General features: G+C 54.1%; 43 protein-coding genes and 1 tRNA gene (1 of these 44 running past the window's edge). 26 read left to right on the top strand and 18 right to left on the bottom strand.

What is annotated here, in order from left to right; all coding sequences use genetic code 11:
- From aceF to H8K27_RS15440, 3 genes are all read right to left on the bottom strand, one after another.
- Positions 1 to 385, bottom strand: the start of a protein-coding gene (gene aceF, locus H8K27_RS15450; protein WP_329604421.1) for a dihydrolipoyllysine-residue acetyltransferase. The gene continues 992 nt to the left of window position 1, outside the view; only the first 385 of its 1377 coding nucleotides appear in the window; the start codon lies at positions 383 to 385; the stop codon falls past the left edge of the window.
- 30 nt (positions 386 to 415) lie between these two features.
- Positions 416 to 3112: a pyruvate dehydrogenase (acetyl-transferring), homodimeric type gene (gene aceE, locus H8K27_RS15445; protein WP_186864066.1), complete on the bottom strand. Its 2697-nt coding sequence runs from the start codon at positions 3110 to 3112 to the stop codon at positions 416 to 418.
- Between the two features lie 430 nt (positions 3113 to 3542).
- Entirely contained in the window at positions 3543 to 6311 is a 2769-nt protein-coding gene (locus tag H8K27_RS15440) for a TonB-dependent receptor (RefSeq protein ID WP_230419389.1), read from the bottom strand.
- 382 nt (positions 6312 to 6693) lie between these two features.
- On the opposite strand from H8K27_RS15440, the gene folD reads away from it, so the two are divergent.
- The 6 genes from folD (at position 6694) to H8K27_RS15410 (ending at position 12468) form a co-directional block, all read left to right on the top strand.
- Positions 6694 to 7539 carry a bifunctional methylenetetrahydrofolate dehydrogenase/methenyltetrahydrofolate cyclohydrolase FolD gene (gene folD, locus H8K27_RS15435; RefSeq protein WP_186864065.1) on the top strand — a complete coding sequence of 282 codons (846 nt, stop codon included), beginning with the start codon at positions 6694 to 6696 and terminating at the stop codon, positions 7537 to 7539.
- 1 nt (position 7540) lies between these two features.
- Positions 7541 to 9604, top strand: coding sequence for a M3 family metallopeptidase (locus tag H8K27_RS15430; protein WP_186864064.1), 2064 nt, complete (start codon positions 7541 to 7543; stop codon positions 9602 to 9604).
- 8 nt (positions 9605 to 9612) lie between these two features.
- The gene (locus H8K27_RS15425; protein WP_186864063.1) at positions 9613 to 10230 is read left to right on the top strand and encodes a glutaredoxin family protein; all 618 of its coding nucleotides are present in this window, start codon (positions 9613 to 9615) and stop codon (positions 10228 to 10230) included.
- Positions 10214 to 10651 carry a DNA polymerase III subunit chi gene (locus H8K27_RS15420; RefSeq protein WP_230419388.1) on the top strand — a complete coding sequence of 146 codons (438 nt, stop codon included), beginning with the start codon at positions 10214 to 10216 and terminating at the stop codon, positions 10649 to 10651. Before H8K27_RS15425 ends, H8K27_RS15420 begins: the two co-directional genes overlap by 17 nt.
- A gap of 1 nt (position 10652) precedes the next feature.
- Entirely contained in the window at positions 10653 to 11021 is a 369-nt protein-coding gene (locus H8K27_RS15415) for a hypothetical protein (protein WP_186864062.1), read from the top strand.
- A gap of 142 nt (positions 11022 to 11163) precedes the next feature.
- Complete coding sequence (locus H8K27_RS15410) at positions 11164 to 12468, top strand: D-amino acid dehydrogenase (protein WP_186864061.1); 1305 nt, start codon at positions 11164 to 11166, stop codon at positions 12466 to 12468.
- Positions 12469 to 12604: 136 nt separating this feature from the next.
- On the opposite strand, the gene H8K27_RS15405 is transcribed toward H8K27_RS15410, so the two are convergent.
- Positions 12605 to 13114 (bottom strand): Lrp/AsnC family transcriptional regulator, encoded by a 510-nt coding sequence (locus H8K27_RS15405; RefSeq protein ID WP_186864060.1) that lies wholly within the window; start codon positions 13112 to 13114, stop codon positions 12605 to 12607.
- 148 nt (positions 13115 to 13262) lie between these two features.
- Between H8K27_RS15405 and H8K27_RS15400 the strand changes: the two genes are divergently transcribed.
- Positions 13263 to 14408, top strand: coding sequence for a branched-chain amino acid ABC transporter substrate-binding protein (locus H8K27_RS15400; protein ID WP_176804592.1), 1146 nt, complete (start codon positions 13263 to 13265; stop codon positions 14406 to 14408).
- Between the two features lie 116 nt (positions 14409 to 14524).
- Here H8K27_RS15400 and H8K27_RS15395 read toward each other — a convergent pair whose 3' ends face one another.
- Positions 14525 to 14833 carry a c-type cytochrome gene (locus H8K27_RS15395; protein ID WP_186864059.1) on the bottom strand — a complete coding sequence of 103 codons (309 nt, stop codon included), beginning with the start codon at positions 14831 to 14833 and terminating at the stop codon, positions 14525 to 14527.
- Positions 14834 to 14960: 127 nt separating this feature from the next.
- Here H8K27_RS15395 and H8K27_RS15390 point away from each other — a divergent pair, with 127 nt between their 5' ends.
- The 6 genes from H8K27_RS15390 (at position 14961) to H8K27_RS15365 (ending at position 20673) form a co-directional block, all read left to right on the top strand.
- Complete coding sequence (locus tag H8K27_RS15390; protein WP_186864058.1) at positions 14961 to 15194, top strand: TIGR04438 family Trp-rich protein; 234 nt, start codon at positions 14961 to 14963, stop codon at positions 15192 to 15194.
- A 55-nt stretch (positions 15195 to 15249) separates the two neighbouring features.
- Positions 15250 to 16200 (top strand): LysR family transcriptional regulator, encoded by a 951-nt coding sequence (locus H8K27_RS15385; protein ID WP_186864057.1) that lies wholly within the window; start codon positions 15250 to 15252, stop codon positions 16198 to 16200.
- Positions 16178 to 16981, top strand: coding sequence for a prolipoprotein diacylglyceryl transferase (gene lgt, locus H8K27_RS15380; RefSeq protein WP_186864056.1), 804 nt, complete (start codon positions 16178 to 16180; stop codon positions 16979 to 16981). Before H8K27_RS15385 ends, lgt begins: the two co-directional genes overlap by 23 nt.
- 217 nt (positions 16982 to 17198) lie before the next feature.
- Positions 17199 to 19277, top strand: a complete 2079-nt coding sequence (locus H8K27_RS15375; protein WP_186864055.1) for a M13 family metallopeptidase — start codon at positions 17199 to 17201, stop codon at positions 19275 to 19277.
- Between the two features lie 251 nt (positions 19278 to 19528).
- Positions 19529 to 19990 carry an OsmC family protein gene (locus H8K27_RS15370; RefSeq protein WP_186864054.1) on the top strand — a complete coding sequence of 154 codons (462 nt, stop codon included), beginning with the start codon at positions 19529 to 19531 and terminating at the stop codon, positions 19988 to 19990.
- A 50-nt stretch (positions 19991 to 20040) separates the two neighbouring features.
- Positions 20041 to 20673: an FMN-binding negative transcriptional regulator gene (locus H8K27_RS15365; RefSeq protein ID WP_186864053.1), complete on the top strand. Its 633-nt coding sequence runs from the start codon at positions 20041 to 20043 to the stop codon at positions 20671 to 20673.
- Positions 20674 to 20710: 37 nt separating this feature from the next.
- Here the strand turns inward: H8K27_RS15365 and aptA are convergent, their stop codons facing one another.
- Positions 20711 to 22021: an omega-aminotransferase AptA gene (gene aptA, locus H8K27_RS15360; RefSeq protein WP_230419386.1), complete on the bottom strand. Its 1311-nt coding sequence runs from the start codon at positions 22019 to 22021 to the stop codon at positions 20711 to 20713.
- Between the two features lie 441 nt (positions 22022 to 22462).
- On the opposite strand from aptA, the gene H8K27_RS15355 reads away from it, so the two are divergent.
- A complete protein-coding gene (locus H8K27_RS15355) occupies positions 22463 to 25831 on the top strand; it encodes a PAS domain S-box protein (protein ID WP_186864052.1) in 3369 nt (1122 codons plus the stop codon).
- 137 nt (positions 25832 to 25968) lie between these two features.
- Positions 25969 to 26997, top strand: a complete 1029-nt coding sequence (gene tsaD / locus H8K27_RS15350) for a tRNA (adenosine(37)-N6)-threonylcarbamoyltransferase complex transferase subunit TsaD (protein WP_186864051.1) — start codon at positions 25969 to 25971, stop codon at positions 26995 to 26997.
- 131 nt (positions 26998 to 27128) lie between these two features.
- Here the strand turns inward: tsaD and plsY are convergent, their stop codons facing one another.
- The 7 genes from plsY to H8K27_RS15315 all read right to left on the bottom strand — a co-directional run bounded on the left by plsY (position 27129) and on the right by H8K27_RS15315 (position 37114).
- On the bottom strand, positions 27129 to 27734 hold the full coding sequence (gene plsY / locus H8K27_RS15345; RefSeq protein ID WP_186864050.1) for a glycerol-3-phosphate 1-O-acyltransferase PlsY: 606 nt from the start codon (positions 27732 to 27734) through the stop codon (positions 27129 to 27131).
- A 122-nt stretch (positions 27735 to 27856) separates the two neighbouring features.
- Entirely contained in the window at positions 27857 to 28351 is a 495-nt protein-coding gene (ybaK, locus tag H8K27_RS15340; protein WP_186864112.1) for a Cys-tRNA(Pro) deacylase, read from the bottom strand.
- A gap of 205 nt (positions 28352 to 28556) precedes the next feature.
- The gene (locus H8K27_RS15335) at positions 28557 to 30554 is read right to left on the bottom strand and encodes a S9 family peptidase (protein WP_186864049.1); all 1998 of its coding nucleotides are present in this window, start codon (positions 30552 to 30554) and stop codon (positions 28557 to 28559) included.
- Between the two features lie 132 nt (positions 30555 to 30686).
- Positions 30687 to 33440, bottom strand: coding sequence for a TonB-dependent receptor plug domain-containing protein (locus H8K27_RS15330; RefSeq protein ID WP_186864048.1), 2754 nt, complete (start codon positions 33438 to 33440; stop codon positions 30687 to 30689).
- 602 nt (positions 33441 to 34042) lie between these two features.
- Positions 34043 to 34939: a site-specific tyrosine recombinase XerD gene (gene xerD / locus H8K27_RS15325; protein WP_186864111.1), complete on the bottom strand. Its 897-nt coding sequence runs from the start codon at positions 34937 to 34939 to the stop codon at positions 34043 to 34045.
- Between the two features lie 66 nt (positions 34940 to 35005).
- A complete protein-coding gene (locus H8K27_RS15320; protein ID WP_186864047.1) occupies positions 35006 to 35512 on the bottom strand; it encodes a methylated-DNA--[protein]-cysteine S-methyltransferase in 507 nt (168 codons plus the stop codon).
- 597 nt (positions 35513 to 36109) lie between these two features.
- Positions 36110 to 37114 carry a TRAP transporter substrate-binding protein gene (locus tag H8K27_RS15315; RefSeq protein ID WP_186864046.1) on the bottom strand — a complete coding sequence of 335 codons (1005 nt, stop codon included), beginning with the start codon at positions 37112 to 37114 and terminating at the stop codon, positions 36110 to 36112.
- A gap of 72 nt (positions 37115 to 37186) precedes the next feature.
- On the opposite strand from H8K27_RS15315, the gene H8K27_RS15310 reads away from it, so the two are divergent.
- The 3 genes from H8K27_RS15310 to H8K27_RS15300 all read left to right on the top strand — a co-directional run bounded on the left by H8K27_RS15310 (position 37187) and on the right by H8K27_RS15300 (position 40872).
- Entirely contained in the window at positions 37187 to 39265 is a 2079-nt protein-coding gene (locus H8K27_RS15310) for a sensor histidine kinase (protein ID WP_329604420.1), read from the top strand.
- A gap of 17 nt (positions 39266 to 39282) precedes the next feature.
- Positions 39283 to 39873, top strand: coding sequence for a response regulator transcription factor (locus H8K27_RS15305; protein WP_186864045.1), 591 nt, complete (start codon positions 39283 to 39285; stop codon positions 39871 to 39873).
- A gap of 108 nt (positions 39874 to 39981) precedes the next feature.
- On the top strand, positions 39982 to 40872 hold the full coding sequence (locus tag H8K27_RS15300) for an AEC family transporter (protein ID WP_186864044.1): 891 nt from the start codon (positions 39982 to 39984) through the stop codon (positions 40870 to 40872).
- 25 nt (positions 40873 to 40897) lie between these two features.
- On the opposite strand, the gene queG is transcribed toward H8K27_RS15300, so the two are convergent.
- Entirely contained in the window at positions 40898 to 42028 is a 1131-nt protein-coding gene (queG, locus tag H8K27_RS15295; RefSeq protein WP_186864043.1) for a tRNA epoxyqueuosine(34) reductase QueG, read from the bottom strand.
- A 78-nt stretch (positions 42029 to 42106) separates the two neighbouring features.
- Here queG and tsaE point away from each other — a divergent pair, with 78 nt between their 5' ends.
- Both tsaE and H8K27_RS15285 read left to right on the top strand, forming a co-directional pair.
- Positions 42107 to 42592, top strand: a complete 486-nt coding sequence (gene tsaE, locus H8K27_RS15290) for a tRNA (adenosine(37)-N6)-threonylcarbamoyltransferase complex ATPase subunit type 1 TsaE (protein WP_186864042.1) — start codon at positions 42107 to 42109, stop codon at positions 42590 to 42592.
- A complete protein-coding gene (locus H8K27_RS15285; protein ID WP_186864041.1) occupies positions 42556 to 44004 on the top strand; it encodes an N-acetylmuramoyl-L-alanine amidase in 1449 nt (482 codons plus the stop codon). The genes tsaE and H8K27_RS15285 overlap by 37 nt, the downstream gene beginning before the upstream one ends.
- A gap of 47 nt (positions 44005 to 44051) precedes the next feature.
- Here H8K27_RS15285 and H8K27_RS15280 read toward each other — a convergent pair whose 3' ends face one another.
- Together H8K27_RS15280 and H8K27_RS15275 are read right to left on the bottom strand one after the other, a co-directional pair.
- The gene (locus H8K27_RS15280) at positions 44052 to 44432 is read right to left on the bottom strand and encodes a hypothetical protein (protein WP_222610698.1); all 381 of its coding nucleotides are present in this window, start codon (positions 44430 to 44432) and stop codon (positions 44052 to 44054) included.
- Entirely contained in the window at positions 44429 to 45076 is a 648-nt protein-coding gene (locus H8K27_RS15275; RefSeq protein WP_186864040.1) for a VTT domain-containing protein, read from the bottom strand. The genes H8K27_RS15280 and H8K27_RS15275 overlap by 4 nt, the downstream gene beginning before the upstream one ends.
- A 188-nt stretch (positions 45077 to 45264) precedes the next feature.
- Between H8K27_RS15275 and mutL the strand changes: the two genes are divergently transcribed.
- The 5 genes from mutL to H8K27_RS15250 all read left to right on the top strand — a co-directional run bounded on the left by mutL (position 45265) and on the right by H8K27_RS15250 (position 51415).
- Positions 45265 to 47127 carry a DNA mismatch repair endonuclease MutL gene (gene mutL, locus H8K27_RS15270; protein ID WP_186864039.1) on the top strand — a complete coding sequence of 621 codons (1863 nt, stop codon included), beginning with the start codon at positions 45265 to 45267 and terminating at the stop codon, positions 47125 to 47127.
- A complete protein-coding gene (gene miaA, locus H8K27_RS15265) occupies positions 47127 to 48110 on the top strand; it encodes a tRNA (adenosine(37)-N6)-dimethylallyltransferase MiaA (protein WP_186864038.1) in 984 nt (327 codons plus the stop codon). Before mutL ends, miaA begins: the two co-directional genes overlap by 1 nt.
- Before the next feature lie 150 nt (positions 48111 to 48260).
- Positions 48261 to 48337: transfer RNA gene (locus H8K27_RS15260), tRNA-Met, on the top strand.
- A 161-nt stretch (positions 48338 to 48498) separates the two neighbouring features.
- Positions 48499 to 50529, top strand: a complete 2031-nt coding sequence (locus tag H8K27_RS15255) for an Ig-like domain-containing protein (protein ID WP_186864037.1) — start codon at positions 48499 to 48501, stop codon at positions 50527 to 50529.
- Positions 50530 to 50755: 226 nt separating this feature from the next.
- Positions 50756 to 51415, top strand: a complete 660-nt coding sequence (locus H8K27_RS15250; protein ID WP_186864036.1) for an energy-coupling factor ABC transporter permease — start codon at positions 50756 to 50758, stop codon at positions 51413 to 51415.
- 58 nt (positions 51416 to 51473) lie between these two features.
- Here the strand turns inward: H8K27_RS15250 and H8K27_RS15245 are convergent, their stop codons facing one another.
- A complete protein-coding gene (locus tag H8K27_RS15245) occupies positions 51474 to 53120 on the bottom strand; it encodes an alpha-amylase family glycosyl hydrolase (protein ID WP_186864035.1) in 1647 nt (548 codons plus the stop codon).
- Positions 53121 to 53163: 43 nt separating this feature from the next.
- Positions 53164 to 54177 carry a glucokinase gene (locus H8K27_RS15240; RefSeq protein WP_230419384.1) on the bottom strand — a complete coding sequence of 338 codons (1014 nt, stop codon included), beginning with the start codon at positions 54175 to 54177 and terminating at the stop codon, positions 53164 to 53166.
- Positions 54178 to 54428: 251 nt separating this feature from the next.
- Here H8K27_RS15240 and H8K27_RS15235 point away from each other — a divergent pair, with 251 nt between their 5' ends.
- On the top strand, positions 54429 to 57266 hold the full coding sequence (locus H8K27_RS15235; protein ID WP_329604419.1) for an alpha-1,6-glucosidase domain-containing protein: 2838 nt from the start codon (positions 54429 to 54431) through the stop codon (positions 57264 to 57266).
- Positions 57267 to 57671 lie beyond the last annotated feature (405 nt).

Below are 57671 nucleotides of genomic sequence, written 5' to 3'. Positions count from 1 at the left end.
CAGTGGGGGTTGCTATTGGCGTCGCTACCGGAGCTGCGGCTACCGGCGCTGCAGGTGCAGCAACTGGCTGCGCAGGCGCGGCTGCGGGTGCAGCCGTGTCGCCACTGGCTTCCACGATCACCATTAAAGAGCCTTCGGCGACTTTGTCACCAACTTTGACTTTGATTTCTTTGATCACACCGGCATGGCTGGAAGGAATTTCCATACTGGCCTTGTCAGATTCAACCGTGATCAGCGACTGATCGACTTTGATGGTGTCTCCAACCTTCACCATCAGCTCAATGACTTCCACTTCCTTGAAATCACCGATATCCGGCACTTTGACTTCAATTGTACTCATAGCTTTAGCTCCGCTTTGCTTTATCTGAGAAGAGAGCCATGCCACGCACGACTCTCCTGCTTTGCTTATGTTGGATTACACAGTGACCGGATTAGGTTTGTCTGCGTTGATGCCGTATTTCGTGATTGCCTGAGCAACGACGGAAGCGGACAAGGCACCTTCATCAGCCAGCGATTTGAGTGCAGCGATGACGACGAAGTAACGATTCACCTCGAAGAATTCACGCAGTTTGGCGCGGGAATCGGAGCGGCCAAAACCATCAGTCCCCAGGACCTTGTAGCTGCGGTCTTTCGGGATGAAAGCACGTACCTGTTCAGCAAACGTACGCATATAGTCCGTCGATACCACGATAGGACCTGTCGTGTCTTTCAGACACTGAGTGATGTATGGCAAACGTGCGTCTTCAGTCGGATGCAACATATTCCAGCGTTCGGCATCCTGACCATCACGCGCCAGCAGCGTGAACGATGGTGCAGACCAGACGTCGGCAGCGATGCCCCAGTCGGATTGCAGCAGTTCAGCAGCAGCGATCACTTCGCGCAAAATTGTGCCGGAACCCAGCAATTGCACACGATGCTTGGTGCTGGCTTCTGATTTTTGCAACTGGTACAGGCCTTTGATAATGCCCTCTTCCTGACCCGCTTTCAGACCCGGATGGCTGTAGTTCTCGTTCATCAGCGTGATGTAGTAGAACACGTCTTCCTGATTCGTCACCATACGACGCAGGCCGTCATGCATGATGACCGCCACTTCATGCGCAAAGGTCGGATCGTAAGGAACGCAGTTAGGAATCGTCGATGCCAACACATGGCTGTGACCATCTTCATGCTGCAAGCCTTCACCGTTCAGCGTTGTACGACCAGCTGTACCACCAAGCAGGAAGCCGCGTGCGCGCATATCGCCCGCTGCCCATGCCAGATCGCCGATACGCTGCAGACCGAACATCGAGTAATACGTGTAGAACGGAATCATCACGCGGTTATTGGTCGAGTAGGAAGTCGCCGCAGCGATCCAGGAACTCATACCGCCGGCTTCATTGATACCCTCTTGCAGAATCTGACCGGCTTTATCTTCGCGATAGTACATGACCTGGTCTTTATCGACCGGCTCATACAACTGACCAACCTGGCTGAAAATACCGATCTGACGGAACAGGCCTTCCATACCGAAAGTGCGGGATTCATCCACCATAATCGGCACCACGCGCGGACCCAGGCTGGCATCGCGCAGCAGGGCCGTCAGGATGCGGACATAGGCAGCGGTGGTGGAAATTTCACGGCCCTCGGCAGTCGGCTCCAGCATGGCCTGGAATGCAGATAATTCCGGTACGACCAGCGCTTCATCTGCTTTCTGACGACGTTGCGGCAGATAGCCGCCGAGCGCGTTGCGGCGTGCGTGCAGGTATTGCATTTCCGGTGAATCTTCTGCCGGCTTATAGAAAGGAATGGCTGGCAGATCGGCATCCGGAATCGGTAACTGGAAGCGGTCACGCATGGCCTTGATCGCCTCGTCATCCAGCTTCTTGGTGTTATGCGCGGTATTGCGCGCCTCACCGGACTTACCAAATCCGTAACCTTTAATACTTTTCGCCAGAATCACGGTTGGCTGACCTTTATTTTCCTGCGCAACCTTGAATGCGGCATAAATCTTGTGTGGATCATGGCCACCACGGGTCAGGCGCCAGATATCGTCATCCGACATCTTGCTAACCATTTCCAGCAGTTTCGGATGTTTGCCGAAGAAATGCGCACGGACATAAGCGCCATCTTTTGCTTTGTAGTTCTGATACTCACCATCGACGGTTTCCATCATCACTTTTTGCAAAATACCTTCCTTGTCTTTCGCCAGCAGCTCATCCCAGCCGCTGCCCCAGATAACTTTGACGACATTCCAGCCGGCGCCACGGAAATCAGATTCCAGTTCCTGAATGATTTTGCCGTTACCGCGCACAGGACCGTCCAGACGCTGCAGATTACAGTTAACCACAATCACCAGATTATCCAGCTGTTCACGGCCAGCCATGCCGATCGCGCCCATGGATTCCGGCTCATCCATCTCACCATCACCGCAGAAAGCCCAGACTTTGCGCTTTTCGGTATCGGCAATGCCGCGTGCATGCAGATATTTCAGGAAACGTGCCTGATAAATCGCCATCAACGGCCCCAGACCCATTGAAACAGTCGGGAATTGCCAGAAATCCGGCATCAGTTTCGGATGCGGGTAGGAAGAGAGCCCCTTACCATCGACTTCACGGCGGAAATGCAGCAGTTGTTCTTCAGTCAGCCGTCCTTCCAGGAAAGCACGGGCATAAATACCCGGTGCGGAGTGTCCCTGAATGTAGAGCAGGTCGCCGCCATGTTCTTCGGTTGGTGCGTGCCAGAAATGGTTGAAACCAATACCCAGCATATTTGCCAGCGATGCGAAACTCGACAGGTGACCACCCAGATCACCATCCAGCCGGTTGGCTTTCACCACCATCGCCATCGCATTCCAGCGCATATAAGAGCGCAGCTTTTCTTCGATTTCCAGATTGCCCGGGCAATGCTCGCCCTGATCGGCAGGAATCGTATTCACATAGGCTGTGTTGCTGGAAAAAGGAATATGCGCTCCGCGGCGGCGCGCCAGATCGACCATACGCTCCATCAGATAGTGGGCGCGCTCAGGGCCTTCATTTTCAATCACAGATTCGAGCGCATCCAGCCACTCATTGGTTTCCATGACATCGGGATCATTAACGGCTTGCGCCAGAACTTGGTCTATCTGGGGTGACATAAGGGTCTCCTGTTGGTGCATTCTCGCTGAAAATGCGCGTTGACTTATGGACGAATCAGGGCATTACATTTGTTAGTGCAGGCATTCTAACAGGGTTTTTTATTTTTCCAAATAGCGATATTCAATTTCATAATGCGGTATTTTGTTTGCGCCGCAACATTGCGTTTATCATTTCTCATGCTGCTCTCTGCAATGGCCAGCCAGCCTGTGCATCGAGAGAGGAAAGTGAGCCTTTTCACTTTAGATGACAATACTTCTGCGATCAACGACAGTCTGCATTACTGCCTCCGGCCAATAAAAAAGGGCGATGATTTCTCATCGCCCCGAGGTCAGACCTTACGGTAAGGTACGGTCTGCTGCACACCTATGACATGTGCTTATTCATTTGTGTTTCACATTTTCAGATGATTGCTGCCATCACCGCCAGCCATTACTTGAACTTGTACTTCAGACCCAGTTTGAAATAACGGCCAATCGCGCCACTGGAGTCCATTGGGTTGTAGCTCATGCCGCCATAAGTCAGCGGATCCAGCGGAGCAACCTTGTCGAACAGATTTTGCACGGAACCGAATACTTCCAGATTCTTCATCGCTTTCCAGCGGAAAGACATGTCGAATGTTGTGAACGATGCCAGCGTGCAGTCTGCGGTTGGTGCATTGCCGCCATTCGCCAGTTTCGATGCGCACAGGTCGCCTTCGAAATAGACGTTGCTCATTTTGCCGCGGTAGTTTGCAGTACCGGTCACGTTCCAGTCAGCCTTATCCCAGGACAAGATCAGATTAACCTTGTCTTTTGGTGTGCCGGCACAGTTAGAAGTGTCGCAGTTGCCATGTGTGCCTGCATATTCATATGCTTTGCCGCTCTTTTCAACGCGCTTCCAGGAATTCACGTGCGTCCAGCGGACGTCTGCTGTCAGCTTGCCGTATTCGCCCAGGTTAAAGCGCTGCTTTGCATCCACGTCCAGACCACTGATCTGGGTATAGCTGGAGTTCTGGTATGGCGCCTTGGAAATCAGCAGGGTTCCTGTGTTAGGCGTCACCACACCGCCAATGGTCAGGTTATTGTCCGAACGGATCGCCGTTGGCAATGCGGCTGCTTCAACATACGTCAGCGGATTGATTTCGTTACTGCGCTTGATCATCCAGCCATCCACCGCGAAGCTGGTGTTTGGCAGCGGATCCCAGACCATACCCAGGGTGTAGCCCTTGGATGTTTCTGGCTGCAGGTTAGGATTGCCCACCTTGACGGCAGCAACCGTTGCCGCGCAGTCATTCGCTGTTGCCCCCGGCAGCGGTGTGCCGTTCGGGCAGCGGATCGGGTCACGCACTGTGGCAGAACCGGTACTCTGGCTTTCAATACCAGATTCAGCCGCACCCGGAGCACGGAAACCCTCGGAGTAAGTGCTGCGGAATGCCAGCTCCTTCATTGGTGACCACTTGATTCCCAGTTTTGGCGTGGTGGAATTGAAGTTGGAGTATTTGTCGTAACGCACGGCGGCAGACAATTCAACCGTCTTTAACACCGGTGCCAGCAATTCCGCATACAAGGCCGCAATATTCTGACTGCCCTTGGCTGCGACATAGCTGGCATTGATCGAACCATCCTGTGTACCGCTCAGGGATGGACTGTCGAGGGATTCACGACGGTATTCAGCACCAACCGCCAGCCCCATCATACCGCCGGCCAGCGGCATCAGTTCGCGGGAAGCCTTGAAGTCGATGATATCCATCTTGGTCGTGCCGTCAGCAATCGCATTGGTCACCATTGCCGCATACAGGGAAGCCGGGTTTTTACCAGCCTGCGCACCGATGTAGTATGGGAAATACTTGCTGTTAGGGTCGCCCAGTGCGGATTTGACGACTGCCATATTCAGCATGTTGCTGTAATCCAGATGCAGCTGTGTTTCGGAATGCAAGTACGCTGTATCGAAATCCCAGCCTGCCACATTGCCTTTCAGACCGGCAACAAAACGATTGAATGAGTTATCTGCAGAACGGGTGCTCGGGCCGACGTCAAATGCCGCATAGCGCACGCGCACCGGGACACCGTATGGGTTTTGCGGATGATTTGCCGCCAGCACGATCGTGGTGCCGGCACCGGAACCATAGTTAATCACACCGGTCGGATTCGATGCATTCGGCGGAAAAGCCACGGTTGGCGTGATGGATGGCGGGGTCATCGTAAATGATGTCTTGCGCTGGGAATAGCCGGCTTCCACATACGCCTGCATATCCGGATTCAGCTGCCATGTGCCGCGTGCAAACAGATTCACACTGTCAATCTGCGGCTGCATGGAACGGAACTGGTCCTGATACCAGAGACAGCCACCGCCCGGGTCCTGATTCTTGGTAGCCGACAATGTGGCGCAGCCAGGCAGAGAAACGTAATTCAAGGTCTTAGGATCACGGATGGAACCTGTCGGGCTGGCAGATGCGTTGTTTGTACCGCTGATGTAACCGGCTGCAAACTGCGTCGTCATCGGATAACCCCAAGGACGCAGATCACCGGCGCCAATCCAGTCACGGCGACCGGCGCGGTCGCTGTTCTGCAGCTTGTCAGACTTCGATACTTCCGCGTTGAAAATCACGTTGTAGCGATCCTGCTCAAGATCACCAAAGCCGGCTGTGACAGAAGCCTTGCTCTGATTCGCATCGCGATAACCGGAAGTGCCGGCAGATGCGCTGGCAACGACACCAGTGAAGTTTTTACGCAGAATGATGTTGACCACGCCGGCAATCGCATCCGCACCATACACAGAAGACGCACCGTCTTTCAGAATTTCAATCCGCTCGACCACTTCCATAGGAATGGTGCTGAGGTCGGTAAACGTTTTCTGACCATCGTCAGCACGGCCAAACGGTGCCATGCGACGGCCATTCAACAATACCAGTGTGGAGGTTGCACCCAGACCGCGCAGGGAAATTGCCGTCGAACCGGCAGCAAACCCGTTACCAAAACCGGTTGGCAGGGAGCCTGCGCCGTCCAGTGCCAGTGTCTGCAGGAACTCAGCCACAGTCGCCTTGCCGGATTTGTCGATGTCGGCACGATTCAGAATCTGCACCGGGGAAGCTGTTTCAGCCTCGGCACGTTTGATGTTGGTCCCCGTGACTTCCACGCGCTGGATTTTGGCATCTTCCTGTGCCAGCACAGGCTGGGCAATCACGCCCGCTGCCACCATCAGACTACCTGAAAACATCATTCGCAATGATCGTGAGATCACTTTTTCCTTATGCATTGTCCACTCCAAAAGTACGATGAATTAATCAAAATTACAAAGAAAACAAATTAATCAAAAACTTTCCGTTATTATTTTTTTTGGAAATTATTTTTCATAACTAGCATGAAGCCATCAGCCCGTCCGTACTGTCAAACTCTTTATAGCTGTTTTGTATATTTTTGTAGTTTTCTGTATCTTTTTCGTACAATTTAATTTCATAAAGGCAATACCTAAAATTTCCTATTGTTTCCCCCAATACAGCCGTGATATCTGTTTTGCGATGGCGGTACCGATCGTCAAGAAATCCAAGGGCTGCCTGTCATCCTTTATAATCTTGGCTTGTCTTTTCTCACATCCCACCATCATGACTGCCCAGATCATCAACGGAACACTCCTCTCCCAACAAATACGTGCTGACGTGACGCAGCGTGCAAAAACGCTGACAGCCAAAGGCAAACAACCCGGCCTGGCCGTCATTCTGGTCGGGGAAAATCCTGCGTCCCAGGTGTATGTGAGAAACAAAGTCAAAGCCTGCGAAGACTGCGGCTTTTATTCCGTACTTGAAAACTACGATGCCACGCTGACCGAGAGTGCCCTGCTGGCGCATATAGACCGCCTGAACCATGATCCGAAAATCCATGGCATTCTGGTTCAGCTGCCGCTCCCGTCACATATTGATGCCAATAAAGTCATCGAAGCGATTGCGGCAGAAAAAGACGTGGACGGTTTTCATATCAGCAATGCGGGTCTGCTGATGACCGGCCAGCCACTGTTCCGCCCCTGCACCCCTTATGGTGTGATGAAAATGCTGGAATCAATCAATTATCCGGTGCGCGGCGCGAATGCAGTCGTGGTCGGTGCATCCAACATCGTCGGCAAACCACAGGCCATGCTGCTCTTGCAAGCCGGCGCTACCGTCACCATCTGCAATTCCAAGACCCGCGATCTGGCGGCACATACCCGTAACGCCGATATCCTCGTTGTTGCTACCGGCAAACGCAATATCGTGACGGCAGACATGGTGAAGCCGGGCGCTGCCGTGATCGATGTCGGTATGAACCGCGACGACGAGGGCAAACTGTGCGGCGACGTGGATTATCTGCCGACCAAAGAGGTAGCCGGCTACATCACCCCGGTTCCCGGAGGTGTCGGTCCGATGACGATTACCATGTTGCTGGTCAATACCATAGAAGCTGCTGAAAGAAATTAAGATGACGGACCATTCTCCTTTGCTTGACCTGAGCGATTTACCGCGTTTCACCGAAATCAGTGCGGAACAGATTTCTCCTGCGGTACAGATTTTATTAACGGAAAACCGCGCAGTCATTGACAGAATCACCAATGACCAGATTCAGGTCAGCTGGGAAAATATCGTCGAACCGCTGGAAAATGCCACCGAAAAACTGGCAAGGGTCTGGGGCGTTGTCAGCCATCTCAATGCAGTTGCCGATACGCCGGAGCTGCGCGCGGCCTACAATGAAAACCAGCCCGCAGTCACCGAATTCTGGACCGAGCTGGGGCAGAATCTGACATTATTCAGTCAGTATAAAGCCTTGCTCGGGCATCCGGAGTTTGCTTCCTGGCCGGCGGCACGCCAGACCATCATCCGCAATGCGATCCGGGATTTCCGGCTGGGCGGGGCGGAACTTCCTGCGGAACAAAAACAGCGTTACGCTGAAATTCAGGAAAAGCAGGCGCAGTTGTCCACCCGTTTTTCTGAAAACGTTCTGGATGCGACTAATGCCTACGAATTGCTGATAGAAGACCGCCAGCAACTGCGCGGGCTGCCTGAGGATGTGATCCTGGCGGCAAAAAATGCGGCTGAACGCGAGCAAAAAACTGGCTACAAATTCACGCTGCATTTCCCCTCTTATTTTCCCCTGCTGCAATATGCTGAGGAGCGCAGCGTGCGTGAAACGATTTATCGTGCCAACGCCACCAAAGCTTCAGAACTCGGTGCCAAGCCGGAGTGGGACAACACTGCCATCATCACGGAATTATTACAGTTGCGGCGCGAAGAAGCCGGGCTGCTTGGCTACCGGAATTTTGCCGAAGTCTCTCTGGTCAGCAAAATGGCAGAGTCACCTGAGCAGGTCAGCCGGTTCCTGCAAGACCTGGCTCAGCGCGCGCGCCCTTACGCCGAAAAAGACCTGCAGGAACTGCGTGAATTCGCAGCACAACATCTGGGCATAGAAAAACTGGAGGCCTGGGACGTGGCGTATGCCTCAGAAAAATTACGGGAACAGCGCTATGCGTTCTCCGAACATGAAGTCAAACAATATTTCCAGGAACCCAAAGTAATTCAGGGCCTGTTTCTGGTGATACAGACCCTGTTCGGTGTCAGCATCAAACCGGATCATGCCAGCGTCTGGCATCCTGACGTGAAGTTTTACCGTATCGAAAAAGACGACCAGCTGATCGGCCAGTTTTATCTCGATTTATATGCCCGCAACGGCAAACGCGGCGGCGCCTGGATGGATGACGTCCGTGGACGCCGGCTCAAATCCGGCAGCGTGCAAACGCCGGTTGCTTATCTGGTCTGCAATTTCACCGAACCTGTTGTTGTCGATGGCGTAGCCAAACCAGCCTGCTTCACGCATGATGAAGTGATTACGCTGTTCCATGAGTTTGGACATGGCCTGCACCATCTGCTGACACAAGTCGATGAGTTGTCAGTTTCCGGAATTTCCGGCGTTGAATGGGATGCGGTGGAATTGCCGTCCCAGTTCATGGAAAATTTCTGCTGGGAATGGGATGTATTGCAGCAGATGACGGCACATGCAGAATCGGGCGAAACGCTGCCCCGCAGTCTGTACGACAAAATGCTTGCAGCAAAAAATTTCCAGTCGGGTTTGCAGACACTGCGCCAGGTAGAATTCGCCCTGTTCGACATGCGCCTGCATGACCAGTTCGATCCGCACGGCACCCAGTCAGTACAGGACATGCTGAACACAGTGCGGGAACAGGTATCGGTATTCACCGCGCCGGAATTCAACCGTTTGCAGCATTCTTTCAGTCATATTTTTGCCGGTGGCTATGCGGCCGGTTATTACAGCTACAAATGGGCCGAAGTCTTGTCCGCCGATGCCTTTGCTGCCTTTGAGGAACATGGTCAGCAAGATGGCAGCACACTGTCAGGGCAAGTCGGACAGAAATTCCGCCAGGAAGTGCTGGAAATGGGTGGCTCACGCCCTGCTCTGGAATCATTCAAGGCTTTCCGCGGCAGAGAGCCGCAGATCGACGCGTTATTGCGGCATAGCGGCATGACTGCCTGAGGAGTGTTATGAAACTGCACCGTCATTTAATCTGCCTGTTACTGCCTGCGTTGTTCGCGGCGGGCAGCGCTCAGGCCCAGCTCTATAAATCGGTCGGGCCGGATGGGAAAGTCACTTATTCCGACACACCGCCGCCGGTCAATCAAAAACTCGTGGAAAAACGGGATTTAAACAGCGCCATCGATACCAGCAATCTGCCTTACGAACTGGCGCAGGCTGTTGCGCAAAGTCCGGTCGTTATCTACACCGGCGCCAGTTGCGCACCGTGCAATGACGGAAAAAACATGCTCAGATCAGCAGGCGTGCCTTTTGCGGAAAAAACCGTCAAATCCAACGACGATATCGAAAAACTGAAGCAGGCTGGCGGCGATACCCAGCTTCCGTTATTGCTGGTCGGACGTCAGAAACTGCGCGGCTTCAGCACCGAAGAATGGCAGTCTGCCCTGACCAGCGCCGGTTATCCGTCGAGCAACCGCCTGCCGGCCGGTTATCGCTATCCGCCTGCAGAAAGCGCCGCACCGTCAGCTGCTGACAACGGTAAAGCGGTAACCCAGACGCCTGCCGCACCAGCCAGAAAATCCCTCCCTGTGAAAAAACCGGATACGGACAATGGCTTCCGCTTCTGACAGTATGCGCATCGACTTTCACAGCAAAGTCAGCGAACCATTTTTGTATGCCTGCCGGCTGGTACGTAAAGCGCGTGCCGCCGGTCAGTCCATGACTGTTTACCACAACGATATTCAGGCCCTGCGCCGTTTCAGTGAAATGCTGTGGACATTCAGTCAGGAAGATTTTTTGCCGCATGTGATGGCGGGTGATGCGCTGGCAGCACAGACACCGGTGCTTCTGTCCCATCAGGGTCTGGATCATGCGCCTCATACCGGGCTGCTGATCAACCTGAGCGAATTGATTCCCGAGCATTTTTCACGCTTTGCGCGCATGATAGAAATCGTCTCCACCGGAGAAGCTGAAACCCTTGCCGCGCGTGAGCGCTATCGCCACTATCAGCAGCAAGGCTATCAGCTCAGCCATCACGTCGCCAAATAATATGCCTACTGCTCAAGAAGACAATATCCCACTGCTGACAGAAATCATTTTCCCGGAAACACCGGTCAGCGTTCCGGCAGAAAAGACCGCCGCCACATCTCAACCGCTGCTTCAATCAACGTCCGCCGTCTTGACGCAGGAAGACTGGCAACAGCTGGAACAACGCATCAAAGAAGAAACGCTGAAGCAAGTACTGGGGCGCATCGATTTCGTTCTGGAACATCGCGTACGGGACAACCTGGCCGATGTGCTGCAAACCGCCGTGGAAGGACTGACGACAGAAATCCGGGCCGGACTGAAAAAATCACTGGAAGAAATGATTACCCGCGCAGTGACGCAGGAAATCACGAAGATAAAAATTCAAAAATAGTTAAAGAGAGCAAATTTATTTTTAAAAATAAACATCAATTCTGATCTTACTTTTTAAAATAAAAATATTTCAGCTATTTCTGATTACATAAAAAACCCCGGACTTCTTACAATTTCTCCAGATCACACAGGAGAATTCCGTCATGAAAGTCATCGTCCTCGGTGCCGGCATCATCGGCACAGCCAGTGCCTGGTTCTTATCCCGCCAGGGGCATGAAGTCACCGTCATCGAACGTCAGCCCGGAGCTGCGCAGGAAACCAGCTTCGCCAACGGCTGTCAGATTTCGGTATCCCATGCCGAGCCGTGGGCCAATCCGTCCGCTCCGCTGAAAGTGCTGAAGTGGCTGGGGCAGGACGACGCTCCCCTGCTGTTCCGGCCGCGCGCCGATCTGCTGCAATGGATCTGGGGCATGCATTTTCTGCGTGAATGCACGCCGCAGCGCACTGCGCACAATATCCGTCAAATCGTGGCTATTTCTGAATACAGTCGCCAGACATTACAGGCTTTGCGCGCAGAGACAGGAATTACTTACGATCACCTGACCGCCGGCATCCTGCACTTTTATACCGATCAGAAAGAATTTGACAATTCCCTGCCAGCGGCACAGCTGATGCGCGATCTGGGATGTCCGCGGGAATCGGTGGATGCCGATGAAGTGGTGCGGCGTGAGCCGGCGTTGGCTGGCATCCGCCATAAAATCGTCGGCGGTGATTTTACCGCGACCGACGAATCCGGCGACGTCTATCAGTTCACCAGCAAACTGGCGCAAAAGGCGGCAGCTCAGGGAGTGAATTTTCAGTACAACACCAGTGTCACACGCCTGTTATACGAAGGCACTGGCACCGATGCCAGAATTACCGGTGTCGAAGTGATCAATAGTGAAGGCCGCCACCAGACCCTGCGGGCCGACAGCTTTGTCGTCGCCATGGGCAGTTTTTCCCAGGCACTGCTGCAACCACTGGGAATCCGGCTCATGATTTATCCCGGCAAAGGCTACTCGGCCACCTACCCGATTATTGAACCCGATGCAGCACCAACCATCTCCCTGACTGACGACGGTTACAAATTGGTGGTTTCCAGGCTGGGCAACCGGTTGCGGGTTGCCGGTACCTGCGAGATCAATGGCTACACACGGGAGCTGAATCAGGCGCGTTGCGAAGCGATTACCAGACGCACCAGAGAGCTGTTTCCCGGTGCCTGCGATTACGACCAGGCTGCTTACTGGACCGGCCTGCGGCCGCTGACCCCCTCCAATATTCCCTATATCGGAAAAACCCGTTACCAGAATCTGTATCTGAATACGGGACATGGAACGCTGGGCTGGACCATGGGCGCCGGTTCAGGCAAGGCGATTGCCGAGATTGTTTCAGGACGGCAACCAGAAGTCGATTTTGTATTCACCGGCATGTCCGGCCAGTCTCTGGCCATGCAGCTGGCAGCCGGCTGACCAGAGGAATTTTCATATTTGTATCCGTGCGCACCTCGGTGCGCATATCCGCCATTTTCCCTCACGTCCCGCGATATTGATCCAGATCATGTTCCGGGACGTTCTTTTTTGACGAAAAAGTCACACTGAGGCAGATTTATTTCCCTGTTTTGACCTGTAATTCCGCCGCTTTTTCATCGAAAGCAATGCGGGTCGTAAACTTGGTTTTTTTCATCGGAAAACGGGAATGAAAATGCCGTACATTTCCCGGGCCGGAAATGGCGCGGCGCACAAATTGATAGTAGGCATCCATGTCAATGACGTGCACAACAACAAAATAATCGTACTCACCAGAAACAAAATAACACTGCATGACCTCCGCTTCCTTATTCATGCGTGCCTCAAATTCGTGCATGAATTCGTCGGCCTGATTCAGCAGCGAGACTTCCAGAAAAGCCAGCATTCCGTATCCTAATGCGAAGGGGTCAACCATGCTGATATCTGCATTGATCACGCCTGCTTCGCGCAAATCTCTGATGCGGCGCAAACAAGTCGGCTGGGAAACATGCAGTTTGTCCGCCAGTACTCGGGTCGGAATCTGGTTATCTTTTTGAAGATGATTCAAAAGCTTGCGATCAAGCTTGTCCAGCGCACGAAAATGGGGCATATAAAAATCGTCTGTTTTGAAAAAAAACCGCAGAAAATAGCTTTGCGAAATATTTTTTATGTTGTACCTTTTGTTTTATTCAGTGTTCTGAATAAGTCGGTGAAGCAGTAATGTCGTCTACTTTTTTTAATTCCTTAGGAGTATGTTCATGTCGTTCAAAACTAAAATGATTCCACTGGCTGGCGCGATTGCTTTCGCTTTTGCCGGTACGGCAGCAGCAGAAGATCTGGTGGTCAAGATTGGTCACGTTGGCCCGGTTTCCGGTTCCATCGCTCACCTGGGTAAAGACAATGAAAACGGCGCCAAAATGGCGATCGAAGAACTGAACGCCAAAGGTGTGATGATCGGCGGCAAAAAAGCAAAATTCGAACTGCTGGCCGAAGATGACGCAGGTGATCCAAAGCAAGGCACCACCGTAGCACAAAAACTGGTTGACGCGAAAGTTAACGGCGTTATCGGTCACCTGAACTCCGGCACAACCATTCCAGCATCCAAGATTTACAACGATGCCGGCATCCCACAGATTTCTCCATCCGCAACAGCTGTTCCTTACACCAATCAGGGCTTTAAAGGCGCATTCCGCGTCGTCGCCAACGATGGTCAGCTCGGCGGCACACTGGGCCGTTATGCTGTACAGATTTCCAAAGCGAAGAAAATCGCTGTGATTGACGACAAGACAGCATATGGTGAAGGCGTTGCAAAAGAATTCACCAAAGGCGCTAAAGGCAAGGGTGCTGAAATCGTCGTTACTGAGCACACCACAGACAAATCCACAGATTTCAGTGCGATCCTGACCTCCATCAAGGCAAAGAACCCTGATCTGGTTTTCTTCGGTGGTATGGACGCAGTTGCAGGTCCGATGCTGCGTCAGATGAAAGCACTGGGTCTGAATGCGAAGTTCATGGGCGGTGACGGTATCTGTACAGCTGACTTGGTCAAACTGGCTGGCGACGGCATCGGCGAAGGTCAGGTTGTCTGCGCTGAAGCTGGCGGTGTTCTGGATGCACAGAAGAAAGTCAACGAAGACTGGAAAGCAGCTTACAAGAAGAAATTCGGCGTAGAAGTGCAGATTTACGCACCGTATGTTTACGACGCTGTCATGACAATGGTAGAAGCGATGAAGCAGGCTAACTCTGCTGATCCTGCCAAATACCTGCCAGCACTGAAGAAAATCAAATACAAGGGCGTGACCGGCGATATCTCCTTTGACGATAAAGGCGACATCAAGGACGGTACACTGACACTGTACACTTACAAAGGCGGCAAGCGTGATCTGCTGACCGTTACGAAGTAATCAGCAGCACATAAATGGAAAAGCCCGGCATGCCGGGCTTTTCTTTTGATGCAGACACAATGCAGCGTATCTGCGCAACCCGCCCGCCGTTGAACAGCAGGCAGGTCAGAACCATCTTACTTCAGGGATAATACCCACTTGACCAGTGTCTTGGCTTCTGCCTCGCTGACCTGTGGATTCGCTGGCATCGGGATTGCGCCCCATACACCGCTACCGCCCTTTTGCACTTTCTCGACCAGTTTGGCTTCTGCTTTCTTATCGCCAGCATATTTCTTTGCCACATCTTTGTAAGCTGGGCCAACTACCTTGTTATCCACCGAATGGCATGCCATGCAGTTTTTTGCCTTGGCCAGATCAGCATTTGCCATTGCAGAACCAGACGCGAATACAGCCAGAGTTGCACCTACCAATAATGCGAGTTTCATTGTTTTCTCCCGGTTAAAAAAATGCCGCTTCATTTTAACGCTTTTCTTCCGCCTGAATGCAACTGAAATCAGCCGGATTGACCTGATGCAAATTCCGCTTTAATCTGCGGGGCAAAGGAAACCAATTATGCTACTCATTATTCCCTTGGTGTTGCTGCTGGTGTTGAAACTGGCGGATGTCTGGATTTTCGGAACCATGTCCTGGTGGTGGTTCATCGGACTGGCCGTGCTGGTATTTTTGTGGTTTGAATTTTTTGAACGCATGCTGGGAATGGATAAGCGCAAAGATATTGCCCATTACGAGAAGATGCAGCAAGAAAGAGTCAAACGTCAGTTCGATAAGAAAACCAGACGACGTTGAAAACTCAGGCCGCCCTCCCGTCTGAATCCCGCCTGTGCTGGCAGCAGCGTACGCCATGAATCCATCCGATCTGCGCCAGCCCGAATTGCGTCAGTTGCGTTACTTTGTCGCGGTCGCGGAAGAGTTGCATTTTGGCCGCGCTGCAGCACGCCTGCACATGACGCAGCCCCCCTTATCCCAGGCGATTCAGATGCTGGAAGCCGTACTCGGCACCGCCTTGCTGACCCGCAACACCCGCCACATCGCCCTGACCCCGGCGGGGCTGGCGCTGCTACCGGAGGCACGCCGCCTGCTGGAGCAGGCGCAAGGGCTGCATGCGCTGGTACAGCGCGCTGCTGCCGGCACAGAAGGCCACCTGTCGCTGGCCTTTGTCTCGATTGCCGATTACAGTATTCTTCCGCCGCTGCTGCGCGCCTACCGCCAGCAGCACGCCGGGGTCAGCATCGAACTGCGCGAAGCGACCACCGATGTACAGCTTGAAGCACTGGAAAAAGCAGAGATCGATGCCGGCTTCGTGATCCCGCCGTTGCCAGACCGCCTGCAACCACTGCTGAGCTACCGGAAAATCCTTACCGAACCATTGATGCTGGCAGCGCCGGAACAGATGTTTCCACGCCATGCCGCCATCCGCCTGGCGGACTGTGCCGGACAAGCACTGATTATGTTTCCACGCAAAATTGCCCCTGCGTTGCACGACGCGATTCTGGGCTGTTTTCACCGTGCCGGACTGGTGCCGGAAATCGCTCAGGAGGCAATACAGATGCAAACCATCGTCGGTCTGGTGTCGGCAGGCATGGGGATCGCGCTGGTGCCGCAATCAGTCTCCAATCTGCAGCGCCCCGGTGTGGTGTATCATCCGGTCGCAGACCAGACTGCGCAGGCAGAAATTGGTCTGACCTGGCGTCGCGACAACCCGTCCGCGGTGCTGGCGACGTTTTTACAGCTGCTTCCCGACACTCTTGCCACTGATACTGACCAAATTTATGCTGATTCATCCCAACCCTGATCCCGTTGCTCTGCACATTGGCCCTTTGTCTATCCACTGGTACGGTCTGATGTATCTGGTGGCGTTCATGCAGTTTGTCCTATTGGGCCGCTGGCGCCTGCGTCTGCCGCATGTCGCCGCCAAAGGCTGGACCCGTGAGCATATCGACGACATGCTGTTTTACGGCGTGCTTGGTGTGATTCTGGGTGGACGGCTGGGGGAAGTATTGTTTTACGGCCCGACTTACTATGCGGCAAATCCGCTCGAAATTTTTAAAGTCTGGAAAGGCGGCATGTCGTTTCATGGCGGTTTTCTCGGGGTGCTGATCGCCATGTCGCTGTGGGCGCGCAAAACCAAAATGCATCTGGCCGATGTCTATGACTTTATTGCGCCGCTGGTGCCGCTGGGATATGCCGCAGGCCGCATCGGCAACTTCATCAATCACGAATTGCCCGGCCGGATCGCCTCCGCCGATTTGCCGTGGGCAATGATCTGGCCGGGAGTGGACCATCCGGTACACCCGTCGCCGATTTATCAGGCACTGGTTGATGGTGTGCTGCTGTTTGCCATCCTATGGTGGTTCGCCAGCAAAGCGCGGCCCCGCCTGGCAGTCGGCGCCCTGTTTGTGCTGCTGTACGGTTGCGCCCGCTTTTTCACCGAATATTTCCGCACGCCGGATTATGAAGTCAGCTTTGCCGGTCTGACCATTTCTGCCGGACAAATGCTGTCCCTGCCAATGATCGCTGTGGGCGCCACCCTGCTGTATTGGGCATATCACATCCAGAAACCTGCCTCCCGATAAAAAAGTAGGGAGTATGTTAAAAAATCAGCCTGTTGCCCAGACAAGCATTACACCTTTAAACATACTCCCCTCCAGTATATTTTCAGTCTGACGACGAACTATTTAGTCATTTCTTTGTCACATGACAACTGGCGGCATTCCGTTCGGGATGCCGTCGTCTCCCTCTATTTCCAATCCGGTGTTCCGGAAGATCATTTATACAAACAAGGAAATTCCTATGCAACGTACCCTGCGCTCCTTAGCCGTACTCGCTGCACTGACCACCGGCAGCGCCGGCGCCGCAGACAACCAGACCAAAGCGGTCGCGACACCGTCTGTCACCACGGCAGCCGCCAGCCGCGTTTCTGGCATCGACCTGCAATGGATCGATCAAAGCGTGCGGCCACAGGATGATTTTTTCCAGTACATGTCCGGAAAATGGCTGGCCGAAGCAGAAATCCCAGCTGACCGCGCGCGCTTCGGTTCGTTTGATCAGTTGCGTGAATTGTCTGAAAAACGTTCTTTCGACATCATCAAAGCCCTGTCTGCAGATACCAGACTCAAAGCGGGCAGCAACGAGAAAAAAATTGCCGATCTGTACAACAGCTTCATGGATGAGGCGCGTGCCGACAAACTCGACATCCAGCCGCTGCAAAGCAGCTTTGAACGCATTGACCGGCTGATGCACAAAGAAGATTTACCGGCGCTGATTTCCTATCTGGGGAAAATGGGCATATCGCTGCCGGTGCAATCCGGTATCGGTCAGGATGCCCGCGATTCAAGCAAATACGCCGTGTATCTGAGTCAGGGCGGCCTCGGCCTGCCCGACCGGGATTATTACCTGAAGGACGATGACGCCAAGCTCAAGGGTTTCCGGGACGCCTATCTGAAGCATGTGGAAACCATGCTGGCAATGAGCGGCCAGAAAGAAGCGGACAAAGCCTCCGCCTCTATCCTGGCGCTGGAAACCGAGATCGCCCGGATTCAGTGGAGCAAAGTGGAAAACCGCAATCCGGTCAAAACCTACAACAAGATTGAAATCGCCAAACTGAATACCCTGTTGCCGGGCTTCGACTGGACCATGTACTTCGCCGGCACCGGCGTCGGCAAGCGCGTTGATTACGTGATCGTGCGCCAGCCGGATTTCCTCACTAATCTGGCGAAAATTATCAGCGACACGCCGGTTCCTGTCTGGCGCACTTATTTCAAATGGAAAGTGCTGGACGCCTATGCCAGCCTGCTGTCGAAACGCTTTGTGGATGAGGATTTCCAGTTCTCCAGCGTCGTCCTGCGCGGTATTCCTGCCAATCAGCCGCGCTGGAAGCGTGGTGTGGCGCGGGTGGAAGACTGCATGCCGGAAGCGCTCGGCAAGCTGTATGTGGCACGCTATTTCCCGCCAGAGAATAAAGCCCGCATGGAACAACTGGTTGGCAACCTGACCCTGGCGTACAAGCAAAGCATTGAAACTCTGGAATGGATGAGTCCGGAAACCAAAAAAGAAGCGCTGACCAAACTCTCGAAATTCACGCCGAAAATCGGCTATCCGGATGTCTGGCGCGATTACAGCAAACTCGATATCCGCAAGGACGATCTGGTCGGCAACATCATGCGTGCCCGCGCCCATGAGTACTACCGGCAACTGGCAAAACTCGGTCAGCCGGTGAACCGCAAAGAATGGGGCATGAGCCCGCAGACCGTGAACGCTTACTACAACTCACGTCAGAACGAAATCGTCTTTCCGGCAGCGATTCTGCAGCCGCCGTTCTTCAATCCGGCAGCCGACGATGCCGTCAATTACGGCGGTATCGGTGCCGTCATCGGCCATGAGATCAGTCACGGCTTTGATGATTCGGGAAGCCAGTCCGATGGCGACGGCAATCTGCGCGACTGGTGGACCAAGGAAGACAAGGCTAACTTCAGCAAGCTGACCGCGGCCATGATCGCGCAATACAATGCCTACAGTCCGCTGCCCGGCTATCATGTCAACGGCGCATTAACGCTGGGTGAAAACATTGCCGATAATTCCGGTCTGTCGATTGCCTACAAGGCTTACCAACTCTCACTCGGCGGCAAGCCAGCGCCCGTGATCGACGGCTATACCGGCGACCAGCGTCTGTTCATGGGCTGGGCCCAGGTCTGGCGCGGCAAGGCACGCGATGCTGAAACGATCCGCCTGATCAATATCGATCCGCATTCCCCTGCATCGGTACGCGGCAATGCGCCGCTGACCAACATTCCGGGCTTTTATGCAGCGTTCGGGGTGAAGGAAGGTGACAAAATGTATGTCGCCCCTGAGAAACGCATCACGATCTGGTAAAACCCGCCGCTGCTGCGGCGATGCAGCGCACGGCAAACCTCTTTCATCATCATGGTGAAAGAGGTTTTTTTATCCGCTCCGGCAATCCGGCAGCTGCGCGATGCACAGCGCCAGCCAGATCAGACATTCACGCAGCCTCCGGATTCTGATGTGGATCATTTCCCGTCACGGTATTTTGCATTACACTCGGCGGAATCATTTTCGATTTCGCAGTTTTCGATTATTCGTTTTTTGATATTTCAGGAGCATGTATGGATCAGCATCAGGCCCAGATCAGCTGGAAACGTGCAGGGCAGGTATTCAGCGACAACCAGTACAGCCGCGCACATGAATGGAAATTTGACGGCGGCTTGAGCGTCCCGGCGTCCTCCGCGCCATCCTCCGTGCCGCTGCCCTATTCCGTCGCAGAAAATATCGATCCGGAAGAAGCGCTGGTAGCGGCATTGTCCAGCTGCCATATGCTGTTTTTCCTCGCATTTGCAGCCAAACAGGGTTATATCGTCGACAGTTATACCGATGAGGCGACCGGCTACATGGAAGCCAATGAAAGACGCCGCAAATCGATCACCCGCATCACGCTGCGGCCGCATGTTGAATTCTCCGGCGACACGATTCCCGGCGCCGATCAGATTGCCGCCTTGCATGCGCTGTCTCACGATCATTGCTATATCGCGAATTCGATCCGTGCCGAAGTCAGCATCGAATCGGTCTGAACCAAGACCTTGAAGACGACCAGAAAAACCAGGACAGCCAGGATAACGCCATGTATCTGCCCCCGCATTTTGCCGAAGACCGGCTCGACATCCTGCACAGCCTGATACAGCAACATCCGCTGGCTTGCCTGGTCACCCTGGAGACGGATGGCCTGACCGCCAATCACATTCCATGCCTGATCTCACCGCCCACCGCAGACGCACCATTTGGCACACTGCTGGGCCATGTCGCGAAAGCGAATCCGGTCTGGCGAAACACACAGGAAGTACTGGCGGTGTTTCAGGGCGCCAGTGCCTATATCACGCCCTCGTGGTACGAAGAAAAACAGCAGACCGGCGCAGTGGTGCCGACCTATAATTATGCGGTTGTTCATGCGCACGGCAGCTTGCAGCAGATCGACAGCAAACCGGAATTCCTGTCCCTGTTAAACCAGCTGACAAATCACTTTGAATCTGCCCGCCAGCTTCCCTGGCAAATCAGTGACGCGCCAGGCGATTACATCGACAACATGATGGAAATGATCGTCGGCATCCGCATGCCCATCGCCCGCCTGACCGGCAAATGGAAAACCAGCCAGAACAAATCGGTGCAGACCCGCTCCGACATTGCTGCCGGACTGCGCGTGGGCACAGCAACGGAACAGGCCATGGCCGGCATCATCGAATCCCAGCTGTTTGAGTAGATTCCCCCTGCCGGCCATCAGTACGCTGATCTCCGGTTCAGGCGCTACGTTTCAGAATATCGCGCAGCTTGCCGAACAACTCGTCGATATGCTGTTTTTCCAGTATCAGCGGTGGCGACAGGGCAATGATGTCTCCGGTAGTCCGGATCAGCACACCTTCGGCAAAGGCAGTTTTATAGACTTCCATGGCGCGGGCACCGGGCTTGCCGGGCAAGGACGCCAGCTCAATCGCGCCGATCAGTCCGGCATTGCGCAAATCAATCACATGCGGCAAACCTTTGAGGGAATGCAGCGCATCTTCCCAGTAAGCTGTCATGCCCTGTGCATGCTCCAGCACTTTCTCTTCCTTGAACACACGTAATGCAGCCAGTCCCGCAGCGCAGGCCAGCGGATGGCCGGAATAGGTATAGCCGTGGAATAATTCAATCCCTGCCGGGCCCTGCATCAGGGTGTCATAGATAGCCGGCTTGCTGAATACGGCACCCATCGGCACCACACCGTTTGTCAGTCCTTTCGCGGTGGTCATCAGGTCTGGCGTGACACCGAAATAATCGCAGGCAAACGGTGTTGCCATGCGTCCGAAACCGGTAATGACTTCATCAAAAATCAGCAGAATGCCATGCTTGTCGCATAATTCGCGTAATCGCTGCAGGTAATGTTTAGGTGGCAGAATCACTCCCGCCGAGCCGGATAACGGTTCCACGATCACTGCGGCAATGGTGGAGACGTCATGCAGGGTCACCAGCCGTTCGAGTTCATCGGCCAGATGCACACCGTATTCCGGCAAACCGCGGCTGAATGCGTTTTTTTCCAGATTATGGGTATGCGGCAGATAATCCACACCGCCCAGCAGATTGCCGAATTGCTTGCGGTTCGCCGATAAACCGCCAACTGACATACCGCCAAAACCCACGCCATGATAGCCGCGCTCACGGCCAATAAAACGGGTACGCTGCCCTTCGCCGCGGGCGCGGTGATAAGCCAGCACCATTTTCAGCGCAGTATCGACCGCTTCCGATCCGGAATTGGTATAAAACACCTGACCGAAGCGCCGGCCGCTGTACTCCACCAGCTCTGCCGCCAGTTCAAACGCTGTCGGATGCCCCATCTGGAAGGCAGGCGCATAATCCAGCGTGGCAATTGCTTCCTGCACAGCACGGACAATCACAGGATGGGAGTGTCCCAGCGGCACGCACCATAGTCCTGCCGTGCCATCCAGAATCTGGCGACCGCTCTGATCGCGGTAATACATACCGGATGCCGACGCGACGATACGCGGTGCGGCCTTGTAATCCCGGTTTGCGGTAAATGGCATCCAGTATGCATCCAGTTGTTGTTTGTCGGGCATAAACCTCTCCTGAAAGTAAGTTGCTGCAATCATAGAACGACGTGTCCGGCTCGAAAATCTTCGGCGTACAGATCATATGCAAACAATACCATGTCATCCCTCCTGCTGGCAGTGAAAGCGACACGGAACAGGGATACATCATGCCTGTGGCATTGAGTGGCAGGGTGAGTGACTAAAAGACCGTTCATCAGTCCGGATTTATTTAAAAGGTATCAATAAAAACACATAACACCGTTTATTTTTCTCCCATTACCCATGACGATGCTGGTTTTGGCGCACGGAATACGGTCAAAAATGCAAATGTTTGATAAATCTGGAGCCAATTCTGGCAATACGGATGATTCTGCCAGGACAACGTTGTATGCTCACCCTGTACAACCAACCCGGCTGCCCCATACCGGCTCCGCCTTGTTCTGACACGATTGAAAACAGCACTGCACCATGTTGCCGCCAGAATTTCCTGCTGATGAAGACCTGCGACTGAATACGCTCAGAGAATGCCGCCTGCTCGATACCCAGGCGGAAGAGCGTTTTGATCGTCTCACTCGTCTGGCACGACAGATTTTCAAAACCGACATTGCCCTGGTTTCCCTGATCGATACGGACCGTCAGTGGTTTAAATCCCGTCAGGGGCTGGATGCGGAACAAACTGGCCGGGATATTTCTTTCTGCGGCCACGCGATTCTGAGCTCGGAAATTTTTCTGATTCCGGATGCCAGCAAAGACCGCCGTTTCTGGGACAACCCGCTGGTAGTGGGGGAACCGCATATCCGCTTTTACGCCGGAGCGCCACTGCAGGCCAGCAATGGCCAGCGCATTGGCACGCTGTGCATCATCGACCGTAAGCCGAGGGATTTGAGCCAACAGGATGCGGCCATCCTGCGTGATCTCGCCGATTGTGTTGAACACGAAATCGCCAACGAGCTTGCGCAAAGACAACATGATGCCTTGCTGACGCTGACCCGCATCACCTCCCTCGCAGTTGAAGATCCGCAGATTTTGCTGCGGGAGACGCTGGCACTGGGTTGTGCTTATCTCAAGATGGCCACCGGTGCCATTTCACTGATCCACGGCGACGAGATAGAAATCAAAGCCGTGCAGTCGCCGGGTAATGTGATACAGGAAGGTCAGCGCTTCAAGCGCAGCCAGACCTATTCTGATTTACTGAACATGGATATGAGCATTGTGTATATCCATCACCTCGGCCAAAGCGAGTATCGCCATCACCCCAGTTACCAGCGTTTTAAACAGGAATCCTACATCGGCATTCCCTTGCTGCTGGAGGGTAAACGCTACGGCACGCTGGCATTTTCAGATGCTGCGCCGCGCAGTACTCTGTTTACCGATGTGGAAATCGAATTTGTTAACGTGCTCGGCGACTGGGTTAACAGCACGCTGAAAAAAATGACATTGAACCATTCCCTGCAATTGCAGCAACAGATGAATGAAATCGTGGCGCGTTCGCAATCGCAATTCATCAAGGGACAGGACAAAGGCGACGGCTTCCGTACCCTGCTGGCCGATACCCTGCAGCTGAATCAGGGAGATTTCGGTTTCATCTGCGAGGTCATGCACGATCACAATGACCTGCCCTATCTGAAAACACATGCCGTCATCAACGGCTCCGGCCAGCAGGAACGCGCTGGCAAAGCAGAATGGAAACCCGCCAAAAAACTGACTGTTGACGCTATCGACACTCTCTCACATCTGGCGCTCACCACCGGCAGGCCGATGTCATATCCGGCGGTACAGGCGGCTGACAGCCAGTTACAGACACCCGACTGGTATCCGGTAATCCGTAATCTCCTCAGCATTCCGATACATCATGACGGCACCGTCATCGCACTCATCACGCTGGCGAATTATCCGAATACCACCGAGGTCAATCAGACTGAGTTTTTGCAACCCATTCTGATCACGATTGCACAGCTGGTGAATGCGGCGAAGATCCAGCGCCAGCACGAAGAAAGTGAAAAGCGGCTGGCCAATATTATCGAGGGCACCAATATCGGCACCTGGGAATGTCATGTGCCATCGGGTAAAACGGTGCTGAACGAACGCTGGGCTGAAATGCTTGGTTACACTCTGGAAGAATTGTCACCGACCACAGTCCAGACCTGGCTGGATCTGTGCCATCCGGACGACATGAAAATTTCAGCCAATCTGATTGAACAGCATTTCAAAGGCCAGATTCCCTATTACGACATGATCAGCCGCTTGCGCCATAAAGACGGCCACTGGGTCTGGGTCAGGGATAGGGGCTGCGTTGTCAGCTGGAACGAAGACGGTCAGCCCCTGATCATGTCAGGCAGCCATCAGGACGTCACGCAGGAAAGACTGGCGGAAGAAAAACTGGCGCATGCCTATGAGTTGCTGGAGCAATCCAATGCAGCCGCCCGCATCGGTACCTGGGAATACGATCTCGATACCCGGCAGATTTACTGGAGCAATGTCACACGGCAGGTTCACGAGGTCGATCATGACTATGTCTGCGAATTACAGGATGCAATTACATTCTATAAACCGGGGAAAAACCGGGAAAGAATCTCCGCCTTGCTGGCCAGGGCAGCGCAGGATGGTGAACGTTACGATGCCGAGTTTGAAATCATCACCGCCCGCAAACATGAAAAATGGGTGCGCGTGATCGGTTTGCCGCAATGGAAAGATGGCAGGATTCAGCGGGTTTACGGCACCTTCCAGGATATCAGCGAAAGTAAGGCGGCTGCCGTTGCCCTAAAAGAGCAGGCAGCGCAGACGCAGGCCATTCTCGACAATGTGCTGGATGGCATCATCACTGTCGATCACAGCGGCAAGATCGCAGCTTACAACAGTGCTGCGGCCAATATCTTTGGCTATCGCCGCGACCAGCTGATCGGCCAGCACTTCAGTGTCCTGCTGCCGCCGGACAATCCGCAAGGAGAGCTGCATCCGTTCGGCAGCCTGACGAATATTGATGACGTGGTCGGCATCTCCCGAGAAATTGAAGCACGGCGCCAGAACGGAGAAATTTTCCCGCTTGACCTGTCAATTTCGGCAGTCAGACGCCAGGGTCGTCCTTTGTATATCGGACTGGTGCGCGACATTACAGAGCGCAAGCGACTAGAGAAAATCAAAAACGAATTCATTGCCACCGTCAGCCATGAATTACGGACGCCGCTGACCTCGATTTCAGGCGCATTGGGACTGGTACTCGGTGGTGCCGCGGGCGGTATGCCGGACAGCATGTCGTCGCTGCTGACCATTGCCAGCAAAAACAGTCAGCGCCTGTCTTTCCTGATTAATGATTTACTGGACATGGAAAAACTCAGCGCCGGGAAAATGCAATTCCATATTCAGTCCTTTGAACTTGCCTCATTATTGCAGCAAGCCATCGAAACCAATCAGACCTTCAGCACGCAACGCAAAATTTCTCTGCTGCTGCAACAACCGCTGCCTGAGGTAAGCATCGCGGTTGACAGTCAGCGTCTGATGCAGGTGCTGACGAACCTGCTGTCCAATGCGATCAAATATTCACCCGAAAACGAAACTGTCCAGATTGCCGCCAAAGTGATCGGCGGACTCGTCCGTATCAGCGTCAGCGATCATGGCACGGGTATCCCGGAAGAATTTTATCCGCGCATTTTTCAGAAATTTGCACAGGCGGATTCCTCCGACACACGCAAGAAAGGCGGTACCGGACTCGGGCTGGCAATCTCGCGTGAACTGGTTGAGCACATGGGTGGAAAGATCGGATTTGAATCGGCTATTGGCCAGGGCTCCCATTTCTACATCGACTTCCCGATCATGAAAACGCTGGTCAAAACCGTGTGAAACGACAGATAAAGCTATAATTCAGCCTCACAGCATCCCGTCTGCGCCCGCACGCCGCTTTGCCTGTGACGGTATACGCGATCCTGGTAAAAACAGGCGGTACCGGACTGATTCACTTTTGATTGATTGATAGCTTCATGATAGTTCTCGGTGTTGAATCTTCCTGCGATGAAACAGGACTGGCGCTTTACGATACGGAGCGCGGCCTGCTGGCACATGCCCTGCATTCGCAGATTGCCATGCATCAGGAATATGGCGGCGTCGTGCCTGAGCTGGCGTCACGCGACCATATCCGCCGCACCCTGCCCCTGTTTCACCAGATACTGCAGCAAGCGGCAATGGTACAGGAACAGATTGATGCAATTGCCTACACCCAGGGACCGGGCCTGGCCGGTGCGCTGCTGGTCGGCGCGTCATTCGCCTGCGGCCTCGGGATGGCACTCGATAAACCGCTGCTCGGTGTGCACCATCTGGAAGGACATCTGCTGTCACCTTTGCTGGCCAGCACACCGCCTGAGTTTCCGTTCGTGGCATTGCTCGTTTCAGGCGGTCATACGCAACTGATGCGGGTCGATGGCGTCGGTCAGTACACGCTGCTGGGTGAAACGCTGGACGACGCAGCAGGCGAAGCTTTTGATAAATCCGCCAAGCTGCTGGGGCTGCCTTATCCGGGCGGGGCTGCAATATCTTTGCTGGCAGAACAGGGAGATCCGGCAATCCATCAGTTTCCGCGCCCGATGCTGCATTCCAAAGATTTTAATTTCAGTTTCTCCGGACTCAAAACTGCGGTGCTGACCGCAGTCAAAAAATATCCGGAACCAATCAGCGATACTGACAAAGCAAATGTGGCACGCGGCTTTGTCGATGCCATCATCGACGTGCTGGTCGCGAAGTGTCTCAGTGCACTGAAGCAGACTGGCCTCAAGCGTCTGGTGATCGCAGGCGGCGTTGGCGCCAATCGCCAGCTGCGTGCGGCGCTGAATGCTGCAGCAGCCAAAAAGCGTTTTCAGGTGTTTTATCCGGAACTCGAATTCTGCACTGATAACGGTGCCATGATCGCTTTTGCCGGCGCCATGCGGCTCAAAAAAAATCCCGCACTGGCTACGCGGGACTATGGTTTCAATGTGCGGCCACGCTGGCCGCTGCATGATCTGAGCGCCGCTTAAAGCGCCGCAGATTCAGTGCGGATGCCATTCACTCATTCAGCTATGTCCATGTAACTGTCTGTTCAATCGCCCGTTGGCGAATCAACGACGGGTAATGACGGATGCATCAAGCAGACGTCCACCGGGCGGCATTATTTTTTCTTGCTGCCGATCCGGCTTTCTTTGCCCGCCATGAGATTGCCGATATTCTGACGATGCCGGTAGACCAGCAAACCGCTCATGACAAATACCGCCAGCATCATCACATCCGGGCCAAACAGAAAACCGTAATACAGCGGCGCGAACACCGCAGCCACCAGTGCTGCCAGTGAAGAATAACGAAACGCAAACGCCACGATCAGCCAGGTAGCCAGCGTTGCCAGCCCCAGCCAGACATTGATGCCGATCAGTACGCCGGCCGCCGTTGCCACACCTTTGCCGCCGACAAACCTGAAAAACACCGGCCACAAATGCCCCAGAAACACCGCAACGGCCACCAGGGCAATGCTGGCGGTATCGAGTCCGAACTGCTCTGCATAATGATTTGCCAGCCAGACGGCAAACCAGCCTTTGGCAGCGTCGCCCAGGAGCGTCAGCACTGCTGCAGCCTTATTGCCGCTGCGCAGTACATTGGTGGCGCCAGGGTTTTTGGAGCCATAAGTACGCGGGTCAGACAGACCCAGTAAGCGACTGACGACGACGGCAAACGATACCGAGCCAATCAGATAAGCCAGCACCACCGCTAAAATTGTATTCATTTTTATCCTGATCTGAACATGGAAAGGTCAATATACTCCCCTCCAGTATTAATAATATGCACTTATTTTATCAGGAGGAGAAAGCGATTTTATCGCATACTCCCCTGTAAAAATTATTTTACCTATTCTTCCAGAGCACACTCCACAGCACGCGCCTGCAACAGGCTTGTCAGCAGCGCAGGTGCAATGCCAATCAGATACCCGCGCCGTCCGCCATTGATATAAATCGTTGGCAGCGCCAGAATACTCTGCTCGACATACACCGGCATCTGCTTGCGCGTGCCAAACGGCGACGTGCCGCCCACCAGATAGCCGGAATGTTTTTGCGCGATCTCCGGCTTGCACGGCTCGACTGATTTACAACCGATCTGGCGCGCCAGATTTTTGGTCGATACTTTACGGTCGCCATGCATCAGGACAATCAGCGGCTTAGCGGCTTCATCCTGCATGACAAGGGTTTTCACAACGGTATGCTCATCGACACCGAGCTCACGCGCCGACACGGATGTGCCGCCATGCTCTTCGTATGCGTAAGGATGCTCTGTGAAAGCGGCCTGATGCTTACGCAAAAACTGGGTCGCCTGTGTTTCGGAGACATGTTCTTTCTTAGCCAAAATCTGACCTCATGGACAAATAATTCAGGTCACAGATTATAGCGGCAGCCTGCGGACTGATGCGAATATTCCGGTACAGACGACACCGCAGCGCCGCACACGCAACGCCCAGAGCCCGCCATGTCAAAAAAAATCCGGCAAACCTGCTTGCCGGATTCGGATAACACCATCCAGTGAACAGGATGGCAAGCTGATTCAGGTTAGATCCTTATTTTTTTCCTGCAGAAGCGCCATCACCGATGTAGCGGTCAACAAAACGCAACACCATTTCGCCCCACTTGATGCGGTTACTCTCGCGGTACCAGTTATGCTCCTCGCCGACCATGACCACCCATTCCACGGTATTGCCCTGCGCCAGCAATTTGTCGCGCATCCTTTCACCGTGGATTAAAGGCACACGCACGTCCTCGCTGCCATAACCCATCAGTACCGGCGCCTTGATCTTATCTGCATTACCGATAGCAGAAGCCTTGGTGAAGTAGGCTTCGTCGGTTTTCGGATCACCGTGCATCAGCGCCCCTAAGTTATCCATGTAAGGCCCGGACATATCGGACCAGGTCACGGTAAACAGCATCTTCACATCGGTCACGCCCACCCAGTTCACGCCACACTTATACAAATCAGGATCTTTGATCAGGCCATACATGGTCGCATAACCACCATAACTCGCGCCGATGATGCAGACCCGGTCTTTATCCACAATTCCCTGCTTCACCAGTGCATTCACACCGTCAGTGATATCGTCCTGCATCGCCAGTCCCCACTGCTTCCAGCCTACCTTGTGATGCGCCCAGCCAAAGCCGGTGGACATCCGGAACTGCGGCTGCAATACCGCATAACCGCGGGATGCCAGCATCTGGGTCATCGGGTTATAACCGAATTTATCACGTGCGTGAGGTCCGCCATGCACATAGGCAATCAGCGGTAATTTTTTGGCGTCTTTTCCTTCAGGCAAAGTCAGGTAGGCGGGAATAGTCAGACCGTCCCGCGCTTTGTAGTCGATGAATTTGGTTTCGGATAATTTTTTCCCTTCGAGCTCAGGCTTCATCACATACAGAGGTTCGATGGTTTTCTTTTCACTATCGTAAAAATACACGCTGCCGGGATTGTTCGCCCCCTGAGTCACGACCACCACGTTTTTTCCGCTCCACTGAAAACTCACGTCCTGTCCCGGAAAGCTGGCGCGCAAAGCGGCGTCCAGCCGGGCATAGTCTTCATCAAAGAAAATGCTTTCCCTTTTCATGGCATCGACCAGAACACCGACGATCTTTTTACGACGCTCGTCAAAACGAACGGCTTCCACGTCAGCCAGCGCGTGATCCGCCAGCATTTCACCGGGCGCCTGTTTTGCAAAGTCCCACAGATATACAGCTTCCTTATCCCGGATATGGAAACGTCCGGCGACCAGCATTGCCTTATTGTCGAAATCAAAGCCCAGAACCCGCATTTCCTGTCCTTCATCGACATAGGCCTGATAAATGCTTTTCCACGGCGCATCGGCATTGTCACGATAATAGACGGTCTGTTTAATACGCTTGCTGCCCGGTTCCACATCCAGCGCCAGCCCAACCCGCACCACATGCTGATGATCCAGCACCCAGTCCGCGACCTTACCCGGATTATTAAAAGTCAGTAGCGTTGTGCGGCCAGTCGTGGTGTCAAGCTGAAACACGTCGGAAGCCCCCAGCTTGGTATCGCGGCCACGCTCATTGTTGACCACAATCAGGTCATTCGACGTTTCACTGACCCGGGAAAGCAGCGCATAAGGCTTGTAAGGAACATTGTTTGCCATCGCCTCTTTGACCGTCGGCGTCAGCTTGCGGAAGCGGGAGCCGTCAATATTCACCGCAAATAATCCGCCGCCTTTCTGCTCTTCAAAAACAGCATCACTGCCTTTGCTGAGGCTGAATACCAGACGCTCGTTATTCACCCAGACCGGATTGACCACATCCCAGTCAGGATCAGAGGCAATCACTTTCGGTGTGCGCGAATCGAGCCGGATAATTGCGAGGACAAAACGTCCGTTCCGGGGTGTCAGAACAGCCATGCTCTGTCCGTCAGGCGACAATACAGGGCTACCGTTGTATTGCGCTTTTTTGAAAAAATCGGCGACCGGAATTGTTGTATCTGCATGCGCCAGCGACATCAGGCTGGTCATGCCCAGCGTCAGACAAAGGCGCAAGATCACTTGTGTTTTACGTTTCATAAATTCTCCTGTTTCTACAGATTGCGGACTGACCATTGATCTTTTCTTTTGCCTGAACAGGAAAAAGAAATGTATCCGCAGAAAAAAATAACGCCGGAATCACCTATCCCGGCGTTATCTGCTGCAGTCCGTTTATTTAAACTTATAGTCAGCAGTCAGCATGAAATAACGGCCAACTGTGCTGTGCAACGGCGATGCTGCCACGGCTTGAGCGGATGTCGGGCTCGGTGCAAATGGCGGCATACGGTCAAAAATATTCCGAATTGCAAAACTCAGCTTCAGGTTTTTGTATAAACCGGAATAGCTGCCGCCCACATTGAACGTTGTGAACGATCCGATATCGCCGCACAGATTGGCATAACCCTGCGTCTCAAACGTACATGGCTGGGTAAAGTCGTCTTTCGCTGACATGTGACCCACATGCACGGCATCCACCGATGCTTTCCATGCTGCTTTTTCCCAGCCCAGACCCAGATTGGCAATGACGCGCGGCTGACCACGGGAACCGGCATACTCAATCATTTCAGCGTCCGGAGCAGGTGCCGATTTGTAGGAATGGTTATAGGTCAATTGCAACGATGGTGTCAGGCGGCCATATTCCCCGGCATTAAACTTACCGTGCAAAGCCACATCCACGCCACGCACCTGGGTCTGTGCAATATTGGTCAGCAGCAAACGCAGGTTTGTGATTTCACCGGCAGTCGCACCGGCAGCCTGATCGGCCGCTGTCAGCGGTGAGCGTGTCACGATTGCCGCCGGGTTACCAGCATAGCGTCCCGGGTTATTCAGCACCGTTGCCAGATCGAAGGTGGAAATTTCATCCTTGCGCTTGATCTGCCAGAAATCAACGGTGGCATCAAACCAGGTCGTCGGTTCCCAGACCAGACCCAGTGTGAAGCTGTCGGCGGTTTCCGGTTTCAGGTTAGGATTGGAACCGCTTTCATACGGGCTGCTCCACTGACATCCGGCCAGGAAAGTTGCGTTACAACGTGCCGGATCGCGGTAAGACAAGAAAGCCTTCTTGATCTGGGAAGAGTTTTCCACCAGCGTCGGCGCACGGAAACCGGTGGCATAGGTACCGCGCAATACCAGTTCCGGTGTCACTGTCCATTTCAATCCGAGCTTCGGTGTGGTGGAACTGCCGTAATCAGAATATTTGTCATAGCGCGCCGCCAGAGATGCTTCGACATTTTTCAACAACGGCGCATTCAGCTCGGCATATACCGAACCGATATTGCGGGAACGGGTATAGCCTGGCTCAGACTGCGCCCTGTGATAAAGCTCACCCGCCACTGCCAGATCGGAAGGGTTGACTTCCAGCGTTTCGCGCCGGACTTCTGTACCAACCGCCACGGATAACGGGCCGGCAGGTAATTGCATCAGCTCGCCGGTGATTTTTCCGTCCCACAGATACAACGCCGATTTAAAGTTGCTGGAGGAGTCGGTGACGATCTGTTTCAGCAAATCGGCATTCTGTGCGGAGCCGCCAAACAGGAAGGTTCCGTTTTTATAGGCATTGATAAACGGTGTTTTCAAAATACCGCTGCTGGCCTTGGAATCAACTCTGCTGGCGTTGTACATCAACGCAGATTCCCAGTCCCAGTTTGCGACAGTTCCCTTAATACCTGCCAGATAACGGCCAAACACGGTCGTATTTTCCAGCCCCTGCCCAGGGAAATCATTCAGCGAAGCGCGCACACGCACTGTGCCGTTGCCGCCTGCCAGCGTTTTACCGGTAACCGGATTAATCAGGTCTTTGGGATATTGTGGATGCGTGATCGGCAAGGCAGGCGTATCCAGTCCATTCTGCCCGGCGAACCAGTGCGGCACACCCGAAACGGTTGCCTTGTTCTGATTAATCATGACTTCGGCAAATGCTTCGGTCGTTGCATTGATCTGCCAGGTGCCGCGGCTGGTAAAGCCGACGCGGTCAGTTTTACCGGCGGAGTTATATTTGCTGTCCTTCAGGTCATCAAATACGCAAACCGTTCCCATCGAGTTCGCACCAAACACGGTCTGTGCAGGAACCAGACGGTCTGCCGGACAATTCTGATCCAGCGTGCGGGTCACAAATTTGCCGGTTGCCTTATCAGTCCAGTAAAGATTGCCAGGGAAAGTATAGATAGAACGATTGTCTTTATAACCGTAAGGACGCAGGTCTTCAGTGCTCAGATAACCATCGCGCTTATTGATGTACATCGGCTTTACCTGACGCACATCCAGCGTGGCATATACGTTGTAATGATCTTCCACCAGACTGCCGAAGCCATAACTGACAGTTGAACGGAGCTGCTCACCGTCGCTGCGCTGCGACTGGGCATAAGAGCCGTTGATTTCAGCACCCTGGAAATTATTTCGCAAAATGATGTTAACCACGCCGGCCATCGCTTCCGAGCCATAAATCGCAGAAGCACCGTCTTTCAGGATTTCGATCCGCTCCACCGCACCGATCGGGACCGAGTTCAGATCCACAAACGTCGTCTGATATTCTGGCTGCGCATAAGGCGCAAGGCGACGGCCATTGATCAGCACCAGTGTCGCCTGACTACCGATACCACGCAGATTCAGGCCGGCAGCACCTGCCGTAAAGCCGCTGGTACGGTTCTCGTCAATCCCGCCGATGTTCGCAGATACCGTGCGCAAAACATCATTCAGAGATGTCGCACCGCTGCGGACGATTTCATCCTTGGTAATGATCTGAATCGGGGATGCTGTTTCAATATTGACCCGCTTGATATTAGAACCTGTGATTTCCACTTTATGCACAGGCACCGCATCATTTTTCTTTGCATCTTCCTTCGAGATTGCTTCCTGCCCCAGCGCAGTCCCTGCGATAGAACACAAACCGATTCCCGCCAATGCCACTGTGAGACGTCGTAGTTTCATGAATTACCTTTCTTCTGTTTTATTTTATTAAGTAACAAGTGCTTTCACCATGATGACCGGGTGAATATCCTTACATCACTGCTTCTCTTATTGATAACGCCACAAAACAGGTACCTCAAATCGCTTGATACCGTTTTAACAACGCTACAAACATATGTAAGAAACTTGATTATGATTCGTAACAGAATGTTATTTGATGTTTTTTTTTATTCTTTAAAAGGCAATTTAAAGTACAAACAATCACCTATAGTTGATTGTTTTGATTTAAAACAAAATAACTATTTTTCAAAAAAAAAATAGCCGTTATGACCAAATAATCCATGAATTAATAGATTTATTTACATCTTTTTAAACGATCACTCGGTTTGTTGTTTTTATACACACCAACAATTCTCAGATGCATGCCGCAAAACGGTTGAAACAATACGATACTTTCAGAAATATGAAGCATTCGGAAATGGAATTTTTTTACTTTTTAATAAATGCGATTTTTATTTCATTTATATTGTTTTTTCCATTTTTAATTTAAATGCTGTCTCCGGCTTTTCAGAATGCATGGTGCGCGGATTCGGATAAGACCAGATTTAAGTAAATCTGCCGGATTATCCGCGCGGATGATGTTCCGCATGCAGCTGTTTCAGGCGCTCCTTCGCGACATAGGTGTAAATCTGGGTGGTGGATATATCCGAATGTCCCAGCAAAAGCTGCACTACCCGTAAATCGGCACCGTGATTAAGCAGATGGGTAGCAAAAGCGTGACGCAAGGTATGCGGCGACAAAGCCTGGGTAATCCCTGCCTGCGCAGCATATTTTTTAATGAGTATCCAGAACATCTGACGTGTCATGGCACTCCCTCTTGCCGTCACAAACAGGGCATCCGACACCTGGCCGCTGAGTATTGCCGGTCTGGCCTCACGTAAGTAGCGTTCCAGCCAGACGCGCGCCTGTTCGCCAAAAGGTACCAGCCTGGTCTTGTTGCCTTTGCCAGTGACACGCAGCACACCGTCGTTCAACCCTAATTCCACCGATTGCAGTCCCACCAGTTCAGAAACCCGCAAGCCGCAGGCGTACAGCAATTCCAGCATCGTCCTGTCGCGAATTCCGAGTGGTGTCTCATCCGGCGCCTGCAATAATGCCACCACCTGCTCCTCGCTCAGGCTGTGTGGCAGGCGCAGCGCCTGCTTAGCGGCCCGGAGGCGGGTACAGGGATTCACCCGGATATGGTTCTGACGCAGGACCAGCGCATAAAAACGCTTCAGCGCGCTGAGCCGCCGGTTGGCGGAAGTCGCCTTGGAAACGTCACGGCAACTGGCGGTGTAATCGCTGAGGTCCTGCGGTTGCGCTTCGTACAGGTGTTTGCCGGTATGCGCATGCAACCAGCCCGCAAACAGGCGCAGGTCACGCCGGTAAGCATCGATGGAATTTTTTGCCAGGCCGTCTTCCAGCCAGATGCTTTCGCAGAATTCGTCAATCTGGGCAGTGATGCTGTCCGGCAGCATGGCGGTGGTATCGGGAAGAGATTTTTTCACACAACTGGCGCGATCTGTAACGGCTAAAGACACATTTCAGGCGGATTTTGGCAAATAGGCAGTCACGCCTTCATGGGCCAGCAGCCAGCGTTTGATACTGAGATGGTATCCGTTTTCATCATCGTCATGCGCAAAGCCGCCCAGTCCGCCCGCAGCAGTCACCCGGTGACAGGGAATAACCAATGGATACCAGTTTGCGCCACAGGCTTGCCCCACCGCCCTTGGGGCAGAGCGTATCTGGCGGGCAATTTGTCCATAGGTCAGCACCTCACCACGCGGAATGGATGATATACCCTGCCAGACACGGCGCTGAAATTCTGTACCTGCCGGTTTCAATGGCAACTGGAAGCGGAAATCAGGATCGTCCAGATAGCATTCCACCTGCCGCATGACCTGCTCAGACAAAGCATCTTCGGGGGCTTTTTCAGTAAAGCGTGTCGGCAGATACACCAGTTCACTGACCATATTCTGTTCGACCCGGATACCCAGGGCACCGAACGGCGCTTCGAGAATGCCTGAAAAAATTGGGAAATCCTGTCGCATCACATCCTCTCGTTTCTGTTACCAATTATGCTCATCAGTATAAAACGCAGCCGGCAGGCACAAAAGAAAAAGGCGCATCATCGATGCGCCTTGTAAGCTTGTTTCGCGTTTTCGGCTGTTTAGTTACTGTGTCTGCACAGCACTCAGCTTTTAATAAAAACGCGCGTCTCCTCATTACACGGCATTCATACCGTTTTTTTGCACTACCGCCTTTTAATCCTGTGACCCGCCTGTCCATCAACTGCGCAGAATATAGCATGCGAACCGGTACCTGACAAAACAAAAGCAGCGCAAAACTTTCTATCTGTTGCAGATATGTAAAACGCATTTATAGAGATGGAAAATGTGATAGCAAATTATAGTTTCCCAATGGTAATTATTTATAAATTAAATGCTCTTTTTATACCGGCATTGGCTGCACATTCATTATCAGTAATATAAGTACGGTATGGCGGCCATCAGGTGCGAAATTTTCGTCGGGTCGAATCCATCATCTGCGCTATATAACGGGCACCTCATGACTTACCCGTCCTGATCGGTAGGAGCCTGCCCGCAGCTGGTACTGCTGTGACGATGACGTCCACGGCTGGTTGATTTTTATTTCACACCCAGTCTGGCTGCTTCTTTGTTGACATTGGCAATCAGCTCTTTACCGATGCGCGATTCCATGGCCGTTTGCACCGGCAACAGGGCTTTGCGCCACTCGGCTTTTTCCTGGTCGTTGGGCGTATAAATCGTGGTTTTTCCTGACCGCCGCACGGCTTCCAGCGCATTGTCATTTTCCTGCTGCGCAATCGCATTGGCGTATTTGGTCGCCATTTTCATGGCGCCATCGAGTTCGGTGCGGATATCGGCAGGCAAGCCATCCCAGAATTTCCTGTTCACGATCACGGCGTATCCAAGATAACCATGATTGGTCAGCGTCACATATTTCTGTACTTCGTGCATTTTTTGCGTGTACAGATTGGAAGGTGGATTTTCTGTGCCATCAACCACTCCCGTCCGCAGCGCCTGATATACCTCGGAAAAAGCCAGCACCTGCGGACTGGCATTGAGCGCGCGCATCTGCGTATCAAGCACCTTGGAAGACTGGATCCGGAGTTTCAGCCCTTTCATGTCAGACGGCAGATGAATCGGCTTGTTCGCCGACATGACTTTAAATCCGTTGTCCCAGAAAGCCAGGCCGGTAATGCCCTTCGATTCCAGTTTTTTCAGCAGGTCTTTGCCAATCGGTCCTTCCGTCACGCTGTACAGCACTTCTTTGGACGGAAAAATATACGGCAGGTCAAACACTTCAAATTCCTTGACCCCGAGCGGGCCGAATTTAGCCAGCGAGGGCGCCAGCATCTGCACTGCCCCCAGTTGTAAGGCTTCGAGTTCTTCCTTGTCTTTATACAGGGAGCTGTTGGGATAAAGCTCTACCTTCACGCGGCCTTTGGTCGCTTTTTCAGCGAGTTCTTTAAACCGCTCCGCCGCTTTGCCTTTCGGGGTATCACTGGCAACCACATGGCTGAATTTGATCACGATCGGCGACTGGGCAAATGCCATACCGCTGACCAGCAGACCGGCCAGAAAAAGGTACGGCAAAGATCTGATTTTCATGCACGTCCCCGTGTTAATGATGATTATTTTTTTGATCATTGATTATTCAGATGACGATGGTGCAGCGCAACTGTGGATTTCCACAAGCCAGCACACAGCGTCACCATCGGGGAGCAGCTGGTTTACACTAATGCCATGAAAAATTTTTACAAAACGCGGCTGTGGCCGGATGAGAAATGGCGCTGGATCATTCCTATCCTGCTGATCGCGCTTTTTCTTCTGACCCTGATCTGGCTGCCGTGGCAGGCACAGCGCATGGAAGCCAATGAGCGGCAGGAGCAGCTGATTGCCGATACCCTCTGGGTGGAGCAGGCGATTCAGTTCCAGATTGACCGCAATGATGAAATGCTGCGGCAGATCGGGGCTGACATCATGAATATGCAGCTCTCGCCATCAACCGTGCTGGAGCGCTTCAGAAACCTGCTGAAAAACAATCATGAAATCGCGCGGCTGGTCTGGTTTGATCAGCAGGATCTGGTCGTGACTTCCACCTCCGAACTGGCGATACACAGCAAGGATGCGCAGATTCCGCATTACATCGAATCCGGCTCGATAGAACTCGATAACAAGACCCGCTGCTTCGCGCCGCAGGCACCCAAACCCGGCCAGCGGGCGGCGTATCCCATCAGTTGCCAGATTCCGCTGATCAAGGGTAATCAGCATTTCGGCAGCATCGTCATCACCTATCAGGCCAGCGGTATTCTGGAAGAACTGGTGCCCTGGTGGTTTGCGCAGGACAATCAGATTTCGCTGATCGACAGCGATGACCGTGTTGTGGCAACCCGCGCTTCCGGCGGTATTGGCAAAAATGTGTATACCCATAACCGTAATCTGGAATTGCCCGGCATCACCCTGACGTTACGCACCAACAGCAACAAGCGGGAGCCGACATTTCTCTCGAATCTGCTGGTGCTGCTGGTGGTACTGCTGTCGCTCGGCCTGATCTGGAGCCTGCTGGCATTGTGGCGCGACATTAACCGCCGGCTGGCGGCCGAAGGCGCATTGCGCCAGCAGGTCACGTTCCGCACCGCGATGGAAAATTCGCTGATCACCGGGCTGCGCGCGCGCGACATGCAGGGCCGCATGACGTATGTGAATCCGGCATTCTGCAAAATGGTCGGCTATCCGGCGGAGCAGATTATCGGCCGCCTGCCACCCATGCCTTACTGGGCACCGGAAGCGATTGAAGAATACCAGCGGCGCTTTACCCAGCTGCTGGCAGGATCGGTGCCGCAGGACGGCTTTGAAACCATCTACCAGCATGCCAGCGGCGAGCGGATTCCGGTGCTGATTTACGAGTCGCCGCTGATTGATGAAACTGGCCGCCAGACCGGCTGGATGAGTTCGATCCTGGACATCTCGGAACTCAAACGGGCGCAGGATCTGACCCGGCAGCAGGAAGAAAAATTACACGCCAGCGCGCGTCTTGCCACGATGGGGGAAATCGCTTCCATGCTGGCGCATGAACTGAATCAGCCGCTGGCGGCGATTTCGAGCTACACCACTGGCGCGATCAATCTGCTCAATGCCGGCACCACGGATCAGGGATTGCTGCTGACAGCGCTCGACAAAGTGAATGCGCAGGCGCAGCGCGCCGGGCAGATCATCCGCAGCGTGTACGAATTCGTGAAAAAACGCGCGCCGTCGCGTGAACCGCTGGATATCAATGAGCTGATCCAGAATACCTTGCCGCTGATTGAACTGCAGGCGCTGTCGACCCACATCCAGCTGCAATGGATGCCTTTGCCCGGCCTGCCGAAAGTGCTGGCCGATCAGGTATTGATCGAACAGGTGTTACTGAATCTGACCCGCAATGCGATTGAAGCCATGCAGCAGACGCCGCCGGAGCAGCGCTTTCTGCGGATACAGGTGAGTCTGGATGCCGAGGGACAAGGATTGGCCGTGGAAGTGGCGGACCGTGGTCACGGCATTGCGCCGACTGTCGCAGAACGGTTGTTTTCACCATTTTTTTCGACCAAGTCCAGCGGCATGGGGATGGGGCTCAATATCTGCCGCACCGCGATCGAGTTCCACGGCGGCACCCTGAATCACCGTCCCAACCCCGCAGGTGGTAGTATTTTCCGTTTTGTCCTGCCGCTACTGCCGCCGGACCATGAGAGCGGCCAGGATGCCGCCAGCAGTCATCCATAAATCCGGAGAGAGACACCATGCTACACATCATTGACGACGAAGACGTGATCCGCGATGCCCTGTCATGGCTGGCGCGTTCCCGCCAGACAGCGGCAGTCGGATACAGCAGTGCCGAACAGTTCCTGACCGCACTGGAACAGCCGCTGCGCTTTGATGCCGATGGCGACTGCGTTTTACTGGATGTGCGCATGCCCGGGCTCAGCGGCATCCAATTGTTTGACCTGCTGTCAGAACGCCATCTGGTCAAGCGGCTGCCGGTCATTTTCCTGACGGGCCATGGCGATGTGCCGATGGCGGTGGACTCCCTGAAAAAAGGCGCGTTCGATTTTTTTGAAAAACCGTTTAACGACAATAAGCTCATGGACCGGGTGCAGGAAGCGCTGGCGCAATCCCGCGCAGCCGGCGTGACGGCGCAGGTGCATGAACGGCTGGCGACTTTGTCAGCCCGCGAAAAGGAAGTGCTCGATCTGATTTTGCTCGGCAAAATGAACAAAGTGATTGCTGACGAACTCGGCATCAGCATGCGTACCGTTGAAGTACACCGCGCCCATATTTTCGACAAGATGCAGGTTAAAACCGCCGTCGAACTGGCTGGAATACTGAAATAAAAAAACAGAAAATCCTCATCCGGAATTTTTCAAAAAAACAGGGGGTATGGCGATTTTCCTCCCTGATGCCCCTATAAAAAAAAGCTCTTTCAATATACTCCCCCCAGTATGTCTGTATTTACGTTACTCTTCCCTGACTTCAGCCTGATCTTGATCGGCTTTTTACTGGCCCGCATATCACACTGGGGCGGACATTTCTGGGCCGGGGTGGAAAAAATCGTGTATTTCATCATGTTTCCGGCATTGCTGTTTTACACCACCTCGCGCACCCAGTTCGATTTTCATGCCACCGGCCATCTGCTTCAGGTCGGTGTGATTGCCACCGCTGCCGGTATGCTGCTGGGCTGGCTGGCGCGTTTTTTGTTCCGTTCACCACCGCGCATTTTTGAGTCCGGAGTGCAGACTGCATTCCGTTTCAATTCCTATATTGCGCTGGCGATTGCGTCCCGCCTTGCCGGAGAACAGGGAACCGCGCTGATGGCTTTGCTGATCGGTTTTCTGGTGCCGCTGTGCAATATGGCTGCGGTATATGCACTGGCCCATAACAGCGGTCGCCTGCTGAAAGAAATCGCCAGCAATCCGCTGGTGATCGGCACAGCCAGCGGCGTCGCCTGCAGCCTGCTGCAATGGCATTTGCCGGAAGGTGTGAATGCCACGCTGTCGCGGCTCGGTAACGCATCCATCGCACTCGGCCTCTTGGCAGTCGGCGCCGGTATGCGGTTGTCGGCGATTCACGAGGCGAAAGGAATTGCGGCTTATTTTCTGTCGGTCAAACTGCTGGCACTGCCACTGATCGCCCTGCTGCTCGGGCGCTGGCTGGCATTGCCACTGCTGCAGCTGCAGATTGTGGTGGTGTTCTGCGCACTGCCAACCGCTTCCAGCGCCTATGTCCTGGCGGCGCGTATGGGTGGCAACGGGCCTTTTGTCGCTTTCCTGATTTCAGCCAGCACCGTCCTGTCGGTACTGACCCTGCCGGTCTGGCTGCATCTGGTCAGTTAAGCGGCTGCGGCATCAGGCTGGCATTTCAGGTACGTGCTTCAGGTTGATGCGCATCTGGCTCAGACAGACCATATTGCCCGCCATGCTGCATCAGCGCCCATTGCACGTGCTCCCGCACCAGCGCTGAAGGATGGCTGAGTCTGGCCTGCAATGCGGCAATCATCTCAGCATCTCCGCGCAGCGTGACCGCAGCATTGCCGAGGCCAACCGCCAGATTGCGCAACCAGCGCTCATGGCCAATACGGCGTATCGGACTGCCTTCCATCATGCGCAGGAACTGCTCCTCGCTCCAGCCGAACAAATGCACCATGCGCGCACTGTCGAGCCCGTGGCGTACCGCAAAATCATCCACTGCCGCACTCTGGGCAAATTTATTCCACGGACAACAGAGCTGACAGTCATCGCAGCCATACACCCGGTTGCCGATCAGCGGCCGCAGCTCCAGCGGAATGCTGCCATGCAGCTCGATCGTCAGATAAGAAATGCAGCGCCGCGCATCCACCTGATACGGTGCGACAATCGCTTGCGTCGGGCAAACATCCATGCAGGCCGAGCACTGTCCGCAATGATGACCAGTTGGCGCATCCACCGGCAGCGGAATATCGACCAGGATTTCCCCCAGAAAAAACATCGATCCGGCTTCGCGGCTCAGTAGCAGCGTATGCTTGCCGCGCCAGCCCAGTCCGGCTTTTTCAGCCAGCGCCACTTCCATGACCGGTGCAGAATCGGTAAACACCCGGTAACCGAATTCACCTGCCGACTGCCTGATCCGGTCTGCCAGTTGCTGCAAACGGGTACGCAGCACCTTGTGGTAATCGCGTCCGCGGGCATAGATAGAAATGACCGCCGTGTCGGCTCGATGCCGCTGTTCCGCCTCCCGCCAGCCAGCGGCAGGCGACAGGTAATTCATCCGTGCAGAAATCACCCTGACCGTGCCTGGCACCAGTTCTGCCGGACGGCTGCGTTTGGTGCCGTGCGCCGCCATATAAGCCATTTCACCGTGATAACCGGCGTCAAGCCAGCGCTGCAGGCCGGCCTCAGCCTGGCTCAGGTCGATATCTGCAATCCGGACTTCGGCAAACCCCAGCTCCCTGCCCCAGTCTTTAATCTGCGCTGCCAGCTGCGCCAGCGCCTGCGTGTCCACATCAGGATTCATCGGCGGGCTCCGGCCCATACACAAGGGAATGGCGATATGCTATGTTTAGCGAATTCATGAATACGGCTCTGGCGATAAATGTCTCATTATAAAACCACCCTGCACGACGAAGCAGCCACCCAGGCACTGGGAAAAAGCCTGGCGCACACGCTGGTGCCGGGATTTTCCATCTTTCTGCACGGTGATCTTGGTGCCGGTAAAACCGCGCTGACCCGTGCGCTGATCCACGCTGCCGGCCATCCCGGTCATGTCAAAAGCCCCACCTACACGCTGGCGGAGCCTTATGGCATCCTGCTGCGCGGCCAGCCGGTCACCATCATGCATTTTGATCTGTACCGCATGAGCACGCCAGAAGAATTTCTGGATGCCGGATTCCGTGAAGAATTTAATGCCAGCAATATCTGCATCGTGGAATGGCCTGAAAAAGCCGGAGGCGTGCTGCCGGGGCCAGACCTGAATGTATATTTACGCGTCGCTGGCGATGGCCGTGAGGTAGAATTGCACGCGTTGTCTGCCAAGGGTATCGCATGTCTCGCATCACTCCAATTTGTTCCGAATCTGTAACACCGCCAGTCTCCCGCGTCCGCCGCACCATCATTAAAGCAGGCGGCACCTTATTGCTGTCGGTATTGGCAACGCCTGCTGCGCAGGCGGCGAAAATCCTTGCGGTACGGGTCTGGCCCGCCGAGGACTACACCCGCGTCACCCTGGAAAACGATACCGAACTGGTCACCAATTTTTTCACCGTTAAAAATCCGGAACGGCTGGTGGTGGACATCGAGGGACTGGAGCTGAATCCAACGCTCAAAGAACTGGTCGCCAAAATTCAGCCGAACGATCCTTACATCAAACAAGTCCGGGTCGGCCAGAACAAACCAAATATTGTCCGTCTCGTATTCGATCTCAAAGAAGAAGTCAGCCCGCAGGTATTTACCCTGCAGCCGGTCGGCAACTACAAGCACCGGCTGGTGTTTGACTTATACCCTGCCAATCCGCCGGACCCGATTGCCGCGCTCATAGAAAAAGGCGAGTGGCAAAAAGACAGCATCGCGCAGGTGGCGCCCACTACGCCGAATCTGAAACCGGAGCTTCCTGCCAGCCGCCAGCCGGATGCGCGGCAGATTCAAAAACCTGATACCAATACAAATACCAAAACCGCCGATAAAATCACCGGCGACAAACCCGGTGATGCCAACAGCGTGGCGAGCGCAGACAAACACTCAGTGCAGGCTCCGGAAAACGCGGCAGACAAAAATCCGGTCGTCACCCGCATGATCACGATTGCCATCGACCCCGGCCACGGCGGCGAAGATCCGGGTGCAACAGGTCGCGGCGGCAGCCGTGAAAAAGATGTAGTGCTGGCCATCGCCAAGCGGCTCAAGGCCAAGATTGAACAGCAGCCGAATATGCGGGTCATGCTGACCCGTGATGCCGATTATTTTGTACCGCTCAATGTAAGGGTCCAGAAAGCACGGGCAGTCCAGGCCGACCTGTTCATGTCGGTCCATGCGGATGCGTTTGTGAATGCCTCCGCGCGTGGTTCATCGGTGTTCATTCTTTCAGAAAAAGGCGCCAGCTCGACAGCAGCGCGCTGGCTGGCCGACAAGGAAAATGCTGCCGACCTGATCGGCGGCGTCAACATCAAAACTCATGACAAGCAGCTCGCCAGCGTGTTGCTGGATTTATCGACCACGGCGCAGATGAATGACAGCCTGAAGCTCGGCAAAGTCGTGCTGAACGAAATTGGCGGCATCAACCGCCTGCATAAGGGTGCTGTGGAACAAGCCGGGTTCGCCGTGCTCAAAGCGCCGGATATCCCGAGCATCCTGATCGAAACAGCATTTATCTCGAATCCTGAAGAAGAAGCCCGGCTGACCGATGACAGTTATCAGGATCAGCTGGCAGAGGCGGTGCTGAAAGGCGTGAAAAAATATTTCGCAAAAAATCCGCCACTGGCAAAAAACCGCATGACCTGATCTGGGCAACCTACCTGAACGCTGACTTGGCGCTTTGGCTGTGTATGTTATTTCGGGAAATTTTCAGCTTGTGAAGAAGCCGGTTCGGCTTGCAATTCAGCCGATACCGTCGAATCGCAGACCGTTTCAGCCGCAATCCAGCGTGCTAACCGGCGTGAAAACCAGGCTTCTCCACGTTGCGGCAGCCAGCGCAGATAACGGGCAGGCTGGGTCAGCATGCCGCACAGATAACGGCCGGCATCCGGCGCCCAGATCAGCGCCCGGCAACTGCCACGGTATTGCCACAGAAATACGCTTGCCACCGGACAGGGTTCGGTGGCGCAGCACACACCGCAACCGTTGCAGGCTTGTCCGGCAACCGGCTTAGGCGGCGCCTGCCGGTGTAGCCAGATGACCTGCGCATCCCCGGCATGCAGCGGGTGTTTCAAGATGCTTTCCGCAGGCCTTTCAGCAATTTCCACAAGGTTCCCAGCACGACCGGAATCACGGCCGCGCCCACGCCGACCAGCACAATACTGTTCAGGTGTTCACGGATAAACGGAATATTGCCGAAGAAATAGCCGCTCATTACCAGACTCAAAATCCACAGCAGTGCGCCAATGATATTGAAGGTCTGAAAGGTTTTATGCGTCATGTCAGAAATACCCGCAACGAATGGCGCAAATGTCCGCACGATCGGAATGAAACGCGCCAGCACGACTGTTTTTCCGCCGTGCTTTTCGTAGAATTCATGTGTTTTTTGCAGCGCGTTTTTATCGATCCAATGGTAATTTTTTTCCAGCACTTTATGACCGATCAGACTGCCTATCCAATAGTTCACCGTGTTTCCGGAGACCGATGCCAGAATCAGCAGCAGAATCAGGATCAGCGGGTCCATCGAGCCGGTTGCGCTGAAGGTGCCGGCAATGAACAACAGCGAATCCCCGGGCAGAAACGGAAAAATCACGAATGCCGTTTCACAGAAGATAATCGCAAACAGCACGAAATAAACCAATGTCCCGTACTGTGTGATCACTGCGCCCAGCATTTTGTCGACATGCAGAATCATGTCCAGAAGTTGCATGAAATCCATTTTTATCCAAGTCAGTGAAACCGCCGCAATCATACACCAAGAACCTCCCTTTACAATCTGGCCCGAGCAGGGTGCGATCAGTGTAAAAAGCGGAATATATGTTGCCTGTCCGAATCACGCAAGCGCAGTATGACCGGAAACAGGTTCCTGCCCCCATCCGCACAAGGCGGCACAGGTATAATCACGCCATGAATGCAAACTCCCCTATTTACCGTCCGATTCAGGCGCTGCCCGATCATCTGATTTCCCAGATTGCCGCCGGCGAAGTCGTCGAGCGCCCCTCGGCGGTCGTCAAAGAAGTACTGGAAAATGCTCTTGATGCCGGCGCCAGCCAGATCACCGTCCGGCTGGAAGAAGGCGGCGTGAAACGGATTGCGATCACCGACAATGGCCGTGGCATCCCTCCGGAACAGTTACCGCTGGCAGTGGCACGCCACGCAACGTCCAAGATTGCCTCCCTGACCGAGCTGGAGCATGTTGCCACGCTGGGTTTTCGGGGTGAAGCACTGGCGTCGATTGCCTCGGTTTCTCAACTGACGCTGACCACCCGCACAGCCGATGCCGCACATGCCTGGCAGATAGAAAACGGCACGGTTTCACCCGCATCCGGCGCACCGGGCACCACGGTCGATGTCAGGGATTTGTACTACAACACACCGGCACGCCGGAAATTCCTGAAATCGGAACAGACAGAATTCGGCCATTGTGCCGAAGTGGTCCGGCGCATCGCGCTTGCCCGCCCGGACGTGGCGTTTTCCTTAAATCACAACGGAAAAGCCGTCGATCACTGGAATGTCAGCGCGATTGATAAACGCAGCGCCCAGATTCTGGGAGAAAGTTTTTCCAGCGCCCGCCTCCCGCTGGATGAAACAGCGGGCCCCTTGCGGCTGCATGGTTTCGCCGGTTTGCCGACGGCATCCAAAGGCCGTGCCGATGCCCAGTTTTTTTATGTCAATGGCCGCTTCGTGCGCGACAAACTGCTGACCCATGCAGTGCGTGCCGCGTATCAGGATGTGTTGCACGGCGACCGTTACCCGTCGTATGTACTGGCGCTGGATCTGGATCCCGCGCTGGTGGATGTGAATGTGCATCCTTCCAAGATCGAGGTCCGTTTCCGGGACAGCCGGGCAGTTCACCAATTCGTGTTCCACGCGGTCAGCCGCGTGCTGGCGCAGACTTCCGCGACCGCATTCGGCACGGTGCCCGCGCCGGCAACTGCCATGTCCGCAGGAAAAGCGCTGCCGTGGATCACTGGCGAGCAAGCGACTTTTGCGTCGCAGTTTGCGGCAGCATCTCCTGCCGCTCAGGCTGATAGCGCCGCGTACACCGGTGCAGATGCTTATGGCGCTCATCCCCAGGGCATAGGTGTGGCGCAGAGCCTGCAGAATTATGGCGCCCTGTTTCAGCCATCAGCTTCATCACCATCCGCCGAACTGGCAGCACGCGGCAACACGCTGCCGGAAGACGAACATCCGCTCGGATTTGCGCTGGCCCAATTGCACGGCGTTTATGTGCTGGCACAGAACAGCAAAGGTCTGGTGCTGGTCGATATGCACGCCGCCCATGAACGGATTCTGTATGAACAGCTCAAAAATGCGCTGGATCAGAACAGTATGCCGGTGCAGCCTTTATTGATTCCGGTGACTTTTTATGCGGATGAAATCGAAGTCGGAACCGCCAGCGAACAGCACGCAATACTGAGCACACTGGGCTTTGATATCACAGCAATTTCCCCAACCACGCTGGCAGTCCGCTCCGTACCGGCTTTACTCAAAAACGCCGATGCACAGTCACTGGCGCGCGACGTGCTGCGCGATGTCAGGGAATTCGGCGGCTCGCGGGTGCTGATTGACCGGCGTAATGAAATGCTGGGCACGCTTGCATGCCATACCGCAGTCCGGGCAAACCGCAGCCTGACCGTCACCGAAATGAATGCCTTGTTACGCCAGATGGAACAGACCGAACGCGCCGACCAGTGCAATCATGGCCGCCCGACATGGGTGCAACTGGGTCTGAATGATCTGGATAAAATGTTCCTGCGCGGCCAATAATGACGGCATCACTCAAAACCCCGTCAGAGGTACGCGAGCCACAATCCGGCACGCCACCTGTCATCGCCATCATGGGGCCAACGGCTTCCGGCAAAACTGCCGCCGCACTTGCGATTGCCCGCCAGATGCCGGTGGAAATCATTTCCGTCGATTCAGCGCTGGTCTATCGCGGTATGGATATCGGTACCGCCAAACCAGACGCCAGTGAACTTGCTGCAGTTCCACACCATCTGATTGATATCATCGATCCGGCCGAATCGTATTCAGTAGCGCAGTTCCGCAAAGATACTGTGCGCCTGGTGCAGGAAATCCGCGCCCGGGGCAGTCAACCCCTGCTGGTTGGCGGCACCATGATGTATTTCAATGCGCTCCGGCACGGCCTCGACGACCTGCCCGGCGCCAACCCGGATATCCGCGCCGAACTGGATGCGGAAGCTGTACGTATCGGCGTACCCGGCCTGCATGCGCGCCTGGCAGATATTGATCCGGACACGGCAGCCCGCCTGAAACCCAACGACAGCCAGCGCATTCAGCGCGCGCTCGAAATTTACATGATTACCGGACAGACCATGTCTGCCCTGCTGGCCAGGCAAACAAAGACCGCAGCGCCGTTTGAACTATTCTCAATTTCGCTGGAACCGGCAGAACGCCATCGCCTGCACGAGCGGATCGCACTGCGTTTTGACCTGATGCTGGAGCAGGGCTTTCTGGATGAAGTCCGGCAATTGCGCCTGCGGTCAGACCTGCATCCCGATCTGCCATCTATCCGCTGCGTCGGCTATCGTCAGGCATGGGAGTATCTCGACGGACACAGTAGCTATGCAGACATGCGAGAACGTGGGATCATCGCAACCCGCCAATTGGCAAAACGCCAGCTGACCTGGCTGCGCTCCATGCCGGAACGCCATATCATCGACTGCTTTAATCCGGATGCGCCAGCCCGCATCAGCGAACTGCTGCACCAGGCAAGACCGCTGGCCTGACCTGGGCGGAGAAAATTTACCGGAAATGCAGTGACTTATTGTTACGGCAATTTTTCTTGCATTTTCTCTGCCGAAAGTACATCCGCTGGCGAAAAATCGCACGAAAATCTTGACAGGGTATCTGCCGGATGACATAATCTCAGGCTTCTTGGTGATATAGCTCAGTTGGTTAGAGCACAGCACTCATAATGCTGGGGTCGGTGGTTCAAGTCCACCTATCACCACCAGAATTTCATTTCCTGGAAATGTAAAAAATACCGTATCACGCTTTTGCTGATGCGGTTTTTTTTTGTTATTGCCATCCGTTCCATATGACGTCGGGCTGGATTGCATGGCAGCAAAACATCGCACATTTTCCCGATTCAAAACCCTTAATCTATACATTGTCATGCATTCCCGCCACTCCCGCCCGCAATGCTCACTGTTACTCCTGGCTCTGCTTTCCGCCCTGCCCTCCGCTCATGCACAACAACTGAATGAACCTGCAGTACAGCAAGGCGGCAGCCTGCAATTCATTGGCGACAGCGGCCGGCTGGGCATCGGTTTCCAGAACCGGGGCGGAATGACGGGAGAATTATCCGGCCTGCTGAATGAAAGCATTGATTCCGCATGGCTGGGCGAACTCTGGCTGAATAATCAGGCTGGCGGCGGAAAGCTGAGTTATCACTTCCTGCACAACAATGCCGTGATCAAATCCTTCATCGCGATTGATCAGAATACTCAGCATGATCGCAAACTGAGCATTGGCGTTGGCAGGGAAACTGCCGACTGGTTTGGTCACCTGTATGCCAGCTACAGCGGTTCTGACCGCCGTCTGCTGAACAGTAAAACTGTCTCGGCCACGGATGAAATCCGTGGCAATGAAGCCGGTCGCGATTACATCGACACAGTCAGCACCGTGACGGAAACCCGTCTGTATGAACGTGCTTATGACTACGGTCTGGGTATGCGTGCCGGTCATCATTACACGCAACAGCAGTTGCGCGTTACGGCCGGGCTGGACTACGAATGGGGCAAATCCAATGCCCGGCAAACCGGCGCCAGCCTGACCGCCGAAAAATTCTTTACCGGCACACCGCACAGCGTCGCACTGCAACTGGCGCACTACCGTAAATCCGGTGATTTTGAAGACCGCCTGAACGACAGCCGGATCGGATTTTTCTATCGTTACAGCTTCGGTGCTGCCAGCAGCAGGCATGCCGAGAAATACCGCATGGTAGAAGAAAAAACCAGCAAGCTCGTAACAACTACTGTGCCGGCAACAACGGCACACCGGCTGGTCAAGACCACCACAAGCATGAGCGGCGATGCCTTCTTCCAGATCGAAAGCGCCCGGCTGAGCGACGTCGCGCGTGCCGAACTGGAAAAAATTGCTGACACGCTCAAGAAATATCCGCGCGAAGGCAATGTCAGGATCACGGGCCATACCTGCGATCTGGGCTCTGTAAAATTCAATCAGAAATTATCCTTGCAGCGCGCAATCGCTGTCCGCGACTACCTGATCTCGCTGGGCGCATTAAACACAGTTGATGTGGTCGTCGAGGGCAAAGGCAAGTCGGAGCCGAAATATCCGGCTACCAAGGAGATGCGCGAGAAAAACCGCCGCGTTGATCTGGAGTTTGTCAGCCAGGTCGACAAAGACGAAGTCATCGATATTCCGGAACAGTACATCACAAAAGAAGAGCCGTCCGTCACTTACCGGCGCGAAGACATCCCGCAGGAACCGGCCTGGGTACGCAACGCACTGCGTCAGAGTATCGAGCACAAACGCAGCGTGGACGTCTACCGTTCCCAGGAAAAAACGCAGACACAGACCCGCACCCGGGCTTATCTGAACCGCCCGCCTGTGGCAGTCAATGATACGGCGAGCACCAAACAGAATCAGCCTGTGCTGATTGACGTGTTAAGCAATGACAGTGATCCGGATGCAGATGCCATCAGCATTTCCGGTGTCGGTAGCGCAGCGCATGGCACCGCGGTAATTCAGGGACAGAAAATCCTGTACACGCCCGCCACAGATTATGCCGGCGCGGATAGCTTCAGCTATACCATCAGTGACGGACATGGCGGCAATGCCACAGCGCAGGTTGCGGTAACAGTTGTGCCAGCGCCGGTTCCGCCGCAGCCACCAGTGGTTGCGCCGAATCATCCGCCTAACGCCAGAAATGATTTCTTCTCGGTGTCAGGCCATCAGGCAAGCCTGCTTGACCCATTGGCGAATGACAGCGATCCGGATGGCGATCCATTGACGATTTTGTCCACGACCCAGCCTGCCGGCGGTTCCGGCACGATCTCTGTCGTGAACAACAAGGTGCTGTTTACACCAGTCAAATCGTTTTTTGCCGATACGTTTGAATACACCATCAGCGATGGCAGAGGTGGTACAGCCACGGCAACGGTATTGCTGGTTGATCCCTGATATCACCGGGTATAGCCAGACCATTGAAGCAGCGCAGCAGCGCTGCTTTTTTTTCACCTGCATTTCCTCTATCAATTGATTCGATGGATACCGGTCTGCGGCAAGACTCCGCCGCAATTGTGTTAACTACCAGAATCAAGACACATACGGATAGCCCCCGATGCCAGTCCGCTTGTTTTATACTTTCCCCGGCAATCATTTTTCCGGACAGGCAAACCTTATTATCATGGGCCTTTTTTATATTCCGCTCGATTTCAGCACCGGTATTCTGTTTAATTTGCTGGCACTGGCAGCCCTGATACTGCTGCCAAAGCAGATTCCCTGGCAAAAACTGCAGCAGCCGACCGTGTTTTCTGCCTGGTGTGCCAGTGTGATCGTGCTGGTTCTGGTGTGGCGCATGCGGGTTCCGGTGCATCCTGACCTGCACCTGCATCTGATGGGCGTCGCATTACTGGCGCTGATGTTTGACCGGACGCTGGCGATGTGGGGCGCATCTGTCGCTGTGTTTGCGTATACCGCCGAATATGACGGCAGCTGGCTCAATCTCGGCGCCAATATTCTGCTGCTGGCGATTATTCCCTGCTCGCTGAGCGCATTCATCCTGCGTAAAAGCCGGGAATATTTACCGCATCACATGTTTATTTATCTGTTCGGAAACGGTTTTTTCGGCGCATTTGCTGTCAATGCCAGCGCAGGTATGCTGGCATTGCTGATGCATGGCTGGCTGCTGCCGGGCAAGGTGATTCCTGCCGATGCGTTTGCCTATATGCTGCTGCTCACCTGGGGGGAAGCTTTTCTGACTGGGTTTCTGGTGACGATTTTTGCGGTTTACCGGCCACAATGGCTATTCACTTTTGATGACCGGGTATATCTGAAAGAAAAATAAGCAGGCTGCGCTTGGGACACAGCCTGCTCAACACGGCCACTCACATGCCTCACTCAAATCATGATTCCAGCACGCCAAACCAGGCGCCAAAAGCGGGCAGCTCGACCTGTTCGCCGCTGACCTTGCCGGGCAAACCATAGCCGGACATCTGTGTTGCTTGTGCCGCATCCGGCAAGTTAAAACTGACTGGCTGGTCGCGCAGGTTAAACAATGCCATCACTGCCGGATACCCGGGTAAATCACGCCGCAGGGCAAGCACTGGCTCCGGTGCATCATAAAAATGAATCTCGCCACGGGTTAATTGCGGCCACTGTTTGCGCCAGTGCAAAATATGCCGGGCATAATTCAGCGCTGAAGCCGGATCAGCATCCTGCATATCCACGGCATTCGCGGCGTGTTCCGGAGGAACCGGCAACCAGGGTTTGACCGGACTGAATCCACCATATGGCTCAGTTGCCACCCACGGTATCGGAGTGCGGCATCCGTCGCGCCCCTTGAATTCCGGCCAGAATGTGATGCCGTAAGGATCCTGGATATCCTCATAGGCAATGTCCGCTTCTGTTAATGCCAGTTCGTCGCCCTGATACAGGCATGGCGTGCCTTTCAGTGCCAGCTGCATCGCCAGCATCATCTTTGCAAATTGCGGCACCGGATGCGCGCCGCCCCAGCGCGACATCACACGCACCACATCGTGATTGCCAACCGACCAGGAAACCCAGCCGCCTTTTACCCGGGCCTCAAATTCCTCAACCTGCTTGCGGATATATGCTGCAGAAAAATCCAGCGTCAGCAGATTAAAACTGTATGCCATGTGCAGTTTATTGCCATCAGCCGTGTATTCCGCCATCACCCCGAGAGAGTCATCCGCCCCGACCTCACCGATGGCAATCGCACCATACTCATTGAGCAGACTGCGCATTTTCTCCAGAAACGCCAGATTTTCCGGTTGCGTCTTGTCATAGATATGCGCCTGCATACCGTAAGGATTGTTATCCTGCACGGTCTTGGTATCGCGATTCAGCGCCGGCGGATTGCTGCGCAGGGAACGGTCATGGAAATGGAAATTGCAGGCATCAAGACGGAAGCCGTCCACGCCGCGCTCCAGCCAGAACCGCATACTGTCCAGATGTGCCTGCTGCACGTCAGGATGATGGAAATTCAGGTCCGGCTGGCTGACCAGAAAATTATGCAGATAATATTGCCGGCGGCGCGCATCCCATTGCCAGGCGGAGCCACCGAAGACGGACAGCCAGTTGTTCGGCGGCGAGCCATCCGCTTGCGGATCGGCCCAGACATACCAGTCTGCCTTTGGATTATCACGACTCTGACGACTTTCCACAAACCACGGATGCTGCTCCGAGCAGTGCGAGAGCACCTGATCGATCATGATCTTCAGCCCCAGCGCATGCGCCCGCTGCAATAACTGGTCAAAGTCGGCCAGCGTGCCGAACAAAGGGTCCACATCACAATAATCGGAAACATCGTAGCCGAAATCTTTCATCGGCGATTTAAAAAATGGCGAAATCCAGACAATGTCCACACCCAGCGAAGCGATGTAATCGAGTTTGCGCGTAATGCCTGGCAAATCACCGATGCCATCCTTGTTGGCATCATAAAAACTGCGTGGATAAACCTGATAAATCACTGCCTCACGCCACCAGTCAGCAGCAGAAGTCGTGTTGGTTTGAGAAACTGGGATGGACATAATCAAGTGTAATTAATATGGTCAGACGCGAAATAAAATCAGCTCAGCAGGCAATATCGGGCAAGCGCTCTGTCAGGATCGCAGACACCCCCAGAAACGCAGGATATTCCGCAGTAATCACGAATGTCGGGATCTGCGCCAGATAATTCACAAAGCGCCCTTTTGCCTCAAAACGCTGACGGAATGCGGAATGCGCAAACAGCTCACCCAGACGCGGCACGATACCGCCGCCAATATACACCCCGCCGGTTGCGCCCAGCGTAATCGCCAGATTGCCGGCCACTGTTCCCAGCATCGCACAGAAATGCGCTATCGTTTTCTGACAAACCGGACAGCTGCCATCCAGTGCCTGACGGCTGATTTCCGCTGCTGGCAGTTCCACGACATCCGTTTTTTCCTGCAAGCGACAAAGCGTACGGTAAATCAGCTCAATTCCCATGCCTGAAATCAATCTTTCGGCCGAGACATGCGGAAATTCACGCCAGACTTCCTGCAGCAATTGCAATTCTTCTGCATCAACCGGGGAAAAACTCACATGCCCGCCTTCGCTGGACAACGGCACCCATTGCTTTCCAGCCGGAATAATGGCGGAAACCCCAAGTCCTGTACCCGGACCGATCAGCCCGATCACGCGCTGTGCTTGTGCCTGGCCACCGCCAACCTGCACTTTTTCTTCCGGTTGCAGATAAGGCAGTGCCATTGCCAGCGCCGTGAAATCATTGACGACCACCAGCGTCTGCAAGCCCAGCCGGTCACGCAGCTGGTTGACAGAAAATTCCCAATGATGATTGGTCATGCTGACCAGATCGCCATCAACCGGATTGGCAATCGCAATTGCGGCATGACGAATCGGTGCCTGCGCGATCGCCGGATATGCCTGGCGCACCGTATCGCTCTCCAGATAAGCCCGGACCGCCTCATACAAACCCGCATAGGCATTGCATGCCAGCACCAGCACCGCAGTAAACCGGTGTGGCCCCAATTCCAGCGCAAAGCGCGCATTGGTGCCGCCAATGTCCGCCAGCAGACGGGGGGGATGATGGTTATATGTCGTCAATTCTTGCACCAGCCTGTCACCATGAATAATGTTGTGAGAATCAGATACCGGTGATACCGGCACCTCTCATGCATGTAACAATACTACATAGATAAAATCAAGCTGTCTAACATTTTATTGATTTTATGCGGTAAAATTTCACACACAAATACAAAGTCAAGCAAAAACAAGGTGTGAATAGGTATAACTTCACACCCTACTAATGTAGTTGAACTACTTATATTAAAAATATTTACGGAGACACTTTCAAGGTGCGCTTTCTGATACCGTCACAAAACACAGGCCTGCGGCCAGCCATCCGGCGATCTGGCTGTCAGTGGCTGCTGATGACACTGTTGTGGCTTCACGCGATTGCGGCGCAGGCTGAAACTGCCCCCGCCAGCCACTCCGGTGTAGCGCAATGCGACGGCGCCTATGCATCCGTACTCACTCCGGCCTCACCTGCCCTGGCAGTCCCGGCTCGCGCTTACTGGCTGAATCAGTCCTTCATACAGTGGCCCGGTATGCAGGCAACGCCCGGTGACCGGTTTTATCTGTATGCGTCGGCAAACGCCGGACTGACGCTGCGCGCCGGGGAGCAGGTGCATGGCGCAGATCAGCGCATTCCTTTGCAAACCACTGCTCAGACGGAAGTGCCTGCCGACAGCCAGGCACGCTTTCGTTTCATCGCCGGCGGACAGGTATTGCGTCACGCCCTGAGCCGCCCAGAACTCAGTAAGCTACTGACGCAGCAGGTACTGCTGGTACAGGAAAGCGAAGCCGGAGAAGTGCGGCAATACACCGGACTGCAGATCGCCGGTGTGCTGGATGACTTGTATCAGGCTGCCGATGAGCAATTCCTCGGCGCAGACACTCCTGCCCGGAAAGCATCTGCAGCCAGACAAACTGGCACGACCAGCTTCCATTTGTGGGCGCCGGTCGCACAACATGTTGCCGTCTGCATTTATCCCGATGGCCAGCGCAAGGCCAGCAGCGTATTCGATATGCAGCCGGATCCGCAGACCGGTATCTGGCACGGCAATACCGGTAAAAATCTGGACGGCCAGTATTACCGCTATCTGGTCGACGTGTATGTTCCCGGGAAAGGCATCGTCAGAAATCTGGTCACTGATCCTTACTCCGTCAGCCTGAACACCAATTCCGGGCGCAGCTATATCACCAACCTGCAAAATGCCAGCCTGAAGCCCGGTGGCTGGGATCAGCAAACCCGCCCTGACCGCGTCCGCCAGCCCACAGACATGGCGGTATATGAACTGCATGTCCGGGATTTTTCGGTCAATGACGCCAGCGTGCGGCCTGCATACCGCGGAAAATTCATGGCGTTTACCGAGATGCGATCCGATGGTATGCGGCATCTGCAGGCACTCAGCAAGGCCGGCATCACCGACATCCATTTGCTGCCCGTCTTTGATATCGCCTCCGTACCGGAAAAAGGATGCGTCACACCACATATACAAGGTGCTGCCGACGGCGAGACACAGCAAGCCGTCATCACGCGTTTTGCCGACCGGGACTGCTTCAACTGGGGTTATGATCCGCTGCATTACAATGCACCGGAAGGCAGCTATGCCAGTTCAGCAGAAAACGGGGCGCAGCGTATTCTGGAATTTCGCAACATGGTGATGGCACTGCACCGGTACAATCTGCGAGTCGGTATGGACGTGGTCTACAACCACACCATGTTTAGCGGTCAGCATCCGAAATCCGTGCTGGACCGGATTGTTCCCGGCTATTACTACCGGCTCAACAGCGAGGGAAAGATAGAGGAATCAACTTGTCAGCCATGCGGCAATACCGCCACCGAAAACCGGATGATGGGAAAACTGATGCGCGACTCTGTCCGTATGTGGGCACGCGAATACAAAATCGACTCGTTCCGCTTCGATCTGATGGGACACCAGCCGCGGGCTGTGATGGAAAATATCCGCACGGCGCTGCGCAATGACAATGGCCGCGACATCCAGCTGATCGGTGAAGGCTGGAACTTCGGCGAAGTCGCCAATGACGCCCGCTTCGTTCAGGCAACCCAGCTCAGTCTGCATGGAAGCGGTATCGGCACCTTCAGCGACCGCGCCAGAGATGCCATCCGCGGCGCCGGCCCAGGTGACGATGCTACCAGCATCATGCGCAATCAAGGCTATATCAATGGCATGGCGGATGCGCCGAATGATTTATCCGTGACGCCATCCCGCCAGGAGCAAAGCCGTACGGCAGACATGGTGCGCGTCGGCCTCGCCGGATCACTGCGTGATTACCGCATGCAGACTGCTGACGGTCAGTTACTGGCACTGCGCGAGATGGATTACAACGGACAGCCTGCCGGCTATACACAATCTCCCGCCGAGGTCGTCAATTATGTGGAAAACCACGATAACCAGACCCTGTTCGACATCAATGCCTTCCGGCTCCCCGTTCAGACCAGCCATGAAGACAGGGCAAGAGTACAGATACTCGGCCTCGGCCTGACAGCCTTCAGCCAGGGTATTGCTTACTTTCATGCCGGTTCGGAACTGCTGCGCTCCAAATCACTGGATGGCAACAGTTTTAATTCCGGTGACTGGTTCAACCGGCTCGACTGGCGCGGGCACGATAACTATTTTGGCAACGGCTTACCGCCTGCAGAAGGTAATGCCCGATATTACCCGCTGATGCGCCCCCTGTTACGCAATTCCCTCATCAAGCCACGCCCCACAGACATCGCCATGAGTCGTGACGCATTTCTGGATTTACTGCGCATCCGCAACAGCACGCCTTTATTTCATCTGAATGATGCCGCAGAAGTGCAACAGCGCCTGCATTTTTATAATACCGGCCCGGATCAGAATCCGGCCGTGATTGCCGCTCATCTGGATGGACGCGGCCTGGCAGGAAACCCGTTTGCAGCGCTGATGTATTTCATTAACGTCAGTCAGCACGCCCAGACACTGGCAATTCCGGAACAGCAGCACCTCAGATATCAGCTGCATCCTGTGCATATGCAAAGTCATCCCGGCGATCCACGGATTGCCGCTGAGGCACGCTATCTGAGTGAACACGGAACATTTGTATTACCGGCCCGCAGTGTGGTCTGTTTTGTCAGAACGGATTAAGCCAAAGCCGTAATTGGAATTATCACCTGACAGTGATAACTGGTATGTACCAGTGTACATTTTGCTTTTCCCCGATAGCCTGCAAACCCGCTCGCAGACTGCCCGGAACAGCGCAGATTTACACAAAGGCAGTACCCGAAGGTATTCATTTCAGCAAAAACTTTGATATTTAGAAAACACCTGTTCTTGCTACAAAAAATATGAAAACTTTTCGGGAATAAGACGAAAATTTTGATACAACAGCGGTTATTATTAGCGCCTTCGTATTCTTAAGATTGAGGAGACAGCCGGAATGGATTTTTCAGATCGCCAGCAAGAACCCGGAAAGAAATTTCTGGGGATAGGGCTGGTCATAGCCTTTCACGTCGTACTGGTGTACGCCCTGGTCAATGGACTAGGAACCAA

This window comes from Cognatundibacterium griseum, from assembly GCF_014284195.1.
Classification (GTDB): domain Bacteria; phylum Pseudomonadota; class Gammaproteobacteria; order Burkholderiales; family Burkholderiaceae_D; genus Undibacterium; species Undibacterium griseum.
This window is presented reverse-complemented; position numbering and strand designations above follow the sequence as displayed.

Coding starts and splice junctions, on each gene's coding strand:
- aceE (WP_186864066.1), bottom strand. CDS start 3,112: ATGTCACCCCAGATAGACCAAGTTCTGGCGCAAGCCGTTAATGATCCC.
- H8K27_RS15440 (WP_230419389.1), bottom strand. CDS start 6,311: ATGATGTTTTCAGGTAGTCTGATGGTGGCAGCGGGCGTGATTGCCCAG.
- folD (WP_186864065.1), top strand. CDS start 6,694: ATGACTGCCCAGATCATCAACGGAACACTCCTCTCCCAACAAATACGT.
- H8K27_RS15430 (WP_186864064.1), top strand. CDS start 7,541: ATGACGGACCATTCTCCTTTGCTTGACCTGAGCGATTTACCGCGTTTC.
- H8K27_RS15425 (WP_186864063.1), top strand. CDS start 9,613: ATGAAACTGCACCGTCATTTAATCTGCCTGTTACTGCCTGCGTTGTTC.
- H8K27_RS15420 (WP_230419388.1), top strand. CDS start 10,214: ATGGCTTCCGCTTCTGACAGTATGCGCATCGACTTTCACAGCAAAGTC.
- H8K27_RS15415 (WP_186864062.1), top strand. CDS start 10,653: ATGCCTACTGCTCAAGAAGACAATATCCCACTGCTGACAGAAATCATT.
- H8K27_RS15410 (WP_186864061.1), top strand. CDS start 11,164: ATGAAAGTCATCGTCCTCGGTGCCGGCATCATCGGCACAGCCAGTGCC.
- H8K27_RS15405 (WP_186864060.1), bottom strand. CDS start 13,114: ATGCCCCATTTTCGTGCGCTGGACAAGCTTGATCGCAAGCTTTTGAAT.
- H8K27_RS15400 (WP_176804592.1), top strand. CDS start 13,263: ATGTCGTTCAAAACTAAAATGATTCCACTGGCTGGCGCGATTGCTTTC.
- H8K27_RS15395 (WP_186864059.1), bottom strand. CDS start 14,833: ATGAAACTCGCATTATTGGTAGGTGCAACTCTGGCTGTATTCGCGTCT.
- H8K27_RS15390 (WP_186864058.1), top strand. CDS start 14,961: ATGCTACTCATTATTCCCTTGGTGTTGCTGCTGGTGTTGAAACTGGCG.
- H8K27_RS15385 (WP_186864057.1), top strand. CDS start 15,250: ATGAATCCATCCGATCTGCGCCAGCCCGAATTGCGTCAGTTGCGTTAC.
- lgt (WP_186864056.1), top strand. CDS start 16,178: ATGCTGATTCATCCCAACCCTGATCCCGTTGCTCTGCACATTGGCCCT.
- H8K27_RS15375 (WP_186864055.1), top strand. CDS start 17,199: ATGCAACGTACCCTGCGCTCCTTAGCCGTACTCGCTGCACTGACCACC.
- H8K27_RS15370 (WP_186864054.1), top strand. CDS start 19,529: ATGGATCAGCATCAGGCCCAGATCAGCTGGAAACGTGCAGGGCAGGTA.
- H8K27_RS15365 (WP_186864053.1), top strand. CDS start 20,041: ATGTATCTGCCCCCGCATTTTGCCGAAGACCGGCTCGACATCCTGCAC.
- aptA (WP_230419386.1), bottom strand. CDS start 22,021: ATGCCCGACAAACAACAACTGGATGCATACTGGATGCCATTTACCGCA.
- H8K27_RS15355 (WP_186864052.1), top strand. CDS start 22,463: ATGTTGCCGCCAGAATTTCCTGCTGATGAAGACCTGCGACTGAATACG.
- tsaD (WP_186864051.1), top strand. CDS start 25,969: ATGATAGTTCTCGGTGTTGAATCTTCCTGCGATGAAACAGGACTGGCG.
- plsY (WP_186864050.1), bottom strand. CDS start 27,734: ATGAATACAATTTTAGCGGTGGTGCTGGCTTATCTGATTGGCTCGGTA.
- H8K27_RS15335 (WP_186864049.1), bottom strand. CDS start 30,554: ATGAAACGTAAAACACAAGTGATCTTGCGCCTTTGTCTGACGCTGGGC.
- H8K27_RS15330 (WP_186864048.1), bottom strand. CDS start 33,440: ATGAAACTACGACGTCTCACAGTGGCATTGGCGGGAATCGGTTTGTGT.
- xerD (WP_186864111.1), bottom strand. CDS start 34,939: ATGCTGCCGGACAGCATCACTGCCCAGATTGACGAATTCTGCGAAAGC.
- H8K27_RS15320 (WP_186864047.1), bottom strand. CDS start 35,512: ATGCGACAGGATTTCCCAATTTTTTCAGGCATTCTCGAAGCGCCGTTC.
- H8K27_RS15315 (WP_186864046.1), bottom strand. CDS start 37,114: ATGAAAATCAGATCTTTGCCGTACCTTTTTCTGGCCGGTCTGCTGGTC.
- H8K27_RS15305 (WP_186864045.1), top strand. CDS start 39,283: ATGCTACACATCATTGACGACGAAGACGTGATCCGCGATGCCCTGTCA.
- H8K27_RS15300 (WP_186864044.1), top strand. CDS start 39,982: ATGTCTGTATTTACGTTACTCTTCCCTGACTTCAGCCTGATCTTGATC.
- queG (WP_186864043.1), bottom strand. CDS start 42,028: ATGAATCCTGATGTGGACACGCAGGCGCTGGCGCAGCTGGCAGCGCAG.
- tsaE (WP_186864042.1), top strand. CDS start 42,107: ATGTCTCATTATAAAACCACCCTGCACGACGAAGCAGCCACCCAGGCA.
- H8K27_RS15285 (WP_186864041.1), top strand. CDS start 42,556: ATGTCTCGCATCACTCCAATTTGTTCCGAATCTGTAACACCGCCAGTC.
- H8K27_RS15275 (WP_186864040.1), bottom strand. CDS start 45,076: ATGGATTTCATGCAACTTCTGGACATGATTCTGCATGTCGACAAAATG.
- mutL (WP_186864039.1), top strand. CDS start 45,265: ATGAATGCAAACTCCCCTATTTACCGTCCGATTCAGGCGCTGCCCGAT.
- miaA (WP_186864038.1), top strand. CDS start 47,127: ATGACGGCATCACTCAAAACCCCGTCAGAGGTACGCGAGCCACAATCC.
- H8K27_RS15255 (WP_186864037.1), top strand. CDS start 48,499: ATGCATTCCCGCCACTCCCGCCCGCAATGCTCACTGTTACTCCTGGCT.
- H8K27_RS15250 (WP_186864036.1), top strand. CDS start 50,756: ATGGGCCTTTTTTATATTCCGCTCGATTTCAGCACCGGTATTCTGTTT.
- H8K27_RS15245 (WP_186864035.1), bottom strand. CDS start 53,120: ATGTCCATCCCAGTTTCTCAAACCAACACGACTTCTGCTGCTGACTGG.